General features: G+C 63.2%; 58 protein-coding genes, 2 tRNA genes and 1 pseudogene (2 of these 61 only partly in view). 32 read left to right on the plus strand and 29 right to left on the minus strand.

All coding sequences use genetic code 11. The features are described 5' to 3' along the window. Positions 1 to 832: the 5' portion of an AbrB family transcriptional regulator gene (locus tag F8R15_RS15420; RefSeq protein ID WP_152845171.1), read on the minus strand. It extends 254 nt beyond the left edge of the window; 832 of the gene's 1,086 nt are visible here — the first part of the coding sequence; it begins with the start codon at positions 830 to 832; the stop codon falls past the left edge of the window. A gap of 249 nt (positions 833 to 1,081) precedes the next feature. Between F8R15_RS15420 and F8R15_RS15425 the strand changes: the two genes are divergently transcribed. The 4 genes from F8R15_RS15425 (at position 1,082) to F8R15_RS15440 (ending at position 5,294) form a co-directional block, all read left to right on the plus strand. After that, positions 1,082 to 2,032: a TAXI family TRAP transporter solute-binding subunit gene (locus F8R15_RS15425; protein ID WP_152845172.1), complete on the plus strand. Its 951-nt coding sequence runs from the start codon at positions 1,082 to 1,084 to the stop codon at positions 2,030 to 2,032. A 91-nt stretch (positions 2,033 to 2,123) separates the two neighbouring features. Then, a complete protein-coding gene (locus tag F8R15_RS15430) occupies positions 2,124 to 4,205 on the plus strand; it encodes a TRAP transporter permease (protein ID WP_152845173.1) in 2,082 nt (693 codons plus the stop codon). Beyond that, complete coding sequence (locus tag F8R15_RS15435) at positions 4,202 to 4,582, plus strand: DUF1850 domain-containing protein (RefSeq protein WP_078602027.1); 381 nt, start codon at positions 4,202 to 4,204, stop codon at positions 4,580 to 4,582. The genes F8R15_RS15430 and F8R15_RS15435 overlap by 4 nt, the downstream gene beginning before the upstream one ends. A 130-nt stretch (positions 4,583 to 4,712) precedes the next feature. Continuing rightward, on the plus strand, positions 4,713 to 5,294 hold the full coding sequence (locus tag F8R15_RS15440) for a helix-turn-helix transcriptional regulator (RefSeq protein ID WP_152845174.1): 582 nt from the start codon (positions 4,713 to 4,715) through the stop codon (positions 5,292 to 5,294). On the opposite strand, the gene F8R15_RS15445 is transcribed toward F8R15_RS15440, so the two are convergent. The 3 genes from F8R15_RS15445 to F8R15_RS15455 form a co-directional block, all read right to left on the minus strand. Then, a complete protein-coding gene (locus F8R15_RS15445) occupies positions 5,278 to 6,492 on the minus strand; it encodes a surface lipoprotein assembly modifier (RefSeq protein ID WP_152845175.1) in 1,215 nt (404 codons plus the stop codon). The two genes, F8R15_RS15440 and F8R15_RS15445, sit on opposite strands and share 17 nt — an antisense overlap. Positions 6,493 to 6,559: 67 nt before the next feature. Continuing rightward, the gene (locus F8R15_RS15450) at positions 6,560 to 7,141 is read right to left on the minus strand and encodes a hypothetical protein (protein ID WP_152845176.1); all 582 of its coding nucleotides are present in this window, start codon (positions 7,139 to 7,141) and stop codon (positions 6,560 to 6,562) included. A gap of 298 nt (positions 7,142 to 7,439) precedes the next feature. Beyond that, a tRNA-Thr gene (locus F8R15_RS15455) sits at positions 7,440 to 7,514 on the minus strand. A 166-nt stretch (positions 7,515 to 7,680) separates the two neighbouring features. Here F8R15_RS15455 and F8R15_RS21960 point away from each other — a divergent pair. The 6 genes from F8R15_RS21960 to F8R15_RS15480 all read left to right on the plus strand — a co-directional run bounded on the left by F8R15_RS21960 (position 7,681) and on the right by F8R15_RS15480 (position 11,988). Beyond that, on the plus strand, positions 7,681 to 7,803 hold the full coding sequence (locus tag F8R15_RS21960) for a hypothetical protein (protein WP_256365689.1): 123 nt from the start codon (positions 7,681 to 7,683) through the stop codon (positions 7,801 to 7,803). A 1-nt stretch (position 7,804) separates the two neighbouring features. Further along, positions 7,805 to 9,073, plus strand: coding sequence for a UDP-N-acetylglucosamine 1-carboxyvinyltransferase (gene murA / locus F8R15_RS15460; RefSeq protein ID WP_078521738.1), 1,269 nt, complete (start codon positions 7,805 to 7,807; stop codon positions 9,071 to 9,073). Positions 9,074 to 9,124: 51 nt separating this feature from the next. Continuing rightward, positions 9,125 to 9,604: a DUF2948 family protein gene (locus F8R15_RS15465; RefSeq protein WP_078545376.1), complete on the plus strand. Its 480-nt coding sequence runs from the start codon at positions 9,125 to 9,127 to the stop codon at positions 9,602 to 9,604. 137 nt (positions 9,605 to 9,741) lie between these two features. Continuing rightward, positions 9,742 to 11,055 (plus strand): histidinol dehydrogenase, encoded by a 1,314-nt coding sequence (hisD, locus tag F8R15_RS15470; RefSeq protein WP_152845177.1) that lies wholly within the window; start codon positions 9,742 to 9,744, stop codon positions 11,053 to 11,055. Beyond that, the gene (locus F8R15_RS15475; RefSeq protein WP_152845178.1) at positions 11,055 to 11,531 is read left to right on the plus strand and encodes a UPF0262 family protein; all 477 of its coding nucleotides are present in this window, start codon (positions 11,055 to 11,057) and stop codon (positions 11,529 to 11,531) included. The genes hisD and F8R15_RS15475 overlap by 1 nt, the downstream gene beginning before the upstream one ends. Before the next feature lie 4 nt (positions 11,532 to 11,535). Next, the gene (locus F8R15_RS15480) at positions 11,536 to 11,988 is read left to right on the plus strand and encodes a low molecular weight phosphatase family protein (protein ID WP_078571357.1); all 453 of its coding nucleotides are present in this window, start codon (positions 11,536 to 11,538) and stop codon (positions 11,986 to 11,988) included. On the opposite strand, the gene F8R15_RS15485 is transcribed toward F8R15_RS15480, so the two are convergent. Next, entirely contained in the window at positions 11,989 to 12,363 is a 375-nt protein-coding gene (locus F8R15_RS15485) for a helix-turn-helix domain-containing protein (protein WP_152845179.1), read from the minus strand. It lies immediately after the preceding gene. A gap of 111 nt (positions 12,364 to 12,474) precedes the next feature. Between F8R15_RS15485 and F8R15_RS15490 the strand changes: the two genes are divergently transcribed. The 9 genes from F8R15_RS15490 (at position 12,475) to F8R15_RS15530 (ending at position 17,559) form a co-directional block, all read left to right on the plus strand. Beyond that, the gene (locus F8R15_RS15490; protein WP_152845180.1) at positions 12,475 to 13,305 is read left to right on the plus strand and encodes an SDR family oxidoreductase; all 831 of its coding nucleotides are present in this window, start codon (positions 12,475 to 12,477) and stop codon (positions 13,303 to 13,305) included. 82 nt (positions 13,306 to 13,387) lie between these two features. Further along, positions 13,388 to 13,795: a ketosteroid isomerase-related protein gene (locus F8R15_RS15495; RefSeq protein WP_078521731.1), complete on the plus strand. Its 408-nt coding sequence runs from the start codon at positions 13,388 to 13,390 to the stop codon at positions 13,793 to 13,795. Further along, entirely contained in the window at positions 13,795 to 14,376 is a 582-nt protein-coding gene (locus tag F8R15_RS15500) for a GNAT family N-acetyltransferase (protein ID WP_152845181.1), read from the plus strand. The genes F8R15_RS15495 and F8R15_RS15500 overlap by 1 nt, the downstream gene beginning before the upstream one ends. Positions 14,377 to 14,384: 8 nt before the next feature. Continuing rightward, positions 14,385 to 15,278, plus strand: a complete 894-nt coding sequence (locus F8R15_RS15505; RefSeq protein ID WP_368731075.1) for a carbon-nitrogen hydrolase family protein — start codon at positions 14,385 to 14,387, stop codon at positions 15,276 to 15,278. 82 nt (positions 15,279 to 15,360) lie between these two features. Beyond that, positions 15,361 to 15,579, plus strand: a complete 219-nt coding sequence (infA, locus tag F8R15_RS15510) for a translation initiation factor IF-1 (protein ID WP_010397442.1) — start codon at positions 15,361 to 15,363, stop codon at positions 15,577 to 15,579. After that, complete coding sequence (locus F8R15_RS15515) at positions 15,576 to 16,145, plus strand: nucleoside triphosphate pyrophosphatase (RefSeq protein ID WP_368731068.1); 570 nt, start codon at positions 15,576 to 15,578, stop codon at positions 16,143 to 16,145. Before infA ends, F8R15_RS15515 begins: the two co-directional genes overlap by 4 nt. Then, positions 16,145 to 17,197: a ribonuclease E/G gene (locus tag F8R15_RS15520; protein ID WP_152845182.1), complete on the plus strand. Its 1,053-nt coding sequence runs from the start codon at positions 16,145 to 16,147 to the stop codon at positions 17,195 to 17,197. Before F8R15_RS15515 ends, F8R15_RS15520 begins: the two co-directional genes overlap by 1 nt. Next, positions 17,194 to 17,385 (plus strand): DNA gyrase inhibitor YacG, encoded by a 192-nt coding sequence (locus F8R15_RS15525; protein ID WP_078545394.1) that lies wholly within the window; start codon positions 17,194 to 17,196, stop codon positions 17,383 to 17,385. The genes F8R15_RS15520 and F8R15_RS15525 overlap by 4 nt, the downstream gene beginning before the upstream one ends. 98 nt (positions 17,386 to 17,483) lie before the next feature. Beyond that, a tRNA-Phe gene (locus F8R15_RS15530) sits at positions 17,484 to 17,559 on the plus strand. 109 nt (positions 17,560 to 17,668) lie between these two features. On the opposite strand, the gene F8R15_RS15535 is transcribed toward F8R15_RS15530, so the two are convergent. Both F8R15_RS15535 and F8R15_RS15540 read right to left on the minus strand, forming a co-directional pair. Continuing rightward, on the minus strand, positions 17,669 to 18,373 hold the full coding sequence (locus F8R15_RS15535) for a hypothetical protein (protein WP_152845183.1): 705 nt from the start codon (positions 18,371 to 18,373) through the stop codon (positions 17,669 to 17,671). A 133-nt stretch (positions 18,374 to 18,506) separates the two neighbouring features. Continuing rightward, the gene (locus F8R15_RS15540; protein ID WP_078601955.1) at positions 18,507 to 20,873 is read right to left on the minus strand and encodes a Tex family protein; all 2,367 of its coding nucleotides are present in this window, start codon (positions 20,871 to 20,873) and stop codon (positions 18,507 to 18,509) included. A 115-nt stretch (positions 20,874 to 20,988) separates the two neighbouring features. Here F8R15_RS15540 and F8R15_RS15545 point away from each other — a divergent pair, with 115 nt between their 5' ends. From F8R15_RS15545 to F8R15_RS15555, 3 genes are read left to right on the plus strand one after another with little or no spacing between them, the layout of a single operon-like run. Further along, entirely contained in the window at positions 20,989 to 21,624 is a 636-nt protein-coding gene (locus tag F8R15_RS15545; protein ID WP_152845185.1) for an IS607 family transposase, read from the plus strand. Continuing rightward, on the plus strand, positions 21,614 to 22,885 hold the full coding sequence (locus tag F8R15_RS15550) for an RNA-guided endonuclease TnpB family protein (protein ID WP_216644132.1): 1,272 nt from the start codon (positions 21,614 to 21,616) through the stop codon (positions 22,883 to 22,885). The genes F8R15_RS15545 and F8R15_RS15550 overlap by 11 nt, the downstream gene beginning before the upstream one ends. Positions 22,886 to 22,919: 34 nt before the next feature. Then, the gene (locus F8R15_RS15555; RefSeq protein ID WP_368731076.1) at positions 22,920 to 24,098 is read left to right on the plus strand and encodes a M20 family metallo-hydrolase; all 1,179 of its coding nucleotides are present in this window, start codon (positions 22,920 to 22,922) and stop codon (positions 24,096 to 24,098) included. 385 nt (positions 24,099 to 24,483) lie between these two features. Here F8R15_RS15555 and F8R15_RS15560 read toward each other — a convergent pair whose 3' ends face one another. Beyond that, the gene (locus F8R15_RS15560) at positions 24,484 to 25,137 is read right to left on the minus strand and encodes a TetR/AcrR family transcriptional regulator (RefSeq protein ID WP_216644133.1); all 654 of its coding nucleotides are present in this window, start codon (positions 25,135 to 25,137) and stop codon (positions 24,484 to 24,486) included. A gap of 153 nt (positions 25,138 to 25,290) precedes the next feature. Between F8R15_RS15560 and F8R15_RS15565 the strand changes: the two genes are divergently transcribed. From F8R15_RS15565 to F8R15_RS15605, 9 genes and pseudogenes are all read left to right on the plus strand, one after another. After that, on the plus strand, positions 25,291 to 26,151 hold the full coding sequence (locus tag F8R15_RS15565; RefSeq protein ID WP_078572501.1) for a xanthine dehydrogenase family protein subunit M: 861 nt from the start codon (positions 25,291 to 25,293) through the stop codon (positions 26,149 to 26,151). Continuing rightward, positions 26,148 to 26,636, plus strand: coding sequence for a (2Fe-2S)-binding protein (locus tag F8R15_RS15570; protein WP_152845187.1), 489 nt, complete (start codon positions 26,148 to 26,150; stop codon positions 26,634 to 26,636). The genes F8R15_RS15565 and F8R15_RS15570 overlap by 4 nt, the downstream gene beginning before the upstream one ends. Further along, complete coding sequence (locus tag F8R15_RS15575) at positions 26,633 to 28,999, plus strand: xanthine dehydrogenase family protein molybdopterin-binding subunit (protein WP_152845188.1); 2,367 nt, start codon at positions 26,633 to 26,635, stop codon at positions 28,997 to 28,999. The genes F8R15_RS15570 and F8R15_RS15575 overlap by 4 nt, the downstream gene beginning before the upstream one ends. Next, positions 28,996 to 29,457 (plus strand): CoxG family protein, encoded by a 462-nt coding sequence (locus F8R15_RS15580; RefSeq protein WP_078572504.1) that lies wholly within the window; start codon positions 28,996 to 28,998, stop codon positions 29,455 to 29,457. The genes F8R15_RS15575 and F8R15_RS15580 overlap by 4 nt, the downstream gene beginning before the upstream one ends. Before the next feature lie 80 nt (positions 29,458 to 29,537). Next, entirely contained in the window at positions 29,538 to 30,611 is a 1,074-nt protein-coding gene (locus tag F8R15_RS15585) for a C4-dicarboxylate TRAP transporter substrate-binding protein (protein ID WP_078601945.1), read from the plus strand. Positions 30,612 to 30,651: 40 nt separating this feature from the next. After that, positions 30,652 to 31,197 (plus strand): TRAP transporter small permease subunit, encoded by a 546-nt coding sequence (locus F8R15_RS15590; protein ID WP_172976241.1) that lies wholly within the window; start codon positions 30,652 to 30,654, stop codon positions 31,195 to 31,197. A gap of 1 nt (position 31,198) precedes the next feature. Then, positions 31,199 to 32,521: a TRAP transporter large permease gene (locus tag F8R15_RS15595; protein WP_078572507.1), complete on the plus strand. Its 1,323-nt coding sequence runs from the start codon at positions 31,199 to 31,201 to the stop codon at positions 32,519 to 32,521. 316 nt (positions 32,522 to 32,837) lie between these two features. After that, positions 32,838 to 33,668, plus strand: a complete 831-nt coding sequence (locus F8R15_RS15600; RefSeq protein ID WP_253732679.1) for an XdhC family protein — start codon at positions 32,838 to 32,840, stop codon at positions 33,666 to 33,668. 197 nt (positions 33,669 to 33,865) lie between these two features. Beyond that, positions 33,866 to 34,999 (plus strand): annotated as a pseudogene (locus F8R15_RS15605) (DUF6538 domain-containing protein); the annotation flags it as partial. Positions 35,000 to 35,149: 150 nt separating this feature from the next. Here the strand turns inward: F8R15_RS15605 and F8R15_RS15610 are convergent. Next, positions 35,150 to 35,386: a helix-turn-helix domain-containing protein gene (locus F8R15_RS15610; RefSeq protein WP_075777684.1), complete on the minus strand. Its 237-nt coding sequence runs from the start codon at positions 35,384 to 35,386 to the stop codon at positions 35,150 to 35,152. A gap of 93 nt (positions 35,387 to 35,479) precedes the next feature. Between F8R15_RS15610 and F8R15_RS15615 the strand changes: the two genes are divergently transcribed. After that, positions 35,480 to 36,130, plus strand: a complete 651-nt coding sequence (locus F8R15_RS15615; RefSeq protein ID WP_152845191.1) for a hypothetical protein — start codon at positions 35,480 to 35,482, stop codon at positions 36,128 to 36,130. 187 nt (positions 36,131 to 36,317) lie between these two features. On the opposite strand, the gene F8R15_RS15620 is transcribed toward F8R15_RS15615, so the two are convergent. The 20 genes from F8R15_RS15620 to F8R15_RS21815 all read right to left on the minus strand — a co-directional run. Then, on the minus strand, positions 36,318 to 37,766 hold the full coding sequence (locus F8R15_RS15620) for a mannose-1-phosphate guanylyltransferase/mannose-6-phosphate isomerase (protein ID WP_152845192.1): 1,449 nt from the start codon (positions 37,764 to 37,766) through the stop codon (positions 36,318 to 36,320). A gap of 9 nt (positions 37,767 to 37,775) precedes the next feature. After that, entirely contained in the window at positions 37,776 to 38,747 is a 972-nt protein-coding gene (locus tag F8R15_RS15625) for a GDP-L-fucose synthase (protein WP_152845193.1), read from the minus strand. Positions 38,748 to 38,756: 9 nt separating this feature from the next. Next, entirely contained in the window at positions 38,757 to 39,878 is a 1,122-nt protein-coding gene (gene gmd / locus F8R15_RS15630; protein WP_152845194.1) for a GDP-mannose 4,6-dehydratase, read from the minus strand. A 35-nt stretch (positions 39,879 to 39,913) separates the two neighbouring features. Beyond that, the gene (locus tag F8R15_RS15635; RefSeq protein ID WP_152845195.1) at positions 39,914 to 40,858 is read right to left on the minus strand and encodes a glycosyltransferase family 2 protein; all 945 of its coding nucleotides are present in this window, start codon (positions 40,856 to 40,858) and stop codon (positions 39,914 to 39,916) included. Beyond that, positions 40,855 to 41,409, minus strand: coding sequence for an acetyltransferase (locus tag F8R15_RS15640; RefSeq protein ID WP_152845196.1), 555 nt, complete (start codon positions 41,407 to 41,409; stop codon positions 40,855 to 40,857). Before F8R15_RS15640 ends, F8R15_RS15635 begins: the two co-directional genes overlap by 4 nt. Position 41,410: 1 nt before the next feature. Then, entirely contained in the window at positions 41,411 to 42,574 is a 1,164-nt protein-coding gene (locus tag F8R15_RS15645; protein ID WP_152845197.1) for a glycosyltransferase, read from the minus strand. Further along, complete coding sequence (locus tag F8R15_RS15650; protein WP_152845198.1) at positions 42,571 to 43,290, minus strand: sulfotransferase domain-containing protein; 720 nt, start codon at positions 43,288 to 43,290, stop codon at positions 42,571 to 42,573. The genes F8R15_RS15645 and F8R15_RS15650 overlap by 4 nt, the downstream gene beginning before the upstream one ends. Next, positions 43,278 to 44,168, minus strand: coding sequence for a hypothetical protein (locus F8R15_RS15655; RefSeq protein ID WP_152845199.1), 891 nt, complete (start codon positions 44,166 to 44,168; stop codon positions 43,278 to 43,280). The genes F8R15_RS15650 and F8R15_RS15655 overlap by 13 nt, the downstream gene beginning before the upstream one ends. Before the next feature lie 16 nt (positions 44,169 to 44,184). Beyond that, positions 44,185 to 45,426, minus strand: coding sequence for a hypothetical protein (locus F8R15_RS15660; protein ID WP_152845200.1), 1,242 nt, complete (start codon positions 45,424 to 45,426; stop codon positions 44,185 to 44,187). Positions 45,427 to 45,430: 4 nt separating this feature from the next. Then, the gene (locus tag F8R15_RS15665; protein ID WP_152845201.1) at positions 45,431 to 46,114 is read right to left on the minus strand and encodes a hypothetical protein; all 684 of its coding nucleotides are present in this window, start codon (positions 46,112 to 46,114) and stop codon (positions 45,431 to 45,433) included. A gap of 80 nt (positions 46,115 to 46,194) precedes the next feature. After that, complete coding sequence (locus F8R15_RS15670; protein WP_172976242.1) at positions 46,195 to 47,469, minus strand: lipopolysaccharide biosynthesis protein; 1,275 nt, start codon at positions 47,467 to 47,469, stop codon at positions 46,195 to 46,197. Between the two features lie 218 nt (positions 47,470 to 47,687). Beyond that, positions 47,688 to 48,404, minus strand: a complete 717-nt coding sequence (locus tag F8R15_RS15675) for an acylneuraminate cytidylyltransferase family protein (RefSeq protein ID WP_152845203.1) — start codon at positions 48,402 to 48,404, stop codon at positions 47,688 to 47,690. Beyond that, positions 48,401 to 49,456, minus strand: a complete 1,056-nt coding sequence (locus F8R15_RS15680) for a nucleotidyltransferase family protein (protein ID WP_152845204.1) — start codon at positions 49,454 to 49,456, stop codon at positions 48,401 to 48,403. The genes F8R15_RS15675 and F8R15_RS15680 overlap by 4 nt, the downstream gene beginning before the upstream one ends. 7 nt (positions 49,457 to 49,463) lie before the next feature. Further along, on the minus strand, positions 49,464 to 50,087 hold the full coding sequence (locus F8R15_RS15685; protein WP_368731077.1) for an acetyltransferase: 624 nt from the start codon (positions 50,085 to 50,087) through the stop codon (positions 49,464 to 49,466). Between the two features lie 32 nt (positions 50,088 to 50,119). Continuing rightward, the gene (gene neuB / locus F8R15_RS15690) at positions 50,120 to 51,196 is read right to left on the minus strand and encodes an N-acetylneuraminate synthase (protein WP_152845206.1); all 1,077 of its coding nucleotides are present in this window, start codon (positions 51,194 to 51,196) and stop codon (positions 50,120 to 50,122) included. Beyond that, the gene (gene neuC / locus F8R15_RS15695) at positions 51,189 to 52,328 is read right to left on the minus strand and encodes a UDP-N-acetylglucosamine 2-epimerase (RefSeq protein ID WP_172976243.1); all 1,140 of its coding nucleotides are present in this window, start codon (positions 52,326 to 52,328) and stop codon (positions 51,189 to 51,191) included. Before neuC ends, neuB begins: the two co-directional genes overlap by 8 nt. Positions 52,329 to 52,330: 2 nt before the next feature. Further along, a complete protein-coding gene (locus F8R15_RS15700; RefSeq protein WP_216644134.1) occupies positions 52,331 to 53,512 on the minus strand; it encodes a LegC family aminotransferase in 1,182 nt (393 codons plus the stop codon). Positions 53,513 to 53,549: 37 nt separating this feature from the next. Next, entirely contained in the window at positions 53,550 to 54,560 is a 1,011-nt protein-coding gene (locus F8R15_RS15705) for an NAD-dependent 4,6-dehydratase LegB (RefSeq protein WP_152845209.1), read from the minus strand. A gap of 174 nt (positions 54,561 to 54,734) precedes the next feature. Then, the gene (locus F8R15_RS21810; RefSeq protein ID WP_253732647.1) at positions 54,735 to 54,944 is read right to left on the minus strand and encodes a hypothetical protein; all 210 of its coding nucleotides are present in this window, start codon (positions 54,942 to 54,944) and stop codon (positions 54,735 to 54,737) included. Beyond that, positions 54,938 to 55,074 carry the 3' portion of a winged helix-turn-helix transcriptional regulator gene (locus F8R15_RS21815; RefSeq protein WP_253732649.1) on the minus strand. 1 nt of this gene lie beyond the right edge of the window, so 137 of the gene's 138 nt are visible here — the last part of the coding sequence; the start codon is cut by the window's right edge — 2 of its three bases fall inside, at positions 55,073 to 55,074; it ends in the stop codon at positions 54,938 to 54,940. Before F8R15_RS21815 ends, F8R15_RS21810 begins: the two co-directional genes overlap by 7 nt.

Below are 55,074 nucleotides of genomic sequence, written 5' to 3' on the forward strand. Positions count from 1 at the left end.
GGATGCGTGGCAGCAGTCTTGCGGCATGGCGCAGCACGGCGCGGGTGAAGCGCATCCCGATCCCCCAGCCGACCACCGCATAGCTGATCGCGAGCACGGTCTGGGGCAGGGTGATCTCCAGAAGGCCGGTGGCGCTCGCGATCAAGCCGAAGGCCATTGGCAGCAGCAGCCCGCCGCCCGGAATGCGCAGCCGCACGCCCAGAAACGCCGCCCCGATCCCGAGCGCGAGCGTCTCGACTGCGGCGACGACGTCCATCGGGCCTTGCTCGGCGAGTGCCGCGCCGACATCCCTAGCCTGCGCCACGCCGAAGATCTGCACGACGGCAGTTGCGGCGATCGCACAGCAGGCGACGCGGGTATATTGCATGACGGCGACAAGACGCATGTCGGCCCCGTAATCGTCCGACATCAGCGTCATCGCGGTCGCGGCACCGGGGGAGGAGCCCCAGATCGCCGTCGTGCCGGGCAAGCCGCCTGCCCGCGCCATCACCCAGCCGAGCGCGCTTGCCCCCAGCACCGTCGAGAGCGTCCCGGCAAGGAAGATCGGCCAGTCGCGGGCGATCTCGGGCAGGATCGAGGCGGGAAGCTTTGAGGCGATCATCACCCCCACCACACCCTGTGCTGCGATGAAGCCCAGAGGCGGCAGCCGCACCGCCCCGCCGCTCGCGGCAAGCGCGATCGCGACCGCCATCGGCCCCAGCAGAAGCGCCGCCGAGAGATGCGCGAGGCTCAGCGCGAAGGCGAGAAGCGCAGAGCCCGCGAGCAGGACGACCCAGCGCAATGCAGGGGGCCAGCGGTCGGGGGCGTATCGGAAGGGAGGGAAAGAGCGCATGGGGGCTTTAAAGACGGAAATCAGGTGCTTCCGAGCAGATAGGGCTCGTTACGTCAAACGCATAGCGAAATCCGCAACTTCCGCTCAGTAAAGCAAATTTCGGGCAGGAGCGCCCGCCTTCACGTCAAGCGGAGAATTCTCCGCTTTCTGGTTTCATCGACGTGAATTGAATTGATCCCCGCGAAAAACGCGTCACGTTGGAGGCGGTCCCGCATCTCTTTGCGGGCAATGACATATGGGAGGATTACGATGTTCCAACACATCAAGCTCGGCGCGCTCGTCGCCGGGGCGATTGCATTGAGCGCACCCGTCGCCAAGGCCGAAACCTTCATTAACATCCTGACCGGGGGCACCTCGGGCGTGTATTATCCGCTCGGCGTTGCGCTGTCCGAAGTCTATGGCGAGAACATGAAGGACGTGCGCGTTCAGGTTCAGTCGACGAAGGCGTCGGTCGAGAACCTGAACCTGCTGCAGCAGGGCCGGGGGGAGCTGGCCTTCGCACTGGGCGACTCGGTGAAGGATGCGTGGGAAGGCAATGCGGATGCGGGCTTCAAGGCCAAGCTCGGCAAGCTGCGCGCGATCGCCGCGATCTACCCGAACTACATCCAGCTCGCCGCGCTCAAGGATGCAGGCGCGACCACGATCACCGATCTCAAGGGTAAGAGCCTGTCGGTCGGCGCGGCCAAGTCGGGGACCGAGCTGAACGCGCGCAAGATCTTCGACGCGGCGGGCATGAGCTATGACGATCTGGGCAAGGTCGAATATCTGCCCTTCTCGGAATCGGTCGAACTGATGAAGAACCGCCAGCTCGACGCGACCTTCCAGTCCTCGGGGCTGGGCAACGCCGCGCTCAAGGATCTCTCGACTACGCAGGATGTGACCTTCGTTCAGATCCCCGCCGACATCGCCGAAAAGCTTGGCGCGCCCTACAAGGCGGGCGTGATCCCGGCGGGCACCTATCCGGGTCAGGACGCGGATGTGCCGACGGTGGCGATCACCAACATCCTCGTCACGCGCGAAGGCGTCTCCGATGAGGAAGCCTACCAGATGACCAAGCAGCTCTTCGAGCATCTCGACACGCTCAAGGCCGCGCACTCGGCTGCGAACGGTATCTCGCTCGAGGCGGCGGTGCAGGGTCTGCCGATCCCGCTGCATCCGGGTGCGGAGAAGTACTACAAGGAACAGGGCGTGCTGAAATAAGCCGCTAAAGCTTAGGTCAGGGGCGGCGCGCATTTCGGGTCGCCCCTGATCAATCGGGCCAAAGCGCCCATTCCGGGGGGAGGAGACAGGCATGTACACCAAGGAAGAAGCTGCGGTCGACGCGGCAGTGCACGATCCGCTGGCGGGGAGCTTCCCGAAGTCGCGCGAAGGGCGCGCATTGTTCTGGCTCGCGGTCGCTTTCTCGGTCTGGCAGATCGCTTTCGCCGCCCATGTAATCAACCCCTCGAGCCAGATTGCGCGGGCGGTCCATGTGGGCTTCCTGCTCGCGCTCGGCTTTCCGCTGCTCTCTATCGCCAAGGGTTACGGCCCGCTCGGGCGCGCTCTCGCCTATCTGCTGGCCGCAGCCGGAGTCGCTGTCGCTGCCTATCAATGGATCGAATACACGCCGCTTCTGCTGCGCGCGGGCGATCCGAACACGCTCGATCTGGTGGTGGGCTGCGTGCTGCTGGTCACGGTCTTCGTGGCCGCCTGGATGCTGATGGGCCCGGCGCTGCCGATCATCGCGGGCACGTTCTTCCTTTATGCCATGTTCGGTGAGCATCTGCCCTCACCGCTGAACCACCGCGGCTACGCTTTCGAGCAGGTGATCGAACAGATGAGCTTCGGCACCGAGGGCATCTACGGCATCCCGACCTATGTGTCGGCTACCTATATCTTCCTTTTCATCCTCTTCGGCGCCTTCCTCGAGAAAGCCGGGATGATCAAACTGTTCACGGATGTCTCGCTCGGCATGGTGGGTCACAAGATGGGCGGGGCCGCGAAGGTCTCGGTTCTGTCTTCGGGTCTGATGGGCACGATCTCGGGCTCGGGTGTGGCCAATGTCGTGACCACCGGGCAATTCACGATCCCCCTGATGAAAAGCTTCGGCTATCGTTCCGCTTTCGCGGGGGGCGTCGAGGCGACGTCGTCGATGGGCGGGCAGATCATGCCGCCGGTCATGGGGGCGGTCGCCTTCATCATGGCAGAGACGCTGGGTGTCGATTACGTCGAGGTGGTCAAAGCCGCGCTGATCCCGGCGATCCTCTATTTCGCGGGCGCATTCTGGATGGTCCATCTGGAGGCGGGCAAGCGCGATTTGCGCGGCCTTGCCAAGTCCGAGCTGCCCTCCCCGCGTAAGGCGCTGAAAGAGGGCTGGTATCTGCTGCTTCCGCTCGCCGTGCTCGTCTACCTGCTGTTCACCGGCTACACGCCGCTTTTCGCTGGCACCGTGGGCCTGTCGCTGACGGGGCTTCTGATCCTTGGCGGCTCGGTCGCGCTGGGGCTACCCAGTCAGGTGCTGCGCGTGATCTTCTGGGTCGTGCTCGCGCTGGTCGCGGGCGCGTTTTTCGAGTTCGGCATCTGGGCCGTGCTGCTGGCCATCGCCGTGCTGATCGCGATCAACGTCTTCTCGAAGGGCGGGCGCGAGACCTTGGCGCTCTGTCGCGACAGCCTCGCCGATGGCGCACGCACCGCGCTTCCCGTGGGTATCGCCTGCGCGCTGGTCGGCGTGATCATCGGCGTGATGACCCTGACCGGGGCGGCCACCACCTTCGGCCAGTTCATCGTCGGTGTCGGCAAGTCGAGCCTGTTCCTGTCGCTGATCCTGACCATGATTACATGCATCGTGCTGGGCATGGGGATCCCGACGATCCCGAACTACATCATCACCTCCTCGATTGCGGGCCCGGCGCTTCTGGACCTCGGCGTGCCGCTGATCGTCAGCCACATGTTCGTCTTTTATTTCGGCATTCTCGCGGATCTGACGCCGCCCGTTGCGCTGGCCTGTTTCGCCGCCGCGCCCATCGCGAAGGAAAGCGGGCTTAAGATCAGTTTCGAGGCGATCAAGGTCGCCGCCGCGGGTTTCGTCGTGCCCTTCATGGCGGTCTACACGCCCGCGCTGATGCTGCAGGATGGCGGGCCGCTGGCGGCCGCGATCGGCTACTGGCCAGCCGTGGCCTATATCGTGATCAAGGCGCTGCTGGCGCTGTCGCTCTGGGGTGTCGCGGTGATCGGCTGGCTGGGCCGTCCGCTGGCGCTTTGGGAGCGGGCACTCGCCATGGTTGCGGGCTTCACCCTGATCGCGGCATTGCCGCTGACAGATGAAATCGGCTTCGCCCTTGTCGCGGCCTTCGCGGCGGCGCTCTGGCTAGGCCGCAAGCGAGCCACGGCATGAGCGCGTCCTGCCTGATGGTCGGCGCTACGATGATGGCGCTGGCGAGCAACGGCCAGTTCTCGCTGCAATGGATGCACTCGGTCGAGCACGAGGGCTGGCGCGAACATTGGCAGGTGACCGACCACGACACGCTGCGCCTCGTCGGCGCGGCGGTCAAAGGCTCCGGCGCAGGCATGGAGCCCGGGCCAGGCGGCCATTTCGAGGATGGCTGGTGGGTCTGGACGACCGACGGGCCGGACGTCCCCGCGCTGAACCTCGCGGCCTCTGGCGCCACGATCTCGGGCTGGACGCTCTGCTCGAAAGGCTGCGAAACCATCGGCGCCGACCGCGAAGCCCCGATCCACATCGCACCCTGCGACGGGGCGAAGGGCGATTAGATTTAGATTGAGTTTTTCTTCCCTCACAACAATATTTTTTTGTGAGTATTAGTGAATTCGATTGTGATCGGAGTCAGAAATCGGCTACGAATGAATCATATATAGATACTTGTATTCATTCAGAGATTTCATGACCTATCCGTTTCAAAACGGCGCAGGGGTTAGCCAGTGCGCTGCGCTGGAGGCCGCCTGCGATATTTTTTCATCCGGGGTAGTCGCCGGCCCCAATATCCCGATGCAGCGCTTCATAAAACGAGACCTCGGGATCACCGCGCGCGAGCCGCTCAGCCTGTCAATGGTGCCGGGCGGACGCCTTCTTAGGGCGCCGGTCCTGTCGGCGACCGCGCGTTGGGAGGCACAAGCCGCCGTGCTGCGGCCTCGACTCAAGCGTCTGCCGAGCCTGCGACAGATCAATCTGCTGCCGCTGGCTCCCGGACGCGCGCGCTGTATCTTGTTTTTGAACGCGCCAGAGGCCGTTTGGGAAGAAGATACGCCACACATCACATGCCGCGAACGCCAGATTCTCGCCCGCGCCGTGCGTGGCGAGCGCCGGGAACAAGTCGCCTTCGCATTGGGTCTTTCGGTCTCGACTGTGGATATGCATCTGCGAAACCTGCGCGAGAAGTTCGGCCTTCGCACGACCAATGCCGTCGTCGCACGGGTCGTGGAGCTGGGACTCTGCGAAGAAGACCCTCTCAGAACCGACTTATGAAATGCACGCCGCAATCGAGCGAGCGATAGCTGTAAAGCGAGACGTTCGACCGGTTGCGGCGCGCGGTGCAGCTCAGTTGCGGCGTCGTGCCCATCACCTTGAAGCGGTCCAGGCCGACCGAGGCGGTGAGGGAGATATCGCGATCCATGCGCGGCTTCCCGAACAAGGGAAAGTCGCCGTCGAAATCGCGCACGCCCACGGTTGCAGAGAGCTTCGCGCTGAGCGTTTTCGTGATACGACGGCTCGCTCCGACGGTCAGGGCCGCGCGCGTGTAGCTTTGATAGTCGCTGCGCACATCCGCGCGCTCGAGCCGCAACCCGAGGTCGATGCGCGACCTTCGCCAGATGGCCCGGTCGTAGCCCAGATTGAGCGCGTAGCGCGGCCCGTTAAGGTAGCGCTTTTCTTCGAAACGGCTTTGCGTGACGGAGCCGATGACCGTGAGATTCGCATCATGTGCGAGCCGCCAGTGGCGGTCGAGACTGAGGCTCGTATCGGTCGCATCAGATCGCGTCTGCCCCGGTGCCGCGGCATAGAAGCTGCGCCCGACCTCGATGGTCGCGCCCCAGGGCGCCCCTGCAATGAGACGGTCGTAACGCACCGAAAGGCTCGGCTTCACGAAGCGCAGTTCCTTCGGCGAATACCAGTTTCCCGATACCGCGCCGCGCAGGCGAAGCCGCCAATCGAGCGCGGGGTGGATGTAATAGTCGACACTCGCGCTGGCGCCGAGCCCCAGCCCCGAATTCTCCCGACCGCCATCCGTGATCTGGAAGCGCCCCGCCTTGGTCACGAACACCGTCTGCGAGGAGACGTGGCCGAGATTGCTCGTCGGCAGAAGCGAGACCTGCCCCGAGATCCGCCAGGGATGCGACTGGTCGAGCCGCCGCAAAGCCGCGTTGAAAGCCAGCTCGCGGTCCGGCGCGCGATCCGACACATAGCGCAACACCCGATCCGCGCGTTTCGGGGTGCCAATCTGGTCGAGGCTTTGCTCGAGCGCGATTTGCGCCGGCGAGTAGCTGGGCGCCTTCGCTGCGATCGTCCCGAGAATGGTGATCGCGGTGAGCGTGTCGCCCTTGGCGCTCAGGCGCGTGCCGATCTGCGTCCAATCCGCGAGGCTGCGTTCTTGGGGTGCGGCGGAGAGAGGGGGGGCGCACGCAAGAAAAGCCACCGTCGCAGTCAGCAGCTTTTTAGAAAAGTTCATGAAAAACTCATCGTTGGAAAATCGAAACGCTGGAGGCCATTGGGCCCCCAGCGCCTATGTCCGAAGTTTACTGCTGCTGCGCGTAGAATGTGCCGGTAAGTTGTTCGGAGCCATCGGGGCTGACGCCGGTGCCGGTTACATCGCCCAGCGCGACATATTTTCCGTTATCGTCATAGACAGAGCCGGCCAGCTGAAGATCGGCAGTTATGCTGCCTTCATCGTCGCTCACGGTCCCATTGGCATTCGCCACGATTGCGCTCTTGCTATCAATCGTCCCGTTAACGGAAAGCGAGCCTTTCAGGTCCATCATTTTTTCGCTCAAGTCCGGCGTGTAGGCAGCGAATTGGCTCACGGTGCCAGTGACTTTGCTATTGTCGAAGTCAACGTCCATCGCCAAGCGGCCCGCGACTGGGTTGTCAGATGCGCTGGCCGGGTCAAGTTTCAGCTGGCCCGTAAGGCTCGCGCTACCGGTTGGATCTTGAGCGACCAAGAGGTCGCCGTCGGTGACGCGGGTTGCAAGGCTGTCATAGGTGGCTTGGTTCTGCGACACCTCAGCTGCGCTGAAGGAGTTGCTGCCGTCCCCGCTGCCCATGCAGCCTGCAAGTGCAAAACACACGGCGGTCGCGGTAATCGAAAGTTTATAAGACATTAATTTTCCCTAATTCCCATGCGAGCCGAAGTTGGCGCGCAGTCGGTAAGTGGCGAAATTGGGGAATTTCCTACAACCTATGGTAAACCTTAGATTGACTGTGTTGCTGCCAAGGTTGCTTGGGAAAATAACGCTCGCGCTCTCGAGAGGTGTTTGTGAACGATCGAGGTTTTGTGGCTTTACGGTCACCCACCGCAAGAGACTTTTAAACAAAAGCCTCTGATCAACGAAATGAGGTCCAACGCATTCGTTAGCGACCCGTGGTCGACGCCAGACTATCGAGATTGAAAAGGGGAAGTGGTGCTGCTGGAGAGACTTGAACTCTCGACCTCTCCCTTACCAAGGGAGTGCTCTACCGCTGAGCTACAGCAGCGCCGGTTTCGGTCCGTCGCTTCGACCGTGGCGGGGATTTAGACGCAATCGCTCGAGGGTGCAAGGGCAAATCTTGCTCTCTCTCGACAGGATTTCACAGGCGGGTTAAACGAGGCGCCATGACAGGCGGAAAGAAAGATGGATCGGGCACGTCCCGCGATGCGGAATTGAGCCGCGAAGAGCGTCGGGCGCAGGCGCTGCGCGCGAATCTGCAGCGGCGCAAGGCGCAGGCGCGCGCCCGCAAATCCGAATCCAAGCCGCCGAATAACAACGAATCTGAAGGCAGTTGACATGGACAGCATCGTCGTACGCGGCAACGGGCCACTTTCCGGCCAAATCCCGATCGCGGGGGCGAAAAACGCCTGTCTCGCGCTGATGCCGGCCACGCTTCTGAGCGATGAGCCGCTGACCCTGACCAATGCGCCGCGCCTGTCGGACATCCGCACGATGACCGAATTGCTGGCGAGCCTCGGCGCGGAAGTGACCGCGCTGCAGGAAGGCAAGGTTCTGGCGACCTCGTGTCACGGCGAGATCAACCCGGTCGCTGATTATGAAATCGTGCGCAAGATGCGCGCCTCGAATCTGGTGCTGGGGCCGCTGCTGGCGCGCTTGGGCCATGCGGTCGTGTCGCTGCCCGGCGGCTGTGCGATCGGCGCACGCCCGATGGATATCCATGTCGACGCGCTTGCCGCGCTCGGCGCGGAGATCGAGCTGAAGGACGGCTATCTGCATGCCGAAGCGAAGGGTGGGCTGAAAGGCGCCACCCACGAGATGCGCTTCGCGTCCGTTGGCGCGACCGAGAATTTCCTGATGGCCGCTTCGCTCGCGAAGGGCACGTCGGTGCTGAAGAACGCAGCCCGCGAGCCGGAAATCGTCGATCTGGCGAAATGCCTGCGCGCGATGGGCGCGCAGATCGAGGGCGACGGCACCTCCGAGATCGTGATCGAGGGCAAGGACCGTCTGCACGGCGCGACTCACCCGGTCGTGGCGGATCGGATCGAGCTCGGCACCTATATGCTCGCACCCGCGATCTGCGGCGGCGAGGTGGAGTGCCTGGGCGGTCGAATCGATCTGCTGGAGAGCTTCTGCGAGAAGCTCGACGCGGCGGGCATCTCGGTCGAGCAAACCCATACCGGCCTCAAGGTTGCGCGCAAGAATGGCCGCATCCGCGCGGTCGACGTGACGACCGAGCCGTTCCCCGGCTTCCCGACCGACCTGCAGGCGCAGATGATGGCGCTTCTTTGCACCGCCGAGGGCACCAGCGTTCTGGAAGAGAAGATTTTCGAGAATCGCTTCATGCACGCGCCCGAGCTGGTGCGGATGGGGGCGAATATAGACGTCCATGGCGGTCATGCGACGGTCCACGGCGTCGAGAAGCTGAAAGGGGCGCCGGTGATGGCGACCGATCTGCGGGCCTCCGTGTCGCTGATCCTCGCCGGGCTGGCCGCTGAGGGTGAGACCGTCGTCAGCCGTGTCTATCACCTCGATCGCGGCTATGAACGCGTCGAGGAGAAACTGGCGGGCGTCGGTGCGCATATCGAGCGCGTGAAAGCGAGTTGATCGGCTGGCAATTCCCGCCGTCTTCCCCATATCGAATGCAGAGGTGACCCAATGACCCGTGATGCGAAATTCGAAGAGGGTGGCGAAGGCGCGATCGCGCTTCGCGCCGAGACCAAGGATGACCTCCCCGTGATCGCGGCGCTGGTGCAGGACGCCGTGCTGCCGATCACCGAGATCGCCTGGGAGGCGAAATCCCGGCGTCTGGCGCTCCTGATCAACCGCTTCCGCTGGGAAGACAAGGCGCAGGCCGAAGCCGAGAAGCGCCCCTATGAGCGGGTGCGGTCGCTGCTGGTGATCTCGGATGTCACTCATGTTTCGAGCATGGGGATCGATCGTTCGGATCGCGACGTGGTGCTCTCGATCCTCGATATCACCTTTGAAGAGACCGAAGACGGCGCGGGTCGCGTGACCCTGACGCTGGCGGGCGATGGCGCGCTGGCGGCGGATGTCGAATGTCTTGATGTCGACCTGCGCGACGTCGAGCGTCCCTATCGCGCGCCTTCCGGCAAGGTGCCGCATCATCCCGAGTAAGCCGCGTTTTGCCGCCGGGGATGCCTCCGGCGGGGATATTTACGCCAAGTCGAAGTGGAATTGCCCTTGCGGGCAGGGTCGTGCTTGCGGGGCAGGGCGGGAGTCTCTAATCCGAAGAGCGGAATAGGAGACTGTCGATGCCGCACTTTCTGGACACGCGCGAAGAGGGCTTTGAGGCCCGGTTTGTCGAACTTCTGGGGATGAAGCGCGAGGACAGCCCCGATGTGGACGCTGTCGTGGCCGATATCATCGCGGATATCCGCAAGCGGGGCGATGCAGCGCTGATCGAGCTGACCGCGAAATTCGACCGACTGGAGCTGACGCCCGAGACGCTGGCATTCTCCCCCGAGGAAATCGAGGCCGAAGTCGCGAAAGTGCCCGCCGAGGAGCGCGCGGCGCTGGAACTGGCGGCCGAGCGTATCCGTGCCTATCACGAGCGCCAGATGCCGCATGACGCGCGTTGGATCGACGCGAGCGGGGCGGAGCTTGGCTGGCGCTGGGGGCCGGTCTCAGCCGCGGGGCTTTACGTGCCCGGTGGGCTGGCGAGCTATCCCTCTTCGGTGCTGATGAACGCGATCCCGGCGAAGGTCGCGGGTGTGGAGCGGTTGGTCGTGGCGTGCCCGACTCCGGGCGGGGCGGTGAACCCGCTGGTGCTGCTGGCGGCGCAACTGGCGGGCGTAGATACGGTTTACCGGATGGGCGGCGCGCAGGCGATTGCCGCGCTGGCCTATGGGACCGAGACGATCACGGCGGTCGACAAGATCACCGGGCCGGGCAACGCCTTCGTGGCGGCGGCCAAACGGCGTGTCTTCGGGCGCGTGGGCATCGACATGATCGCGGGCCCGTCGGAAATCCTCGTGATCGCAGATGGCACGGGCGACCCGGATTGGATCGCGCTCGACTTGATGAGCCAGGCCGAGCATGACGAGAGCGCGCAGGCGATCCTGATCACCACCGACGAGGCTTTCGGCAAGGCGGTGGTAGCAGCAGTCGAGAAGCGCCTCGAGACGCTGGAGCGCCGTGCGATTGCAGGTGCGAGCTGGCGCGACTTCGGGGCGGTGATCGTCGCGCGCGATCTGATGGAGGCGGCCGAGCTGTCGAACAGGGTCGCCCCCGAGCATCTGGAGCTTTGCGTAGCCGATCCCGACTGGTTGGCGGAGGCGATCACCCATGCGGGCGCGATCTTCCTTGGCGCCTACACGCCCGAAGCGATCGGCGACTATATTGGCGGGCCGAACCACGTTCTGCCTACGGCGCGCTCGGCACGGTTCTCCTCGGGCCTCTCGGTGATGGATTTCATCAAGCGCACGACCATGGCGAAGATGACGCCCGGCGCGCTGAAGGCGATCGGCCCTTCGGCCGAGATTCTGGCGAAATCGGAAAGCCTCGAGGCGCATGGGCTGTCGGTGCGTGCGCGGCTCGATGCGCTCAATGACGAAGGGGAGGGGTGATGGCCCGGATTTCGCATATCCAGCTGGACACGGGCGGGCTGCCCGCGCCCTCGCCTGAAATCGAGCAGGAACGCAAGGTCGCGATCTATGATCTGCTCGAGGATAACAGCTTCAACATTCCGGGCCGCGACGGGCAACCTGCACCGGACGGGCCGTTCGCGCTGACGCTTGGCGTGCGCGATCGGCGGCTGGTTTTCGACACCGAAACCGAGAGCGGCGCGAAAGTGGCGGAGTTTCATCTGTCCTTCGGCCCGTTCCGGCAGGCGGTGAAGGATTATTTCCAGATCTGCGAGAGCTATTTCGAGGCGGTCAAGAAACTGCCGCCCAGCCAGATCGAGGCGATCGACATGGCCCGGCGCGGTATCCATAACGAAGGCGCGCGCATTCTGCAGGAACGCCTTGAAGGCAAGGCCGAGATCGACATCGATACGGCGCGGCGCCTCTTCACCCTCGTTGCCGTTCTCGCCCCGAGGTAAACGGATGGGCGAGATCCCCAACTCCGTTCTTTTTGCGTGCGATCATAATTCCACGCGCTCCCCGATGGCCGAGGGGATGATGAAGAAATTCTACGGCACCGAATGTTACGTGCAGTCGGTGGGCGTGAAGGCCGATCTGGAGATCGACGGCTTCACCATCGCGGTGATGGCCGAGATCGGCGTCAATCTGGAGCGTCACCGCGCGCGCTCTTTCACCGAGTTGCAGGAATGGGGCGACGATCTGTCGGCCTTCGATCTGGTGATCGCGCTGTCGCCTGCCTCGCAGCGTCAGGCGCTGGAGCTGACGCGGTTCTTCCATCTCGACGTGGAATATTGGCCGATCCTCGATCCGACCGGGATCGGCGAGACGCGCGAGGCCAAGCTCGCCGCCTATCGCGACACTCGCGACCAGATCCGCCGCCATCTCATCGAACGTTTCGGAGAGCCGACCGCCTGATCAGTCGCCCGACAGTGCAGGCTGCGTGCCAAGTCGGCTCAGGTTTGCCTCGATCCAATGCGCAAGCTCGAAATAGCGGATCGCGATCGCCTCTCCTGCCTCGGTCAGGCAATAGTCCACGCGCGGCGGCACCTCGCCATGGTCGCGCCGCGAGATCAGCCCATCCGCTTCGAGCACCTGCAAGGTCTGAGCCAGCATCCGCTCAGAAATGCCGCCGATCCTGCGACGCAACTCGGAAAAGCGCAGCCGCCCGTCGCGAAGCGCGACCAGAACCAGCCCGCCCCAGCGCGAACTGACATGCGACAGGATCATGCGCGAGGGACAATCGGCATTGAACACATCGGCGACGGGCAGCGCGGGGTCGGTCTGTTGCATAATGCGGAGGCTCCTGTGCGGGGCTGCTGAACACTTACCAAAATGTAGGTACTTCCTTTTGCGCAGTGAAGAGCGCAGCTTCCCGTCAGCGAAAGACATAAGGAGGTCGCCATGACCATCGCCGTTACCGGAGCCACCGGCCATCTTGGCCAACTCACCCTTGCCGCACTGGCCGCGCGCGGCGCGACCGACGTGATCGGGCTGGCGCGCAGCCCCGAGAAGCTCACGGGCGCCGCGCGGCGTTTCGACTATTCCGACCCGAGCAGTTTCGACGCGCTGGCAGGTGTCGACACGCTGATCCTGATCTCGTCGAGCGAGGTCGGCCAGCGCGCGCCGCAACATCGAAACGTGATCGAGGCCGCCAAGGCGCATGGCGTCGACCATATTCTTTACACGTCTCTGCTGCATGCCGACCGTTCGAAGATGCAACTGGCCGAGGAGCACGTGGCGACCGAGGCGGCGCTGGCCGCATCGGGGCTGAGCCATACGCTGCTGCGCAATGGCTGGTATGGCGAGAATTACGACAGCGCGATCAGCTATGCTGCGCAATCGGGCACGATCGCCGGGGCGTCGGGATCAGGCCGGATCGCGGCAGCGTCGCGCGCGGATTACGCCGAGGCGCTGGCCGCAGTGGCGCTCGATCCCGGCTTGCAGGGCAAGACCTATGAGCTGGCGGGCGATGCGGGCTTCACCCTCGACGAGCTGGCCGCCGAGATCGCCGCACAGGCCGGGCGCACGGTCGAGGTCTCGCACCTCTCCGAGGCCGAGTATCGCGCGTTGCTCGAGACGATGGGGCTGCCCGGCCCCTTCGCCGCGATCATCGCGGATTCGGATGCGCAGGCGGCCAATGGCGCGCTGTTCGACGACAGCCACGATCTGTCGCGGCTGATCGGCCGCCCGACCACGCCGCTGGCCGTGATCGTGCGCGCCGCGTTGGGGTGACCTGCGACAGCGCCTATGACCGCGTTTGACGCGGCGTGTGGCGCGTGGCACTCAAGGCCAGACAGCATTACGGAGAATGGCCATGCCGCGCGCCCGCACTCTCGATACGATCAGCCGCTATTACGACGCCTTCAACGCAGGCGATACGGCAGGGATGGAGGCCCAGCTGGGCGAGCCCTTCGCGCATCACGTGAACGAAGGGAAGATCCGCCACGGGATCGAGGCGTTCCGCGAATTCAACAAGCATATGAGCCGGTGCTATCGCGAGCAGCTGACCGACATGGTCATCATGGCCAATGACTCAGGCACGCGGGCGGCGGCAGAGTTCATCGTCAATGGCGTCTATCTGGAGACCGATGACGGGCTGCCCGAGGCGCATGGGCAAAGCTATGTTCTGCCGGCGGGGGCGTTCTTCACGCTCGACGAGGGCAAGATCACGCGCGTCGTCACCTATTACAACCTCGCCGACTGGATCGCGCAGGTTTCCTGATGGAGGTGCGGCGGCTGACCGGAGAGGCGCTGGACGCAGCGCTCGACGACGTGGCGCGGCTGCGGATCGCGGTGTTTCGGGGCTGGCCCTACATCTATGACGGCTCGCTCGACTATGAGCGGCAATATTTGCAGAGCTACCGGGAGAGCGATGCGGCGGTGGTCGTGGGCGCATTCGACGGGACGAAGTTGGTTGGCGCGGCCACAGGCACGCCGCTGGAAGATCACGCGGGTGATTTCGCGGCACCTTTCGCAGGCACCGGGTTGAAGCTTCAGGACGTGTTCTACTGTGCCGAGTCGGTCCTTCTGCCCGACTATCGCGGGCAGGGCCTCGGGTACGCCTTCTTCGATCATCGTGAGGCCCATGCGCGCGAGCTGGGGCGCAGCCATTCGGTCTTCTGCTCGGTGATCCGGCCCGACGATCATCCCTTGAGGCCCGTCGAGTATCGCCCGCTCGACGGGTTCTGGCGCAAACGGGGCTATGCCCCGATGGAGGGCGTAATCGCGCGGTTCAAATGGACCGATCTGGGTGAGGGTGAGCAGACCGAGAAGGCGCTGCAATTCTGGGGGCGCACGCTGTGAGCCGCGAGGTGATGATCGCGGCAGCGGCCTATCCGCTCGACTGGTTCGAGGACTGGGCGGGCTACGCGGCGAAGGTCACGTCTTGGGTGGCCGAGGCCGCAGGGCAGGGCGGGCAGCTTCTGGTCTTTCCTGAATACGGGGCGATGGAACTCGCGAGCCTGGGCGGGGCAGAGGTCGCGGGCGATCTCGAAGCCGCGCTGGTCCATGTAGCCGGGCTGCGAGCGGACATGGAAGCGTTGTTCGCAGGTCTCGCGGCGGAGCATGGCGTGCATATTCTCGCCCCCTCCGGACCCGTCATCGACGGCACCAAGCGCGTCAACCGGGCGAGCCTGTTCGGCCCCGGCGGGCTGATCGGGCATCAGGACAAGGCGATCATGACGCGGTTCGAGCGTGAGATCTGGCATGTCGATGCAGGCGAGGGGCTAGTGCTTTTCGACACGGCGCTCGGCAAGATCGGCGTCACGATTTGCTACGACAGCGAATTCCCCCTGCTGGCGCGCGCGCTGGCCGAGGCGGGGGCGGAGATCATCCTCGTGCCCTCCTGCACTGACACGCTCGCGGGCTATAACCGGGTGCGGATCTGCGCGATGGCGCGCGCGCTCGAAAACCAATGCGTGACCGTGCAGGCGCCGACCGTTGGCGATGCGCTCTGGTGCCCGGCTGTGGACGAGAACCGCGGCACGACTGCTATCTTCGCGCCACCCGACGGGCTCTGGCCGGAAAGCGGGATCGTGGCTGAAGGGGCGCCCGACTCACCCGGCTGGACCTTCGCGACGGTGGACTTGGATCGCGTCGCGCAAAGCCGGACTGCAGGAACCGTTTTGCCCTACAAACATTGGTCCGAGCAGTCCGAAGCGGCCCAAATAATCCGGATCGCTTCGGAAAACCCCGCCCAGCCTTGACATTCCACTTGAATTTCGCGGCTTACGAGCGCATTTAAACGCTCGCCCGCAGATGACGCGGGTAACCAATTATGGAGTGACCATGGCCAAGGAAGAAATGCTCGAATTTCCCGGTGTCGTGAAGGAACTCCTGCCTAACGCGACGTTTCGGGTCGAGCTGGAAAACGGCCATGAGATCATCGCGCATATGGCAGGCAAGATGCGTAAGAACCGCATCCGTGTTCTGGCAGGCGACAAAGTTCAGGTGGAAATGAACACCTACGACCTCACGAAGGGTCGTATCAACTACCGCTTCAAGTGAAGCTGATCCTCGGCTCGGCGAGCCCGCGGCGGCGAGAGCTTCTGGCCCAACTCGGGCTGGAGCCTTTTGACGTGCGCCCCGCCGATATTGACGAGACGCCGCTGAAAGGCGAGGCCGCGCGCGACTATGTCGCCCGCATGGCCCGCGAGAAAGCGATGGCGCTCGATGTGGCCGAAGACGAGGTGCTGCTGAGCGCCGATACCACGGTGACCTGCGGGCGCCGAATCTTGGGTAAACCCGAAGACGAGAAAGAAGCGGCGGAGTTTCTCTGGCTGCTTTCCGGGCGTCGGCACCATGTGTTCACCGCTGTGGCGGTGCGCACGGCGCAGGGTCTGCGCGAACGGCTTGTCGATACGGTGGTGAAGTTTAAGCCGCTCAGCGACGAGGACGTGAACGGCTATCTCGCCTCGGGCGAATGGCACGGCAAGGCGGGCGGCTACGCGATCCAGGGACGCGGCGGTGCTTTCGTCCCGTGGATTCAAGGGTCCTTCACCGCAGTCGTGGGATTGCCGCTCGCAGAAACCGCAAACCTGCTCGCAAGCGCGGGCATTCGAGGGGACGTATAATGCAGGGGCGTGTGGTTCTGCTGGACGAGATCGCCGGTCGCGAAGCGGCGGCGCTGATGGTCGACGGGCAAATTGAAGGCCTGATTATCGACACCTCGGAGGAGATCAGCTTCGCCCCCGGCGCGATCCTGCGCGGCACCATCGGTCGCCAGATGAAAGGGCAGGGCGGCGTCTTCGTTGATCTGCCCGAAGGCACGCGTGGCTTTCTGAAAGAGGTGAAGGGGCTCTCCCCCGGCCAGACCGTGATTTGCATGGTCTCGGGCGGCACCGAGCCCGGCAAGGCGCTGCCAGTGACGCTGCGCGTGCTGTTCAAATCGCGCTACGCCATCGTCACCCCCGGCGCGCCCGGCATCAACGTCTCGCGCCGGATCCATGAAGACGATCTGCGCGCTGATCTGCAGGCAGCAGCCGAAGCGGTGATGGAAGGCTCGGATATGGGCGTGATTCTGCGTTCCGCCGCGGCCCATGTGCCGCTCGAAGAAGTGGCTGAGGATGTCGCCGCAATGCGCGAGCTGGCCGAGGCCGTGACTAGCGACGTTGAGGGCGGGCCGGAACTGCTCGTCGACGCGCCCGATCCGCATGAAGAAGCCTGGCGCGACTGGGCAGAACCCCTGCCCGACGAGGTGATCGAAGGCGGGTTCGACGACCACGGCGTCACCGACGCGATCGAAGCGCTTCTGCATCCACGTGTCGACCTGCCGGGCGGGGCGCATCTGATGATCGAGCCGACCCGCGCCCTGATCGCGGTCGATGTCAATACCGGTAACGACACGACGCCTGCTGCGGCGCTGAAGGCGAATATCGCCGCGGCCCGCGAATTGCCCCGTCAACTGCGCCTGCGCGGCCTCGGAGGTCAGGTCGTGATCGACTTCGCCCCGATGCCCAAGCGCGACCGTCAGGCGCTGGAGCAGCAGCTGCGCCGCGCCGTCAAAGGCGAGCCCGAGACCTCGCTTGCAGGCTGGACACCGCTGGGCAATTTCGAGATGCAACGCAAGCGCGACCGCGTCCCGCTCGTGCGCCTGCTTCGGGGCCAAAACAGGGAGGCGAAATGAGCTGTCCGATCTGCGGTAAGGATGCCGACCCGAAATATCGCCCCTTCTGCTCCAAGCGTTGCGCCGACGTCGATCTGGCGCGCTGGTTGAACGGATCCTACGTCATTCCCGGCGATATCGCCGAGGAAGAAGAGCGCGCGCCGACCGGTCCCGCAGGCGATGATACGCCCCCCGGCAAGCCGCACTGAGACGTTTCGCAAGTTCGCGTAAATTTCTGCGAAATCCCTCTGGACACCCCCCGCGCCCTCGTCTAGTAACCGCTCCACCAAGACCGAAAGGTCGCAGTGCCCGGATAGCTCAGTTGGTAGAGCAGCGGATTGAAAATTCGCGTGTCGGTGGTTCGAGTCCGCCTCCGGGCACCACTTAGAATCTCAAAATAGAATTACGTGTTGGTCTGACTTCGCTCTATTCATAGCGTGGCTTCACACGGTTCTGCGCCGGTGAACTTTCCCCGCCGCAGACGGGAATAACTTAACGCGGAAACTGCGGCTTGGGCGTGCGCGCGACCTCGTCAGCAGTCGCGGTGTGATTCAGCACGTAATGCGTCGCGACGACGTCGCCGATCAGCCCGGCAGCGGCTTCGGAAGCCGGATCGAAACCGCGCTCCACTGCCTGACCCAGCAGCGCCGCGTCATAGCCGGTGGCGATGAGTAGCCACGGCAGTGGTGTGTCGGCACCGCGCAGTGCTTGCTCGCGCGTCATCGGCGGCGGTGCTGTCGGACGGAGCAGCTGGACGCTGGCGACACCCGGGCGATAGGCGATCTCCTGCAGCACCTCCTGCGCGATCCAGGACGCCGCAGCGTCTTCGTGTCCGGGGCCGGGTTGAAAGCGGAAGGCTGTGGCGAAACCGCCCAAGCCATAGCCCTCGCTCGCCGGAATCGTGCAGAAACCGCGCATCATGCCGCGAAACCGCGGCATGACCGCACCGGTCCAGGATGTGGGGTCGTTCAGGCGGTCGAGGTAGCCCTGCGACGTCGCCACGTCGGTCACGCTGACTTCATAGGTGACCATGTAGCGTGGCCCGCTCTCGGTCGCGATCCAGCGCGTCGCCCGTAGAAAGCCGGGAACCGAGAGGCGCTCATGCAGGTGCTCATGGCTGTGCCAGTGGTCGTGGTCGGCGGTGTCACCGTCGATGTCATAGAACAGCACCATCGCCGCATCGCTGCAAAGCGCCATGGTCCGCCTCCCCCGCCTATGTGGTTTCGCGTGACGCTATCGGCGGGGGCCGGGGAAGGCAAGTTGTGGCGCTGTTTCTGTGTCGCAGCTCACCTCTGGTAGATCCCCGATCGTTCAACCCGCTTGGCTGGCTTCAGCGCCGGTTCATCGCATCGCGAAGCGCTGCGCCGAACGCGCCATTGCTGCTGTCCTTCGCCGGCGCCTTGCCTTGGCCCTTGCCGGTCCCTTTTCCACGGGGGCCTTGCGGGCCGGGTTTGCCGCGATCCTGACCCTTGTCCTGCCGCGCCGGGCCTTTTCCCCGCGCAGGCGCGCCGCCCTCGGATTGCTTGCGCATCGACAGGCCGATCCGTTTGCGCGGAATATCGACCTCGGTCACGCGCACGCGCACCACGTCGCCCGCTTTTACCACCTCATGCGGATCCTTCACGAAGCGATCTGCAAGCTGGCTGACATGCACCAGACCGTCCTGATGCACGCCGATATCCACGAAAGCACCGAAGGCGGCCACGTTGGTCACGGTGCCCTCCAGGCTCATCCCCGGCTTGAGGTCTTTGATGTCCTCCACGCCATCGGTGAACTGCGCGGTCTTGAAGGTGGGGCGCGGGTCGCGGCCGGGTTTTTCCAGTTCCGCGAAGATGTCGCGAATGGTGGGCAGACCGAAATCGCCGGTGACGAATTGCTCCGCGCGCAGGTCTTTCAGCGCGGTCGGCTGGCCCATGATCTCGCGGATGTCGCGGCCGCAGCTTTCCACGATCTTGCGTGCGACCGCGTAGGCTTCGGGGTGAACCGAGGAAGCATCGAGCGGTTCTTCGCCATCGCGGATACGCAGGAAGCCCGCGCATTGCTCGAAGGCCTTGGGGCCGAGCCCGGCCACCTCCATCAGCGCGCGGCGCGAGGGGAAGGCGCCATGCGCGTCGCGATGCGCGACGATGGCCTGCGCCAGTGCGGGCCCAAGCCCCGCGACCTGCGCCAGAAGCGGCGCGGAGGCCATGTTCAGATCGACGCCCACCGCGTTCACGGCATCTTCGACGACCGCCTCCAGCGCCTGCGACAGGCGACGCTGATCCACGTCGTGCTGATATTGTCCGACGCCGATGCTCTGCGGCTCGATCTTCACCAGTTCCGCCAGTGGGTCCTGCAGGCGCCGCGCGATCGAGACCGCCCCGCGCAAGCTCACGTCCAGATCGGGGAATTCGCGCGCGGCCAGTTCCGAGGCCGAATAGACCGAGGCACCCGCTTCCGAGACGACCACTTTCGTCGGCGCCCGCACCCCCGGCGGCAGCAGCTTCAGCGTGTCGGCGACCATCCGTTCGGTCTCGCGGCTGGCGGTGCCGTTGCCGATGGCGATCAGCTCGACGCCGTGGCGCTTGACCATGTCGATGATCTTCGTCTCGGCTCCGCGCAGGTCCATCTTCGGCTGGAAGGGGTAAAGGGTCGCGGTCTCCAAGAGCTTGCCAGTCGCGTCCACCACGGCGGCCTTCACCCCGGTGCGGATGCCGGGATCGAGGCCCAGCGTGGCGCGCGGACCGGCGGGGGCTGCCAGCAGCAGGTCATGCAGGTTGCGCGCGAAGACCTTGATCGCCTCGTCATGGGCGCGCTGGCGCAGCTCGCCCAGCAGGTCGACATAGAGCGAGACCGAGAATTTCACGCGCCACGCCCAACGCGCCACGTCGCGCAGCCAGAGATCACCGGGACGCCCGGCCTGAGTGTCGAGGGTCGCTGCGATCTGGCCGATCGCGCGGTCTTCACCGGTCTCGGGATCGGGCGCGATTTCCATCGTCACGATCTCTTCCTTCGCGGCGCGCAGAATGGCGAGCGCCCGGTGGCCGGGAATGTCGGCCCATTTCTCGCGGTGGTCGAAATAATCCGAGAACTTCGCGCCTGCCTCTTCCTTACCGGGCACGACCCGAGCGGCGATGAAGGCCTCGGCGCGCATGAAGTCGCGCAGGGTGCCGAGCAGTTCGGCGTTTTCCGACAGTTCCTCGGTCAGAATGTCGCGCGCGCCGTTCAGAGCATCCTTGGTCGTCGGCACGGCCTCGGTGACGTAGCCCTCCGCCAGTGCCTCGGGCGTGGCGCTCCGGTCTTCCTGAATGGCGCGCAACAGCGGCTCGAGTCCGTTCTCGCGCGCGATCATCGCCTTGGTGCGGCGCTTGGGTTTGAACGGCAGATAGATGTCTTCGAGCGTGGCCTTGCTTTCGGCCCGCGCGATGGACCGTGCCAGATCGTCGGTCAGCTTGCCCTGCTCGCGGATCGAATTGAGGATCGTCTCGCGCCGCGCCTCCATCTCGCGCAGATAGCCCAGTCGATCCGAAAGCTGCCGCAGCTGCGTATCGTCGAGCCCGCCGGTGACCTCTTTGCGGTAGCGCGCCACGAAGGGCACGGTCGCCCCGCCATCTAGAAGTCCGATCGCTGCGGTCACCTGTGCGGGCTTCGCCGCGATATCCGTGGCGATGGTCTGCGCGATGCGGGCTTGGACGGGGGCGGAATCGGTTTGGGCCAAGGCTGTCTCCTGATGCGGTCGGGTTGCCAGCAATAGCCGCCTGCTCGGGCGGGGAAAAGGGGCTTTAGCAGTTTCCATTTGACTTATGCTTTTCGCATCATATATCATCTTTATGATGAAGAAGCTTGTAAGTATTGGCGAGGCCGCAAAGGCCCTAGGCGTGACTCCGCTCACCTTGCGCAGATGGGATGAGAGCGGCAAGCTCAAACCCGACCTCGTAACCGAGGGTGGGCGGCGCCGCTATAACCTCGCCAAACTTCAGCCGGAGCTCCATCGGCAGCAGGATAACGCTGCCCGGCGCACGGTTGCCTACGCACGCGTTTCCTCCCATGACCAGAAAACTGACCTGGAGCGCCAGGCGCAGCTTCTCGAGGCCTATTGCGCCGGGCAGGGCTGGACCTACGAGGTGGTCACCGATCTCGGCTCTGGCATGAACTATCGCAAGAAGGGCCTCAAGCGCCTACTCGAAGACATTGTCGAGGATCGCGTCGGCCGACTGGTCATCACCCACAAGGATCGTTTGTTGCGCTTCGGCGCCGAGCTCGTCTTCGCGATCTGTGAGGCGAAGAACGTCGAGGTCGTAATCCTGAACCAGGGCGAAGACACCAGCTTCGAAGAGGATCTTGCCCGGGACGTGCTTGAGATCGTCACGGTGTTCAGCGCACGGCTCTACGGTGCGCGCTCCCGCAAGAGTGCGAAATTGATCGCCGACATCAAGGCCGCGGCCGAAGGGGGCGATGATGGCGCTTGATGGAGCAGCGATCTCTACCCGGATCATGACAGTTCACCGCATCGCCCTCGATGTAGACAAGGCGCAGGACGCACTGTTTGCGCAATGCGCCGGCATCGCCCGATTCAGCTGGAACTGGGCTCTCGACCGATGGAAATCCCAATATACCGCGCATTGCGAAAACAATTCCCTGCCCAAGCCTTCCGAGGCTGCGCTGCGACGCGAACTCAATGCCATCAAGCGGGCTGAATACCCCTGGATGCTGCATGCGCCCAAAGCGGTTCCACAGCAGGCGATCAAGAATCTTGGTGCCGCGTTCAAGGGTTTCTTCGAGGGGCGCTCCCGCTATCCCAACTTCAAAGCAAAAGACCTCTGTCGTGAGAGCTTTCGGCCGGACAATGGCCCCGGGACATTCCGTGTCGAAGGGCGACGCCTGAAACTGCCGCGCATTGGCTGGGTGTCTATGCGGGAGGCCCTGCGCTTTGGTTTCGAAATGAATCCAACCTTGAAATCCGTCACCATCTCGCGGGAGGCGGGCCGGTGGTTCGCGGCGATTGCGGTTGAGATCGATCACAGCTTTACACCACGCCCCGAAGGAGCGGTCATCGGCGTCGATCTCGGCGTTACGGATCTGGCCACCTTGAGCGACGGCCGCAAGTTCTCCGGTTCAAAATCCCTGGGTCGCAACCTGAAGCGGCTCGCACGACTGCAGAGATCTCATGCGCGAAAACAAAAGGGCGGGAAAAATCGGGCACGGTCTCGTGCCCGGATTGCAAAGCTCCATGCACGCATCCGCAACATCCGCCAGGATGGGTTGCACAAGCTCACGACCAAGCTGTCGCGTGAAGCCGGCACAGTGGTCATCGAGGACCTCAATGTCCGCGGCATGATGGCGAACCGGCATCTTTCCCGCGCCATTTCCGATATGGGGTTTTTCGAGTTCCGTCGGCAGCTGAGCTACAAGCTCGCACGTCTGGGCGGCACTCTTGTTGCCGCCGACAGGTTCTTTGCATCCAGCAAAACCTGTTCGGCATGTCATACCAAAGCGGAGGTTCTTCCGCTCTCGGTCCGCTCATGGACCTGCGCCAATTGCGGCGCGCAGCACGATCGCGACATCAATGCGGCGATCAACCTCAAGAATCTGGCCGGTAGCGAGGACCTCAAGGTCCGTCCGGTGTCAGCTTGTGGAGTGGAAGGCTCTGGCGGCGGGACTGATCCTGTCGTGAAACCGGCCACGATGAAGCAGGAAAATGGACCTGATCAGAAAAGATTAGGTCCATGAAAGCGGTGCAGTTGCGCAAGAGCGGCTGGAGACGATCGCGAAAGCCTCCGAGCCCGGTCCCGGCGTGTCCCGGCTGCCGTTCGGTCCCGAGCACGAGGCTGCGCTGGAGATCATCGCGGGTTGGATGAATCAGGCGGACTGCACGGTTACGCGCGATGCGGCGGGCACGCTGATCGGGCGGCGCGCAGGGCCTGCGGGCGCGCCCACGCTGCTGATCGGCTCGCATCAGGACAGCGTGCGTCATGGCGGTGCGTTCGACGGGATCATGGGGGTGGCGCTGGGATGCCTTGCGCTCGAAGCGCTTGGCGATCGCGCGCTGCCGTTTGCCGTGGAGGTGCTGGCCTTCGCCGATGAGGAGGGCGTGCGTTTCCCGACCGCGCTGATCGGGCCGCGCGCGTTGGCGGGCACGCTCGACCAAGGCGTTTTCGCGATGGTGGACAAGGCGGGCGTAAGCCTCGGTGCGGCGCTCAAGGCCTTTGGTGGCGATCCAGAAGACACGGCAGCGTTGGCGTGCGACCCGGCCACGATCGCAGGCTATCTGGAGCTGCATATCGAGCAAGGCCCGGTGCTCGAAGCCGCGGACAAGCCGCTCGGCGTCGTCACCGCGATTTCCGGGATCGAGCGGCATCGCGTCACGATCACCGGCGAGGCGGGTCATGCGGGCACCGTGTTGATGGAGATGCGCCACGACGCGCTGCTAGCAGCCTCGGATCTGGTGCGCGGCGTGCATGACATGGCGCGCGATCAAGGTATCCGGGCGACGGTCGGGCAGCTCGATGTCTCGCCCAACGTGGTCAACGCGATCCCCGCGCGGATCGATCTGACCATCGAGATCCGCGCCGCCGAAGACCCGGCCCGCACCGCGATGGGCGCGGCGCTCAGCCCGCTTTGTGCGCAGATCGCCGAGGCCACGGCGACGCAGATCGAGATTGAGAAGACCTATGCCCAACCCGCCCAAGCCTGCGATGCAGGGCTGCGAGAGGGGCTCGCCGCAGCCGTTCGCACCGCGACCGGAGCGCCCGCGCCCGAGCTGCCGTCGGGGGCGACGCATGACGCCTCCGCGATGGCCGATCTCTGCCCGATCGCAATGCTGTTTGTGCGCTGCAAAGGCGGGATCAGCCACAACCCGGCCGAATATGCGAGTGCCGGGGATATGGGGGCGGCGGTCGACGCACTGGCTGCTTTCCTATCTGGTTTTTGTTCCAACGCCTGAGGCTCGTATGGCCTTCGACTTGTCACCCCACTCAGGCCTGAGCCTCGATGCGTTCGAGCCAAGCCGCGATGTCTGTCACGCTGAACGGCGCGCAATTGTTGCCCAGTAGAAGTCTTCGCGGAAAGTCGGCTCGATCTCGGTGTCTGCGATCGATTGTGGCGTGGATAACGCGGCTGATTTCGGTGACTTGATTGATAGTGTAGTAGCGGGCGGATTGTTGGTGCATTGGCGTGTTTACTCCGCGCTCGCAATTCGCAGGGGCGATACGACAAGGAATGCCGCCGGCATTACGGGGTCTGATACGATGTAGTGATAGCCATGCATGAACTACGAAATTCGTAGGAGTGTTAGGCCTCAAATTAGTGAGGCGCAGCGCCGGGGCGTTTCAGTGCGATGAGTCGTCGTTAAGAGCGCCCTCGAAGAAGTTTTTTACAGCAGCGCGCACAGTTGCCTCGACATCGATTTCCACGGGCATGTTGTAGACGTATTTCCGAATAGCGATATAGAACACCGCCCCGTGTAACCCCCAGAGGAGCTCGACCTCATCAGTGTCTGGCGCGTCGCGGTCTTGCGGGTTGTGCTGGGAAGCACGCAATTCTATCGCAGCCGGCTCGATGATCTTCGTTCGAATGATATCGAGGTAGCGTTCGGTCAGGCCGTAGGACTTCAGCCCGGATGACACGAAGATTCGAACCCAGTCATAGTCAAACACCCGTTCAGAGTATTCGATGTAGAACTGCGTAAGGCGATCCTGAAGAGAACGGTCGCCTTCGAGCACGAGCGTGTCCCAGTCCGGGTTCCAGCGCTCTAGAAAAACATGCTCGTAGACGCGTTCGATCAGTGCGTCTTTGCTTTCGAAGTGCCGGTAGATGACCGCGTGGGACACGCCCATACGCTTGGCCAATTCGCGTGTCTGGCCCTCAAACCCCGATTCGGCGAAGAACCGGACCGCCTCGCTGACGATCAGTTTTTCGCGTTCTTCCCCGCGCATGTTCTTGCGGCGCGGCCGTTGATTTTCGGTCTTTTTCTCCGAGGTCATGCCTGTCTCTCTTCTCTTATCCCGAGCCTAATGCAAACCATTGTTGTAACCAACTGGTCATTTTTTCTTGACCGGTCCCAATTGTCCTGCATTATAGAAGTTACCAAATGGTCACTTTGTAGCTGGGGAGAGCTGCGGGCCGGAGGAGGATAAGTGAAATTACCATCGTTCGAATACCTGCGTGCGCGCAGTCTTGCTGAGGCATGGGCGCTCCATTCCGACGCGGGAGGCGACGCCGTCTACCTGTCGGGCGGGCACAGTGTCGTGCCCTCGATGGCGCTGCGTCTGCAGGCGCCGTCGCGGCTGATCGACATCTCGCAAATTGCCGAACTGCATGGTGTCGAGCTGCAGGACCAAACGCTGCGCATCGGTGCGATGACCCGTCATGCGGAGGTGCTGGCCAATCCGTTGATCGCGCGCCATGCGCCGCTGCTTTCCCGCGCTGCCCCCCATGTCGCGCACCCTGCAATTCGCAATCGTGGCACAATAGGCGGCAATCTGGCGCTTGCCGATCCGGCATCTGAATTCCCGGCTGCTGTGCTGGCCATGCGGGCGGAGCTTGAGGTCATGGGGCCCGAAGGCCAGCGCATGATCGCCGCCGACGATTTCTTTCTCGACCTTTACGAAACAGCCCTCATCCCCGGCGAAGTGCTGACCGCCATTCACGTGCCGCTCCCTCCCGAAGGACGGCTGTTCGGCTTCGACGAGATCGCGCGTCGCCGGGGCGATTACGCCATGGTGGGCGTTGCCGCACAGGCCGATATGTCCGATGGCGTGGTTTCCGATGCGTCGGTGACGCTGTTTTCAGTGGGTGTCGCCCCGACGCGCGCCACCGCGGCGCAAGACGCGCTGGAAGGCGCCCCGCTTTCTTCGGACTCCATTGCCCGCGCTCAGGCCGCCTTGGCCACCGATCTCGACCCACCCGACGATCCCGGTTTTCCGGCAGAGCGTCGCCTGCAACTCGCGCGCGTCCTTCTCGGGCGGGTGTTGACCCGGATGGAGGCTGTTCAATGAAGGTTTTGTTGAGCACGACCGTGAATGGCGAACAGGTTCAGGAAGCCGTTCTCCCCCGCACCAGTCTCGCTGATTTCTTGCGCGAGGATCTGGGCCTGACGGGCACGCATCTGGGCTGCGAAATGGGCGCCTGCGGGGCCTGTCTCGTGCTTATGGACGGCGTTCCGGTGCATGCCTGCCTCGTGCTGGCGGTGCAGGCGGAAGGTAGCACGATCGAGACGATCGAGGGGCTGAATGAGACCGGTGCTGCGGCCGATCTTCAGGCGCATTTCCACGACCGCAACGCGCTGCAATGCGGTTTTTGCACGAATGGAATGCTGATGAGCGCGCAGGCGTTGCTGGAGGCGAACCCGGTGCCGACGCGAGACGAAATCCGCGACGCGCTGTCGGGTAATTACTGCCGCTGCACAGGCTACGAGGCCATCGTGGACGCTATCGACACCACAGCCCGCGACCGCGCAGCCCGGACGGAGGCGGCGAAATGACCCTGCATATCGGCCAGTCGCAGCGCCGCGAGAATGCGCGTCGCCACCTCGCAGGTCGGGGTCGCTTTGTCAGCGATCTCGCTCTGCCGCGCATGCTGCACGCAGTCTTCGTCCGTAGCCCGATGGCAAAGGGTCGGCTGGTCGAAATCGACACGAGCGAAGCCGAACAATCCCCCGGCGTTGTGCGGATCCTGACAGCCGCCGAGCTGAACGCGCGTTGCAAGCCGTGGGTCGGCACGCTCGATCATTTCGCAGGCATGCAGAGCCCGCCAATGAGCATCCTCGCCGAGGAGGAAGTGCTGTGGACCGGCCAGCCGGTGGCGATGATCATCGCCAAGAGCCGGGCCGAGGCCGAGGATGCCGCCGACTTGGTGATGGTGGATATCGAGGATTCCGAGCCGGTGACCGATGGCGCTGCGGCTCTGCAGGACGGCGCGCCCTTGGCGAACAGTGGCGCGCGGGACAATCTTTGTTACGAGGCGCTGTTGGAGACGCCAGCGGTGAACGAGGCCTTTGCCGATGCCGCGCACGTGGTCGAGGCCAGTTTCACCTTCGGCCGCCACACCGCCGTCACGCTCGAGCCGCGCGCGGTGATCGCCGATTTCGACCCGTCGAGTGGCGCGCTCACCGTGCATCACGGGACGCAGACACCCTATCAGTTCCAGGACGTCTATGCGCGCCACTTCGGTCTGCCCGAGGGCAAGGTCCGCGTCATCGCGCCTGATGTGGGCGGCTCGTTCGGCATGAAGCTGCATGTCTATAACGAAGAGATGGGCGCCGTCGCGGCGAGCATGATCCTCGAGCGCCCGGTGCGCTACGTGGCCGACCGGCTGGAGAGCTTTCTTTCCGACATCCACGCTCGCGATCATATCGTGAAGGGCCGCATGGCGCTGGACGCGGAGGGCAAGATCCTCGCGATGGACGTCGATGATCTGGCGCCGGTCGGCGCGGTCTCGGCCTATCCGCGCACCAGCGCTGCCGAGGGCAATCAGGTGATCCGCCTCATGGGCGCTCCCTACAACATGCCTGATTATCGCGGCCGGCTGCAGGTCGCCTTTCAGAACAAGGTGCAGACAAGCCAGTATCGCGCGGTGGGGCATCCCATCGCCTGTGCGGTGACCGAGGCGCTGGTTGAACGGGCGGCGGAGGTCACGGGCCTCGATCCGTTCGAGATCCGTGCCCGCAACCTGATTGCCGACGATGCCTATCCGCATGTCTCGGCCACCGGCTATCAGTTCGAGAAGCTCTCGCATCAGGCCAGTCTGGCCAAGCTGCGCGAGATGATGGACCCCGACGCGCTACGTGCCGATCAGGCTCGGCTGCGCGAACAGGGCATCTATCGCGGGTTCGGCATCGCCTCCTTTGTCGAGATCACCAATCCCGGCGCGGCCTTCTACGGCGTCGGCGGGGCGCGGATCTCCGCGCAGGACGGTGCAGTGGTGCGGATGACGCCCTCTGGCGACATCCATTGTGCCATCTCGGTCACCGAGCAAGGGCAGGGCACCGAGACGATCATCGCGCAGGTGGTCGCCGATCAGCTGGGTGTTTCGCCCGAACGGGTGAGCGTCACCACGGGCGACACCGCGACCACGCCAAGCGGCGGCGCCACCTGGGCTTGCCGGGGCGCCGGCATCGGCGGCGAGACGGCGCTGCGCGCCGGACGCAAGTTGCGCGAGCGGATTTTGACTTTGGCGGGCGCGCTACTGCAGGCCGATCCGGCGACACTGCGGCTCGAAGATGGCGCGGTTGTCGATGTCGCCACGGGCGAGGCGCGCATCACGCTCGAAGAGATTGGCCGCGTCGCCACCTACCGGCCCGACACGCTGCCCGACGGGGTCGATCATTCGCTGACCGTCGCGCATCATTTCGCGCCCTCCGGCTACCCGTTCGATTTCACCAACGGCATTCAGGGCAGTCTGGTCGAGGTCGATGTGGAGACCGGCATCGTGCGGATCCTGAAACATTGGGTCGTCGAGGATTGCGGTCGCATCATCAACCCGCTTCTGGTCGACGAACAGATCCGCGGCGGCGTCGTGCAGGGGCTTGGCCCCGCCTTCTTCGAGGAATGCCAGTACGACGCCGACGGCCAGCTCACCAACGGGTCGCTCGCCGATTATCTCGTGCCCATGGCCTGCGAGATGCCCGATATCGAAATCGCCCATATCGAGACGCCCACCGAGGACACGATCCTTGGCGCCAAGGGCGTGGGCGAAGCGGGAACCGCCGCTGCCGGCGCCGCCGCGATGAACGCGGTGAATGACGCGCTGCGCCCCTTTGGCGCACGGCTCACCCAGACACCCATGACGCCGCTGCGCATCCTTGATGCGCTCGACGCGGCCCGAAAGCAAAGGACCGATCCATGAAGCTTGAAGGAGAGCAGCTCCTGAGCGCCGACCCCCAGACCGTCTGGGCGGCACTCTTCGACCGTGACGTGCTGGCCGAAGCCATTCCCGGCTGCGAAAGCCTCGAACAGCTAAGCGAAACCGAATTCACTGCTGTGGTGAAGCTCAAGATCGGCCCGGTTTCGGCCCGCTTCAAGGGCGCGGTCACGCTGAGCGATATCGTGCCCGGCCAATCCTGCACGTTGTCCGGCAAAGGCTCGGGTGGGGTCGCGGGGTTCGCCAAGGGGGCGGCGCAGGTGACGCTGGCGCCCGAGGCGGACGGCACGCGGCTTTGCTATGACGCCGATATCGCGGTGGGCGGGAAGCTCGCCTCTCTCGGCAACCGGCTGATCGGCGCCACGGCGCAGAAGCTGACCGACGCCTTTTTCACCAATTTTTCCGATGCGTTGGCCCAACCGGAGGAGGCTGGGCCGACCTGATCCGCTGGCGCGCAGCGAGGTCAGGCCAGACACGAAAAAAAGCGCGTATAACAAGAACCATCCTTGGGAGGAGGATACTAATGACAACGACACGCAGGGCCTTTGTGGCCATGTCCTCGGCAGCCTTGGCGCTGCCCTTTCTGAACACCCGCAGCATCGCGGCTCAGAACATCTCGATTCAGATCGGGTCGAGCCACCCGACCAACAATATCTGGGTCTACGCCATGCAGAACGCACTGCAACCGGCGCTCGAAAAGCTGCTGGCGGATGCGGGCGGCGAGTATTCCGTGAGCTGGAACGAGAACTACGGCGGCACGCTCTACAAGTTCAAGGACACCCGCACGGCGGTGCGCGACGGCATCGTCGATGTCGGCATGGTGGGGACGGTCTGGGAAGGCTCGGCGATGCCGCTGCAGAACGTGACCTATTTCACCCCCTTCGCGAATGTCGATCATAACGTCACCATCGACATCTTCGACAAGCTGACCGACGAGCTGCCGGAGCTGCGCGCAGGGTGGACCGACCAGAACATGGTGCATCTGTCCTCGCTGGTGACCGACAGCTACGACGTCTACGCCAAATTCCCCATCACCTCGGTCGATGACATCCGGAACCGCCGCCTCAACGCGCCGGGCACCTCGGCCAACTGGCTGGCGGAGACCGGCTGCACGCCGGTGGATGGCGCGCTGACCACCTATTACACCGACATCCAGACCGGCGTTTCCGAGGGCACGCTCTCCTTCGCCAGCGGGATCCAGCCCACTCGAGTCTACGAGGTTGCGCCGCATCTGACGCGGGTCGGCTTCGGCTCGATGTATTTCGGCGGGATCGCGGTGAACAAGGGCTTCTACGACCGGCTGCCCGAGCCCGTGCAGGCCGCGCTGAAAGAAGCGGGACGTATCACCTCGCGCGCGCATGGCGACTACATCACGAAACGCACGACCGAGGCGATCACCGAGATGAAGGGCGCCGGGCTGCAGATCACCGAAATGGCCCCTGCAGAGCGCGAACGCTGGGCCGAGACGCTCCCCGACGTCGCGAAGCCTTGGCTTGAGGCCAATGGCGCGGCGGCGGCAACGGTGGCCAAAGCGTATTTTGGCGAACTGGAAGCTCGTGGCATCAAACCTGCCCGTGACTGGACCGCCGGGATCTGAAGCCATGGCTTCGATCCCGCGCGCAACTGAGGGAGCCTCTATGCAACGCGCCAGTCTCCTGGCTACAAGCCTGCCCGCGCTTCGGCGCGGGCTACAGCTTGCCCTGAACGCGATGGCGGCGGTGGGCGTGCTGTGGATTTTTGCCATCATGTTGCTGATCGTCGCCGACGTGGTCGGTCGCAATTTTCTGGCCGCACCGATCATCGGCGTCGCCGAGATCGCGGCCCGCTCGGTCGTGGCCATCGTCTTCCTGCTGCTGCCGGCTGCCGCGCTGAACGGCACCCTGATCCGGTCGGATTTCCTGATGCGTGGGCTCCAGCGTTTTTCGCCCCGGTCGGTGCGGCTACTGGACAGCCTGTTTGCGCTTGCCGGGGCGGTCATCTTCGGACTGGTGGCGCTGGCCGCCTGGCCCGATACGCATGACGCCTGGGTCAGCTCCGAGTTTTTCGGAGTGCGCGGCGTCTGGACGCTGCCGACCTTCCCCTTCCACCTGTTGGTGGTGCTGGGGGCTTCTGTCACCAGTCTCGCCTGCATCTTTTCGGCCGTCGAGACCCTGCTGAACCGCCCGACTGAGGAGCACTTCTGACATGAGCAGCATCACCATAGGACTGATCCTCATTGGCGTGCTCTTCGCGCTCGTGCTCTTGGGGATGCGCATCGCCGTGGCGCTTCTGGTCGTGGCCTTTGCCGGGGTCTGGATCATTCGCGGCAATTTCGACCTTTCCATGCGGCTCATGTCCATCGCCGCCTACAATGGGGTTGCCAACTATCTCTTCGCGACGATCCCGCTCTTTGTTCTGATGGGGCACCTCGTCAGCATCTCGAATGTGGGCAAGGATACGTTCGACGTCGCCGAGGCGCTGCTGCGCCGCCTGCTTGGCGGCCTCGGCATTGCCACCGTGGCCGCCAACACTGTCTTTGCCGCCGTGACCGGCGTTTCCATCGCCTCGGCAGCGGTTTTCACCAAGGTCGCCGTGCCTGAGATGACGCGCCACGGCTATTCGCCCTCGTTTTCCGCGGGCACCGTCGCGGGCAGTTCGGTTCTCGGCATGCTCATCCCACCGAGCCTGCTTCTGATCATCTACGGTGTGTTGGCCGAGCAATCCATCGGCCGGATGTTCATCGCGGGGCTGGTGCCTGGCGCGCTGCTGGCGACGGGCTTCGTGTTGTGGATCCTGTTGGCCGCGAAATTCGCGCCCGGCATCGTCTTTGCCTCTCCCAAGGCCCAAGAGACCGACCCCGAGGCGCAGGCCTATGATGACCTGTCGACGGGCGAGCTCCTGCGCAAGATCGTCCCGATCATCGTGCTGGTGACCTTCGTTCTCGGCGGGCTCTATTCCGGGTTCTTCACCCCGACGGAAGCCGGGGGCGTCGGAGCCTTCGCGGCGCTGATCATTGCGATCTTCCGGCGTAGCCTGAACCTGCGCGGTTGCTGGGCGGTGCTGAGCCAAACCGGCACCATCTCGGTCGGCATCCTCGCGCTGCTGGTGGCCGCTGGCTTCTACAGCCAGATGCTTGCCGTCGCAGGTATCCCGGCCGCTATCGGCGCCTTTGTGAGCGGCAGCGGCTTTGGCCCGGTCGGGTTCCTGATCGTCTATGTGCTGCTGGTGCTGCTTCTCGGTATGATCCTGGATAGCAGTTCGATCCTGCTGATCGTGGTTCCTATCGCAGCTCCGATCGCGCAGCACCTTGGTTACGACTTGATCCAGTTCGGCATCATCACGGTGATTGCGGTCGAGGTCGGGTTGCTCACACCGCCCTTCGGGATTTCGATCTTCACGGTGCATTCGACGCTTGGAGACCGGAGCGTCTCCCTGGAATCCATCTTTGCCGGTGCGCTGCCCTATGTCGGCGTGATGCTGGGTGTGCTGATCCTCGTGGCCTCCTTTCCAGTGCTGATTATCGGTTAAGAGATCCCAGGCGCTGTGATCGATCTACTCCTCTCTCTCGGGTCAAAGCGCGGCGCGTAGGTCCGGGAGAGAGCGCGAGATTTGAACCTGCGAAGCGAAACCGTCCGAAGACGTCGCGGCGTGTCGCGTTGGCCGCACGCAACGGGATTGGATGAGCTTCGTCGCAAGGAGGCGGGGCGACTTTGGGACGCCGATCCGAGTTCGAGATATGCAGAGAAACGGACACCTTTCTAAGAGGGTAAATGGCATGGATCAGTCAACGACAGTTCTATGCGAGACCGAATGGCCCTTGGCTCGGTTCTTGGGGCCGGGGCCAATGTGTCTGTGTTTCATCAGCCATGTCGAGGGACCGTCATATCGACCGCTCGGCTCTGGCATGGCAGTCGATGGTGCCGGGCGGCGGTTCGGCAATTTGTCGTCGGGATGTATCGACGAGGATGTCGCGCTTCACGCGGTGGAGGCGTTGAAAACCGGCGCTCCGACGGTGCTGCGTTACGGGCGCGGGTCGCCTTTCATGGATATTCAACTGCCTTGTGGGGGAGGGCTGGAAGTAACCTTGCTGCCAGCCCCGGATCGTGAGGTTCTGGACGTGGTGCATCGCCGTCTGGTCGCGCGTGAAAATGCGACGCTGACGGTGCTGCCGGATGGCCAGATCGAAAACGGCGCGACGCGCGGCGGTCTGACGATGACCTTGCGCCCCAAAGTGCGGGTTCTGGTCTTTGGCGACGGTCCCGAGCCTCGGGGATTTTCCGCGCTTGCGCAGGCTGCGGGTTTGCCGGTCACGCTATATGCCGGAGCCGAGGAGACGCGCGATGGCATTGCAGGCGCATGCGCGTTTTCCGGCAAGACCTGGCCCGATACGGCCCATGTCGATTATCGCACGGCCGTCACGCTTTTCTTCCACGACCATGAGCGCGAAACCGCACTTTTGACGCATGCCTTGGAGACTCGCGCTTTCTATATCGGGGCGCAGGGAAGCCTTCGGGCGCGTCAATTGCGCGAAGCGGCCTTGAGTGCCGCCGGGGTGGAGGACGCGGGAATTGCGCGGCTTGTCGAACCCTTCGGATATGTCGCACATGCCCGGTCCGCGCAGGAAATGGCCGCTGGTGTGCTTGCTCAGGTGATCGATCACGCCCGGCGCGTCTGACGTAGGCGCGGCGTGATCTCATGTTCGCTTCTCGGGGCTTTTTGGCGGAATTCCTCTCCGAGATATACATCTCGATTTTCAAGTAGAGATCACAACTAAACATAAATAAATCAGTTATTTAAGACGAATTCGATTCCCTAGGGAAGGCTTTCGTGCTACACATGATGATACACAAAGCTCTTTTCCGGAGATGTGCGATGAATATCACTAAACGTGGCGAAGTCTGGCATCTGCGTCGGCGGGTTCCCAAGGGGTATGCCTCTGTCGATCCGCGCCGTGAGGTGGTTATCAGTCTTCGGACTGGGTCTGAGACGGTGGCGCGAGAGAAGGCCCCGGTGCTCTGGGCCGAGCAGATCGAGGTCTGGGAGGCGATGCTCGATGGCGACACGGAAGACGCGGAGGCGCGGTTCGCTGCAGCCAAGCGGTTTGCGAAGGCGCGAGGCTACCGGTTTCTCGACGCGCGCAAGGTGGCACGTCTGCCTGTGCAAGAGCTACTCGCGCGTATCGACCTGGTCGCCAGTGATGAGATGCGCAATCCGCTCGGAGCGGACTCCCTTCTTGGCGGGGCGGAGCTGCCTTTGATCACCGTGTCGCGGGCGCTCGAGCTGTTCTGGGGGCTCGCATGCGACAAGACCTTGGGCAAGAGTGCAGACCAAGTTCGACGCTGGCGCTACCCGCATATCAAGGCGGTGCAGAATTTCATCGCGGTTGTCGGTGACAAGCCGCTTGATGATCTGACGCGCGATGATTTCCTCGATTTTCGCGATTGGTGGGCAGAGCGGATGGCGTCCGAAAGGCTCACGGCGAATTCTGCGAACAAGGATCTGACGCATCTCAGTGCGGTCTTGAGGCGCGTGAGCCGTGACAAGCGGCTCGGGCTCGAACTGCCGCTCGAAGATCTTGGCTTCCGGCAGGGGAAAGCGGCGCGGCGGCCCTCTTTCTCCGACGCGTGGGTCCGGGCCCGCTTGCTGGCCCCTGGGGCGCTCGATGGGTTGGAGCCGCAAGCGCGGGCGATCTTGCTGGTAATGGTGAATACCGGGCTCCGCCCGAGCGAGATCGCAGCGCTGAGGCGTGAGGAGATCCGGCTCGATGATCCGATCCCGCATTTGATCCTGCAGCCGATCGGGCGAGTTCTGAAGACACAGAATGCGGAACGGGTGATGCCGCTGCACGGGGTGTCGCTCGAGGCGATGCGCGCGTTCCCGAATGGGTTTTCGCGCTATCGCGAGGGCGCGGCCACGCTTAGTGCCACGGTGAACACCTATCTGCGTGACGCCGGTCTGCTAGAGAGCGAGCGGCATTCTCTCTACAGCCTTCGGCATGCGTTTGAGGATCGGATGCTTGCTGCTGGGATCGACGAGCGGATTCGGCGCGACATCATGGGGCATGCTCTGGGGCGTGAGCGCTACGGGGAAGGTGGGGGCGGTTGGCGACGATTGCGGAGCTACTCGAGCCCATCGCATTCTGAGGCGTGTGAGCAATCAGCTCCGCAGTTTCACCTTGAGCAGATTAGCGGGGTCGATATCGAGGGCCTGCGCGAGGCGCCAGACATTGTCGATGGAGATATTCTGCTCGCTGCGCTCAACGGCGCTCAAATAGGTTCTGTTGAGACCAGATTCGAGCGCTAGACGTTCCTGCGACCATCCACGCTCTGCGCGCAGTGATCTGAGGTTGCTCGCGAGCGTGTCGCGCAGAGGGCTTTTCGGCGTTCGTTTCACCCCCTTGCAATCGCGCAATGTTGGTTTTAGCTCTACCGGTTATAAGAGACATTCGTGTGCTCGCTGATACATCTTTGCAAAGGAACCAGATCGATGACCGCAACTGAAATCGACCCCAGTTTTCTGCTAATTTCCGATCGAGAGATGTATATTCATCGTGATCTCAGTCTTGCCGAAGCGCTCGGCGATGGGTTTGTCTATCGCCGTATCAAGAACATGCTGGCGGACCCCTTGCTGCGTCCGCTCCTTGAGCTGTTGGAGAATGGTGCGACGAGCTACGAAGGCGCGCTCAAACTTAAAGGGCGCGGATTTCTCGAGACGCGGTCGATGATCGCGCGGCGAGGCCCGTTCAAGGAAGACGAGTTTCAGTATGTCCTGTTGACGGGTGAGGCTTGCAGCTATGCCCATCGCTGGCTCTTCGGGAGAGCGGAGGGGCCTGAGCCGGATCTCGATCCGACGGAGTCCCTGCTGAAGGCTATTCGGCGCTATCTCGTTGTCGACGCCGGTTCTGGTATCGTGGTGGGGCGAGATGTGCTGGAGGTCGCGATCGATCTCGATGATATGAAAATCTTGGGGCGCCTCGTGCATCTGGACTACGGGCTTCGTCAACTTTCGGATCCTGGTTTCAGTGACCCGGTTTCCGAGGCGGATTGGATGGAAGCTCGCGCGTATTGGTCCGGGGCGGATAGTGCCGACCGAGTTGGGGCTGCGATCGTATCCTTCGACTCGTCCGAATTCCCGTAAGTGTTCTCGCGAGGGGGCAGCAGGGCTGCATCCACGAACAGAGTGTCAGTTTTTCTTTCCTTCTGTCGCGTCGCGATAGAAAGATATTCCAACAAAAAGCCGCGACTATGATGGTCGCGGCTCTTGCTTTTTTGCTCAAGAATTTCGAGGCGTTGGTGTTACCTTGTCCTTGGAAGCGGCGCCACCGTTACCCCTTCGCGCCCTGCCCACGCGCATAGACATCTTCGTAGCGGATGATGTCATCCTCACCAAGATAGCTGCCTGTCTGCACTTCGATCAGCGTCAGCGGCACCTTTCCCGGGTTCTCCATGCGATGGACAGCGCCGAGAGGGATATAGACGGACTGGTTCTCGGTCACGAGTTTCACCTCGTCATCAATCGTCACCTTCGCCGTGCCTTCCACAACGATCCAGTGTTCGGCGCGGTGATGATGGCTTTGCAGGCTCAGTGCCGCACCCGGGTGGACGTGGATCCGCTTCACTTGGAAGCGCTGGCCGACGACGAGGCTCTCATACCAGCCCCAGGGGCGGAAGTCGCGGGGCAGGGTCTCGGCCTGAGCCGCACCCTTGGCCTTCAATTCGGCCACAGCCTTCTTCACGTCCTGCGCGCGGTCCTGGTGGGCGACGAGCACGGCGTCGGGCATGGCGACGGCGATGATGCCTTCCAGACCGATCCCGACGAGTTCCTGAGCGCTATCCGTCGAATGCAGAAGTGTATCGCGGCAGTCGATGGCGGTGGCGGGGCCAGTCGCGACAATGCCGTTCGCGTCGGGATCCTGCTCGCGCCAGACGGCCTGCCAGTCGCCGAGATCCGACCAGGCGCCGCCATAGGGCACGACGGTCAGGTTGTTCGCGCGCTCCATTACCGCGTAGTCGATCGAGATATCATCGAGCGCCGCCCAGGGCTCGGGCGCGAGTCGGGTGAAGGCGAGATCGCGTTCGGCGGTTTCGACGGCAGCCTTGGCCTGCGCCAATGTCTCGGGCGCATGCTTCGCGAAAGCGTCGAGGATCGCCGAGGTCGAGAAGAGAAAGATGCCCGCATTCCAGAGGTGCATCCCACCTTCGAGCAGCGCCTCGGCCTTGGCCAGATCGGGCTTTTCGACGAAGGATTTCAGCGGCTGCGGGGTGGCTGAGAATTCCGCGTCCGGAGCTTCGCTCAGTTCCAACCAGCCATAACCGGTCTCGGCGCGCTCAGGACGGATGCCGAAGGTGACCAGCTGACCGGCCTCGGCCGCCGGGGCGGCCGCCTCGACCGCCGCGCGGAAACGTGCGGGATCGGGGATGACGTGATCGGAGGGCGCCACGAGCATCAGCGCGCCCGGCTCGCGCGCTTCCAGCACGAGAGCGCCAGCACAGATCGCTGCGGCAGTGTTGCGCGCGGAGGGCTCGATGAGGATATCGGCGGGGGCGATCTCAAGTGCAGCCAGTTGTTCGATCACCACGAAGCGGAAATCTGCGCCGGTGATTACCGACGGGGCTGCGAAGCCGTCACCCGCGAGCCGCTTGGCCGAGGCCTGGAACAGGCTCTCCTCGCCCATCAGGTTGACGAATTGTTTGGGGTAGCTCTTGCGCGAGAGCGGCCAGAGGCGCGTGCCCGAGCCGCCGCAGAGGAGGACGGGGTGGATCGTCTTGCTCATAAATCTCTCTCAGGTTCTGGCTGTGTCGTAGTTTGCGAGGAACCAGCGATAGGTCTCGGCGATCCCGTCTTCGAGGTCGATACGCGCTTGCCAACCCATCGATTTGAGCCGGCTGACATCCATCAGCTTGCGCATCGTTCCATCCGGCTTCGACGGGTCGGTCGTGATCCGCCCTTCGAAACCGGTCACCTTCGCGACCATCTGCGCCAGCTCCAGTATCGAGATGTCGCTCCCCGAGCCCACGTTGATATGGCTCAGCATCGGATCGGTGTTCACATCATAGTCCGCCTTGGGGAGGTCGAGCACGAAGAGCGAGGCCTCGGCCATGTCATCCACATGCAGGAACTCACGCCGCGGCGTGCCGGTGCCCCAGATCGTGACCTCTTCTAGCCCGTCGCGCGCGGCCTCGTGAAAGCGCCGGATCAAGGCGGGGAGCACGTGGCTGTTCTGCGGGTGGAAATTGTCGCCCGGCCCGTAGAGGTTCGTCGGCATGACCGAGCGGTAGTCCACGCCATGCTGCCGATTGTAGCTCTCGCAAAGCTTGATCCCGGCGATCTTCGCGATGGCATAGGGCTCGTTGGTGGGCTCGAGCGGGCCGGTCAGCAGCGCGTCCTCCGCCATCGGTTGCGGGGCTGCCTTCGGGTAGATGCAGGAAGAGCCGAGCTGGAGAAGCTTCGTGACCCCGGCCGCAAAGGCTTGGTGGATCACATTGGTCTCGATCATCAGGTTCTCGTAGATGAACTCGGCTGGGTAGGTGTTGTTGGCGTGGATGCCGCCGACCTTGGCCGCGGCGAGGATCACCACGTCGGGGCGCTCCGTCTGCATGAAGTCGCGCACCGCTCCCTGATCGGTCAGATCGAGTTCGGAATGCGTGCGGGTGATCAGTTCCAGTGGCTCGCCCTTAGCCTTGCGCACCTCCAGTTGGCGCAGGATCGCGCCGCCCACCATCCCGCGATGGCCTGCGATATAAATCTTGGTCATTGGACTGCCTCAGCCTTCGAGCGAGACCGGCAGGTCCAGCCCGTGTTCTTTCAGAAGCGCATAGCGCCGCGCAGCCTTGTGGTCCTCTGCGACCATCTCGGCACACATCTCCTGCGCGGTGATCTCGGGCACCCAACCGAGCTTTTCTTTGGCTTTGGACGGGTCACCTAGGAGCGTGTCTACCTCGGCCGGACGGAAGTAACGCGGGTCGATCCGCATGACGACGTCGCCAGGCTTCAACGCGGGTGCCTTGTCGCCCTCGATAGCTGCAACCGTGGCGATCTCCTCAGTGCCGGAGCCCGAGAATTCCAGCTCGACCCCCAATTCCCGCGCGCTCCAGGTGATGAATTCGCGCACGGAATATTGCTTGCCGGTAGCGATGACGAAATCCTCTGGCGCGTCCTGCTGCAGCATCATCCACTGCATGCGGACGTAATCCTTCGCATGGCCCCAATCGCGCAAGGAGTCGATGTTGCCCATGTAGAGGCAGGGCTCGAGACCCATAGCGATGTTGGAAAGACCACGGGTGATTTTGCGCGTCACAAAGGTTTCGCCACGGCGGGGAGACTCGTGATTAAACAGGATCCCGTTGCAGGCATACATTCCATAGGCCTCGCGATAATTGACCGCGATCCAGTAGGCGTAGAGCTTGGCGACGGCATAGGGCGAGCGCGGGTGGAAGGGCGTGGTCTCACGCTGAGGCGTTTCCTGGACCAAGCCGTAAAGCTCCGAGGTCGAGGCCTGGTAGAAGCGGGTCTTCTTCTCGAGCCCCAGAAATCGGATCGCCTCCAGCAGTCGCAGCGTGCCGATCGCGTCTACGTCTGCGGTGTATTCCGGGGCCTCAAACGAGACCGCGACGTGGCTCTGCGCGCCGAGATTGTAAACCTCGTGCGGCTCGATGTCGCGGATCAGGCGGGTGAGGTTAGAGGTGTCAGAAAGGTCGCCATAATGAAGCTTCATTTGAGCGTGGTTGCTGTGGGGATCTTCGTAGATATGGTCGATCCGCTGCGTATTGAACAACGAGGCCCGGCGCTTGATGCCGTGAACTTCGTAGCCTTTCTCTAGCAGAAATTCTGCGAGGTAGGAGCCGTCTTGGCCGGTGATGCCTGTAATAAGTGCGCGCTTTGACATTTCTCGCTCCAACTTCTTGCTCGGTGATTTTAAATTTATAGAACGGTGTCTCTTTTTACCCGACGGCTCGAAACGCCTTCAGGCGTGAGGTCGATTTCGAGAACCTTCCCGATTGCGGCCACCACATCGAGTTTGTCTCGCTGCATTGCCGTTCTGACTTCATAAAGTTTCATATCTACGAGGTAGCGATACCAGAAACCTTGCAGAACGTGAAAAGCTGTGCCTTGCACACCGTCAAGAAATCCAAGCCGAACAATGTAGCGGTAGAAGAAATAGATGAAAGCGCGGATACCGCCAGGAAGCCGAGCGTATACCTGCTCTTTAAGCCAGCGCTTGACGCCTGCCTCAGTGGCGCCGCTCAAGGTGCCGATGGTTTCATGCGGCATAAACCTGTGCTCTTGATTTAAGATGTCAATAACTTCGCGGCTGGCGTAGGAGTTATGCTTTTGTGTCCACCAAGTTAGTGAGTTGAGATTGTCGTCGATCAACTCGCCACGAAAATCCGCTGTCGCGCCCTCGACAATTATATGTTCGTCCATCCAGCGCATCTCGCAGCGACCGCGTCCTTTACGGAATATGCGTAGCACACGTATCGGAAATAGTCCTCCCCAACGGATCGGACGCTGCATGAAGGACATGCGACGAGAGATAAAGATCCCGTCAGTATCAGGGGAAACTTTGGGAAGGCTTCCAGCAATCTCATTCGCCAAATCTGGTTGCACAACCTCATCGGCGTCCAGCCTCATAATCCATTCGGTCCCTTCAGGCACATGTTCAATTGCCCAGTTCAACTGGGTGGCATAATTGACCCAATGATGTGCAAGAACTGTGGCCCCCAACCCGCGCGCAATGGCGACAGTTTCGTCAGTAGAGCCACTATCTACCACCAGAATTTGGTCGGCGATTGTCTTAATCGAGCCGATAGCGCGAGCGATATGCAGCGCCTCGTTCTTTGTAAGGATAATAACCGTGAGCGTCATAGTTCTTTTATCGCGCGCGCTGGATTCCCTGCAACGATCGTCTGCGCCTTTACGTCTTTCATTACCACTGCGCGGGCTCCCACGATCGCGCCGGCACCCACAGTCACACCAGGTCCGATAAAGGCATCGGCGGCGACCCATGCGTCTTCGCTGATCGTGACCGGCGGTTTCAGAAGAGGACGATCGGCACGCGATATGTCATGGCTACCTGCGCAAAGATGCGCGCCCTGTGAAACGGTAGCGCGCGCGCCAACAGTGATTGGCCCGAGCGCATAGAGTATCGCGCGATCGCCTACAGCGCAGCCGTGCTCGAGTGCGAGATTCCACGGTATGGAGATGCGCACGCTGGGATAGATATGCACGTCGCGACCAACCCGCGCCCCGAAGAGACGCAGAAGGGCGCGCCGCCAACTCCACAGGGGGCGCGGGCTGAGAGCGAACAAGGGTAGGGCGAGCGCCCAGAGGACGCGGCGTGCTTTTTCGAGGCGTGACCACTTGCGAGCTTTGCGGTTGGCTGCAATGTCGAGGTTGACAGGTCTGGTTTCGTTCATGTCAGTTCTGACTCTCTTTCGACAAAGAAATATCCGTGCCAGGCTTGCCGTGGCCAAGCACCCAGCGATAGACGGCTTCCTGACGCGCCGCGATAGAGGGCCAGGAAAACCGCTCTTCCACTAGCGCGCGCCCTTTCAGACCCATCTCAGCGAGGTCCGGGCGAGATAGGCCGGCTGCGAGGCGGACCGGGTCCGGCCCAGTGTCAATCTCATGGGCTGCGCCCGCGGCGAAACCCTCGGGAAGGTTGCAGGCCCGGGTCATCAGGACCGGGAGACCCGATGCCCAAGCCTCGAGCACGGCCATCGGCAAGCCTTCCGAATGCGATGGCAGCACGAAAGCCCGAGCGCGGGCGAAGGCCTCGGCCTTTGCCGTGCCACTGAGCGGGCCGACGAAGCGGATGTCTCCAGCGACGCCGAGCCGCTGGGCCGCGGTTTCGAGGTCGCCGCGATGCCCGTTTTCGTCCGGTCCTGCCGCGACAATCTCCCATTGATCGCGCAGGGCCGGCTGGAGCCTAGCCCACTGAAACAGAAGTTCTGGTAGCCCTTTCTTAGGATGGAGACGGCCGAGGAACAGTAGCTCGGCGCGCTTTTTACTCGACTTGCGAATCGGTAGCGGTTTTCCGATCTCGACCGCGTTTGGCACGGTGGCGATAGCAGACATGGGCAGCACCTGCCTGATTGCCGCCGCCTCCGCCTCGGCCAAGGCATGCAGGCAAGCGGCGCGCGTCAGGTTGCGACGTTCCCAGCCCGACCAAGCGAGCCGTTTCTTCCAAGCCGAATTTCGCAGTGCCCAAGGGTCGAGCATGCCCCTCGGCGAAATTACCGTCGGCCCACCGCGGGCAGCGAAGCGGGTGGTCGCTACGGAAGTCATCTGCCAGATTCCATGCTGGTGGACTACATCCGGTCGCGTTGCTTCGATCGCCTGAGTTAGCCCCGCCGCCCAGCCCAATGACGTTGGGGCAGTTGCGCCAAGCACCACGGGCTGCAATGGCGCCCAAGCCTCCAGGTCGGCTTCGGTGTCGGAGTCAAACAGGCCAATCACATTCACCCGAACGCCACGCTCGGCGAGATGCAGGGAGAGCTTACGTACTGAGTGGAACAGGCCTCCAGCGCGCCGCGACAGCGAGCCGGTGACCATGGTGACGGCGAGGGGACGACGGGTCATCCGATCGGGTCCAGGTCGTAGCCGAAAGGCGCGGCGGCTTCGCCTAAGTGCCGGGCGACATCGGCCTGGAGGGCCGGGGACAGCAAATCGCGCCAGGAGTCGAGGGCGGAGCGCGCGAGAAACTGGTCGCGCACGCCAACCTTTTTGAGCCGGGCGAAATCGAATGCGTCGACCGCGGCTTTAATGTCGTCTAGGGATGCGGGGTGGGCGGCTTGTGTGAGCCGCTTTTGTAGGGTTCCCACCGGGTCGCGCTTTAGGTCTTCGAAGCGCACAAACGGCCAGTCTCTGACGCGTGCGGTGGACAAATGGTTCGCGTATCCGGTGGTTGATCCGGGAAAGGCTTCAATCACATGCTTGGCGAATTCGGGCCGAACACGACCGTCCGCCTCGAACGCCTCAGCCTTGCGCGCTGGTGGCAGGGTCCGAGCGGCCGAACAGATCACCTCACGCGGATCACGCACCACATAAAGCAGGTTCTCGCGACCTTCAAACTGGATCGAATGGGTGTGCAGAAGGACGTTGTCAGCGCTTAGACGCACGTCGTTGCGCTCGAAGTCGTAGCCGCACGCCGCGGCGACAAGCTGGCTCACCCAGGTGGTGCCGCTCTTAGGGAAACCAACTACGACGAAGCTGTTGGATCGCCGCCGCTCGGCCCGCAGTTGACGGCGCAACGCCACAGAGGCAATCGCATTTCGGCGTTTTTTCAGGTTGAGCATAGATCTTTTCCGGTTGGGTCATTGGTCAACGGGACACCAGTCGGCCGCGCCGTCGGTAGTGGACCGGTAGACAGGGCCGCGTAGAGCGCAGAGGACTGGGTGAGCAGCGCGGCATCGGTCCAGAGGCGCGGGTCGAAGCTTTCGGCCGTGGCCGGTGCCCTTCGCGACAGCAGCCTACTGATGCGTGATCTCAGCTCGGGCGGGAGCCCGCGGACTGCATCGAAGTGACGCAACCGACCGGCAAGTGCCTCCAATGGACCGGGGTAACGGCGAGCCTGACCCGCGGTATTGCGTTGAATTGCGTCTTTCGGGACGATGGGCGCCAGCCCGAGCCAGTCGCTTAACGCGGACATGGTTTCACGTTGGGTCTCGACCCCAATCAGGTCTTGGAATTTAACCACGTAGATCTGCTCTGCTGCCACCCGGGCGGTCAGGGCGTCGAGGGCCGCGACGAAGTCTGTCGCCCCAGTGATCCGTGCCCGGATCTCCTCGGCATTGGCGGTGGTGGTCAGGCCGGAGCGGGTTGTCAGATGTTCGAAATAGCTGCGCGCGAGCGCTTCCGGGGGCCGCAGCGAGAGGATGAAACGGGTGCGCTCCAGCAGCCCAAGAGCGGCCAGTTTGTCGAGCACCTCGCCGCGATGGCGCGGCATGCCGTATTGAGTCGAGAAATCCACGAGCCAGCGCGTCGCGTCAGTGATGTGGTAACCCGAAAGCCGGGGCAGGCCCCCCACCGCTTCATTTATGAAGTCGTTCGGCTCTTTAGCATTATGCACTGCGAGGGCGGGGCCGAGCGAGAGCAAGGCGCCAAGCGTAGTGGTGCCACATTTTGGCATGCCGAAGGAGATCAGCCAGTTTTGGGAGAGACCGCGCTCGGGCATAGGGGAAGACATATTTTTAGACATTTTCCGGCAACTGAATTGTTTGGTCTGTGCGCACACGCGGGGGAACGTGTCGCACGTGGTAGAGGCGAAGCTTGAGGACCCTCTGCATGATGAGGAAGGAAACGGTGAAAATGATGAACTGCATGCCGAGACGGCCGAGATCGCTGCCCATTACACTTGGCGCGATAAGGGCTAGGGGCACCACTAGCGCGGGCCGCCGCCGCGCCAGAATACCAATTAGGGCGACTAGCAGCCCGACGAAGACCAGTCCGAGTGCGTAGCCGCCGAAGCCGAAGATAGCTTCGAACTCGGCTGGGACGGAGATTGGGATGCCGGCGCCTTTGTCATAGGAGCCTCCGCCCGTCCCGAAAACGTCTCCCCCAATGATACGGCCAACCCCCACATCGGGCTTACCTGCCCAAATAAATCGTGGAATGAAGCCGTATAGTGGCGCAAGTATGAGGACCGGGGACAGGATCGGCCCTATGATCGCGGTGTAGTTCAGTACCGCGCTGTCCTTTAGCGGAGAATATCCGTTGCCAAGTTCGCCGCCGAGCTGGTCGGCGAACATCCCGATGCCAACACTGGCACTGCTCCCTGCGCGTTGTGCCGTTACGTCGGCGATGAAGGCCAGCCCCGCAATTGTGAGCACCCCAAGAATCGAGGCGAATTTCGGCACTTCGCGCCACCGTTTGATCTGAACGAAACGCGCGTAGAGCACGAGTAGCAAGGGGAGCAAGACGGCGCCACGGTTCGAGCCGAGAAACCCTTTGAAAGCGAACACAGCAAAGACCAGGATGCTGAGCCTTAAAATCCATTTTGGGTTGCCGCGGCGGTGGAACAACAGCACCGCATATGCCGGGCTCAGGAACAAGTTGAGGAGCCCGTTCGCCACGTTGGCGAGATCGCTTGAAGTAGAGGTGCGTTTCATGCTGGCCAGCGATGTGACATTGGCCTGCTGGAGCCAGAACAGCATGATTAATAGAAAGCCAGCGAGGAGCACGCCTTTGCGAAGGGCTGAGATGTTACCGACTGCCAGACGGAAGCTATCCATGTCGACTTGGTTTCGTTTCATCGCCCAAGCGACGAGTAGCAACATAGTGAACCAGCTGAAATTGATGAGATAGGTGTCGGAATTGGAACGGAACACCGACCCGAGCATGTATTGAGCCCCAAAAAGGATCATCGGCGATTTCCACGCCAATAGTCTTGTGATTAAGATCATCGAAAGTGTCAGGCCGAAAATCTGGTCCATGCTACTAGTCCAAGATCGCACGCAGCCGGGTGTTGCCATGAAAGTGATGGAAGCTAATCCCGGCAAGATAGCCGTGACGATGCAGCATTTCGAGCGTGTCCAGTAGGGGCGGGGCCGCGGCGGCACTGGCATTCGTTGGGTGGTCGATGAAACGGCCGTCGGCTTGGGCGGAGCCAAGGTCGGTTCCGATCAAACCGATGGTGCCGACCCGCGAGAGCCAGCACAGATCAAGCCACATTGTGAGGCTGCCTTTCCATTGGATCGGCAGGCGCTTGCTGCCCCTAGTGAGCAGTTCCGGACGGTTCGCCAAAACCGCTCCCGGCAGGTTGTTGTGCGGAACGAAGCGCGCGCAATGATCTGAAACGCCAATTCGGAAATGGGTTGCCACGGCCGCGAGTTCGCCGCGTGGCAGCATCATCAGTGCGTGCGGCTTGAACACGAGACGATCGGTGGCCATTCGGGCGCACTCTTGCTTCTGGCGTTCGAAAATCTCGGTGTCGCGGAATGCGAATTCATAGGAAATCACGTCGGCCTCTGGGGCCACTTTCCAGGCTGCGTTCAGCGTGATAGTTACGTCAAAATCGCTACAAATGGCGCTCACCGTCGGTGCAGTGGCTGACGGGCCAGCCCCAACGATCAGCACTCTGCTGCCGGGGGCAAGGCGGGGCGTGAATCGCTCGAAGCCCATTCGCTCGAGCCGCCTCATCCGTAGTGCTTGCGCTGCGCGCATCGCATACCATCTCAACGCTGTATTCTTGACTGACAAGATCATTGGGGAGAGACGGAAAAACGGGGTTTCGTCCAGCTTAACGGCCAGGCCTTCCGGCACAACCCGCCCACCGTCAGCACCCGCATCAGCGACGCTATGGCAAAGGCCCATGCCGCCCCCTGCGCACCCCAGCGCGGCACCAGCAAGAAGAGCAGGCCCAAGTTTATCAGGCCGAGCACGATTGTGGTCGAGGCGAGTGCGCTGGTGCGCCGAGTGTATAGCAGCACGTTGATGAGGTAGAGGTACAAGCCGTGGAAAGCTGTGCCAAGTGCGAGAATCGGGATCAGCCCAGCGGCGTCGGCGTAGCCGGCGCCCAGAAGTATGGGGATGAAGAACGGCCCAGACAGCGCTAGGAAGCCCGCCATTACCACCGACACGGCCCCGATCCGATAGAATGCGCCTACCACCACCCGCCCCGTATCGAGGCGCGTATCGGCCGTATCGTTCCCCCGCGATAGCCGGTCAAAGACCCAAGGCTGGAACGACTTGTTCATGGCATCGTTTACGACGCGTAGCAGGAAGGAGATTTGCACCGCGGCGGCATAGACACCCACCTCAGCCAGACCGACGTAGGTCTTGATAAAAAACCGGTCGGCAGAGGCTAGCAAGAACATGCCCAACGCGTGTGGCACGAGCGGCAGGCCGAAGGCCAGCGCCTCCTTCACAGCGGCCCGTACCGGCCAACGGATCAGGCCAGCGCGCGCGAGTGAGACCAGCGCGATCGCTGCCACTGCCACCCCAGATAACGTGACGCCGAGGATGCGCCCCTCGGCGGAGCGCAGGAACCACAGAACGATGATGAGTGAAAGTAATAGGTTGGCCAGAGCCATGCCGACCTGCATAATTCCGAAAGCCGCCGCTCGCCCGCGCACTTGATAATCCGCCAGCCGGAGATTCACTACGAAGCTGGCAGCGGCGAACACCAGGCCGAACGTTAGCGCGCGTGTGTCAAGCCCGGTTAGCGGAACCAGCCAACGCCCGAACGCCAGCACCACGACGAAAGACAGCGCGAAGCTTGCGGCGAGGATGGCGAGCGTGGTGCCGATTAAGTGGGCGTAGCTCGCTTCACCCGACGCGCCGTCATTGCGAGCAACAAAGTAGTGCCGCTTCACCGCGCCCACCGTATTCACGCCGACGATCGCTAGCGTCATGTTCACGAAGGCTTGGAAGATCGCTACTTGGCCGTATTCGGCCTTGTCGATAAGCCGCACCAACACCGGCAGCATTGTGAAAGGAACGGCCGCGGCAGCGAGGTTGGCCGCTAGATAAACCAAAGAGGCGCGCCTAGCTTTCATCGCTCAATTAGCCCGACAGTTTGGGCCAAGCCGGGAGTGTGCTGGCATGTGCTGTTCGCCTCGCTGGCCGCTTCAGTGTGGATGCCACTAGACATGGATAAATCATGCCTCTTCAGGCAGCGAATGAACTCAGGCATCAGCTGTAACACCCACTCGAAAAAGTATCCTGGTTCCATCTCGTAGAGAAATTAAAGGGTTTATGCATATGTCTTAGGGATACGCCCTCTCCAAGCCATCAGTTGGCGTTCGGCGGCAGCGAAATCGTCTCGCGTGTCGATGTCGAGCGAACGGTCCACCGGCATCACGTATCCTAGGCTGTCTTCGAACAGGAAACGCTGTTCGGCAAGAAACCGCGCCACGTCGATGAAATAGAACGCGCCGTTCAGCAATAACGCCTTAGGCAGGTCCTGCCGGCGATGTCCGTCGGGTGGTTCCGGCAGGAGCCGTTCCAGCCGCCCGCGCCTGTCGGTGCCATACATCAGCCAAGGCGATTCAACCGCCGCGCAAACCGAGACGCAGCCCCCCGCGCCGGGCGAGCCCTGCCACAGCGCGAAGCCCGCGTCCAGGTCCGCCGCCGTGCGGAACGGCGAAGTCGGTTGCAACAGCACAGCGCGGTCGTATCCCGACACCGCATTCAGGGCATGCGCCATGACTTCGACCGAGGTCGCCGTGTCCGAGGCAAGTTCTGTCGGGCGGCGAAACGGCACCTCAGCTCCGGCCTTACTCGCGGCCTCTGCGATCTCGTCATTGTCGGTCGAGACTACCACGCGGACAACGCAGGACGCCTCTAGCGCGGCGCGCACCGTCCAGGCTATCAGCGGAAGCCCGCCCAGTGGGCGCACGTTCTTACGCGGCAGCCCCTTTGATCCTCCGCGCGCTGTAATAACCGCCAGAACACCATCAGAAGAACTCATTTTCCGAACACTGTCTCATATTCGGCACGGGCGCGATCAAGATCTTCGACCCGGCCGATGTCCATCCAGTATTCCCGAACCGGGAAGACTGAGACCTTGTGACCCGCATCCTTCACCCGGTTGATCAAGTCGGGCATATCGAGACGCTCGTCGTCCTTGATATGCTCGAAGACCAAAGGCGAGAGCGCGTAGATGCCCGCGTTCACCAGATGCTTGTGGACTGGCTTCTCCTCCATGGACATCAGGGTGGTGCCTTCGGTGTTCAGTACCCCGTAGGGCACCTGCATGTTGAACTCGCGCGCGCAGATGGTCACGGCTGAGCCCGTCTCGGAATGAAAGTCCATCATCGCTCCGAAGGATGTCGTCGTCAGGATGTCGCCGTTCATCACTACGAAGGACTCGTCGGGGCTATGCGGCATCAGCGAAAGCGCGCCGCCGGTGCCCATGCGCTTGGTTTCCTCGATATATTCGATCTGCACCCCGAGCCATTTGCCGTCGCCGAAATGTTCGCGGATCACGTGGCCGAGGTAGTTCACCGATAAGGTGAAGCGGCTGAAACCCTGGTCCTGGAAACGCGTCACTATGCGTTCCAGCAGCGGCTTGTCGCCCACTGGGATCATCGGTTTAGGCAAGGTCTCCGTAAGCGGGCGCAACCGCATCCCTAAACCGCCCGCCATCAGCACCACGCGGGTGGAACGCGGCTCGACGCCGGTTAAGCCCTCGCGCAGCGCCAGCGCAACCAACCGCCCCTCCGGATCGACCACCGGGATGTGGCTTAACCCGCGCTCGCGCATCAGCCGCTGCGCCGAGGCGGCGGAGGCACCCTTCAACAGCGTTGTCGGATTCAGGTGCATGACCTCGGAAACTGGCGCGTCAAGCCCCACCCCCTTGAGCAGGCCCCGCCTGACGTCGCCGTCGGTTACGGTGGCGATCAGCACGCCAACCTCATTGGTCACCAGCGCGATCTGGCGAGCACCGCTGTCGATGATTTCCATGACCCGGCGCAGCGAGGCATCGGCATCCACGGTCATCTTCTTTAGGTCGGTCATCATCTCGAAATCACCTTCTTTGCAATGGCCGCGCGGGGCTGCCCACGACCGTCACCCCCGGTGCCACGTCCTTCGTGACAACGGCGCCGGCCCCGACGATGGCATTGTGGCCGATGCGAATGCCCTGAATGACCACGGCGCCAGTGCCGACATGCACACCACTGTCGATTCGCACATCACCGGACAGGGTCACCCCAGGGGCGATATGCGCATGGGCACCGATGGCGCAGTCGTGATCGACAATGCAGCCGGTGTTTAGCAGCGCATTTTCACCAACGGTGACCCCTACTTGAAGGATCGCCCCTGCTAGCACCTGCGCGCCTTCGGCCAGCGTCGCATCCCCTGTCAGGATCGCCGAGGGATGCACCAGAGGAGGCAGGCGGAACCCATGCGCCCGAGCTGCATCGAAGACCCTGCGCCGGAGGGCCGTTGATCCGACCGAACCAACCCCGTTGACCAGCGCCACGCGCGTGATGTCAAGCCCGTCGAGCGCCAAGTCATCGCCCAGCCAAGGGCAGTCCTCCGGCCAGCTCGCAGGGGTGGGCGCCCCGGGGGCGATGCACCCCACCGCCCGTTGGCCCCGCGCCGCCAGTAGCTCGAGTAGCGAGCGGGCATGGCCGCCGGCGCCGAGCACTACGAGCGAGGCGCCCTCTGCGACGGCTCCGGTCAAAGCGTCTCGCCTTCGGCCAGTGCGCGGGTTGTCTGTTGGCCCACCGTGTCCCAAAGCGCCATCGGTGAAATCCCGCTACCAGGGCGCTTCACCGCAATGTCGTTCAGTGTCAGCACATGCCCCTCTGGCAGGTCGCGCGCCGCCAGCAGGCTCTTGCGGGCCACGGCGCGGTTAGCCACCTCGGCGGCACCCGGCTGCTTGATCCCGGTTCCCAGCGCCTTTTCCACCGCCCGCACGCCGCGAATGAGCGAGGTCAGTTCTCCCGGTTCCAGCGAGGCGGCATGATCCGGCCCGGGCAGGGTGCGGTCCAGGGTGAAATGCTTCTCCAGCACGCTGGCCCCCAGCGCCGCGGCGGCCAGGCTGACCGCCTCGCCCACGGTGTGATCGGAATAGCCGACCTGCACGCCGAAGGCGCGGCGCAGGGTCTCCATCGCGCGCAGGTTGGTGTCCTCGACCGCCGCCGGGTATTCCGTGGTGCAATGCAGCAGCGTCACGCGCTCGGCCAGCACCGGCCAGACGGCGGGGTCCAGCAGGACCCGGGCGAAATCGGCGCGGCCCTTGGGCGCGCCCTCGCGGCACATGGCAAAGGCCAGCACGCCAAGCGCCTCCTCGACCTCGGCCAGGCTGCCCATGCCGGTCGAGAGGATGATTTTCACCCCGGACCGCCCGGCGGCCAGCAGGAGCGGCGCATTGGTCAGCTCGCCCGAGCCGAGCTTGATCTCCGGCAGGGCAAAGGTCTCCGTCAGCAGCGCCAGGCTGTCGAGGTCGAAGGGCGTCGACAGGAAGCGCACGCCCTTTTCGGCGCAGCGAGCCATGATCGTGTGATGACCCTCCAGCGACAGTTCCAGCCGCTGCAGCATGGCCAGCTGGCTTTCGGCGCCGTCGGTGGTGCGGGTCTGGTAGCTGGCCTTCTTCGCGCTGGCTGAGGCCAGTTTCGTGGCCTTGAAGGTCTGGAACTTGACGTAATCGGCCCCGGCCTCGGCCGCCTTGTCCACCAGCGCCAGCGCCATGTCCATGTCGCCGTTATGGTTCACACCCGCCTCGGCGATGATAAGCGTTCTGGGATCAGCCATGGGCCACGTCCTCGAAGGATTTGCGGATGAGCGCCGCCGGATCGGTCACGGCGGCAAGGTGTGCCACGATGCGCGGCGCGGCCTGGCCGTCGCCGTAGGGGTTCACCGTCCCGGACCAGTCACCGGCCAGCGCGGTGTCGATGGCGGCGTGGATGGCCTCGGCCTCGGGCGCGCAGTCGATCACCGATACCGCGCGCACCCGCCGCGCCTGCCGGTCACCGATATTGACGGTGGGGATGGCGAAACTGGGCGCCTCGTAAAGCCCGCTCGACGAGTTGCCCAGCACCAGGTCGCAATGCGCCAGCGCCGAGAAATAGCGCGCCGAGCCCAGCGAGGCATGGAAGACGGCATTGTCACGCCCTGCCACCCAGGCACGGATGATCTCGTCCAGTTCCGCCGCACCCGGATCGGCGTTCGAGCCGGTAAAGATCAGCCCGGCCTGCGGATAGGCCTCGAGCGTGTCGAGCATGGCCCGCGCCATGGCGGCATTGTCGGCGGACAGGGTCGCCGGGTGCAGCGTGATGACGAAATTGCGCGCCTGCGGCTCCAGTCCCACGCTGTCGAAGAAGGCCGCGCGATCCATACGCGGCACCGCCAGAACCAAATCGATCCCCGGGCTGCCGGTGACAAAGACTCGCGCCGGGGTCTCGCCCATCTGGCGGACGCGGGTCGCGGCCTCTTCGGTGGTGGTGAAATGCAGCGCCGACATCTTGGTCATGGCGTGGCGGATGGAATCGTCGAAGGCGCCCTCGGTCACGTCGCCGCCCGCGATATGCGCCACGGGGACCTTGGACAGCAGTGCCGCCGTCACCGCGCTGAGAATCTCGTAGCGGTCGCCCAGCACCAGCATCATGTCGGGTCGGCTGTCGGCCAATACGGCGCCGACGCCGGCCACCGCTCGCCCTGCGGCGGCACAGAGCGCGGCGTCACCATCCCCCTCGGCCAGCCCCATGTCGACACAGTGGCGGACGGTGAACCCGGCCGCCTCGATCGCCGCGACCGAGGTGCTGCCCGCCATCAGGTGCTGCCCGGTGACGAGGATCTCCAGAGTAAACCGCGCATCGTCGCGCAGGAGCGCCAGCACGGGCTGGAGCAGCCCCCAGTCGGCGCGGGTGCCGGAAACGGCGAGCACCTTCATGCCGCCGCGCCCTCCCGCGCACCCAGATAGGCGGACGACGGGATGTTGAGAACGCGCGCCTCCAGGTCCTCAGCCTGCGTGAGGTCGGCGCGCGGTGCGCTTTGATACATTGGCAGGCGGTGCATCAGGGTCCAGATTGGGCGGGACATGATCCCTGCATCGTTGAGCTCCTGCAACAGGTGGTCTCGGTCTTTCGCGTGCGCCGGGTCCAGCACCAGCGTAACCAGCCAGTTGTTCGAAACCGACCCTTCGGGCGCGTGGAACAATTGCACCTCGTTCAACCCACGGAGGGCGTCGGCATAGGCGTCGAAGAGGCGCTGTTTTTGCGCGAGCCGCGTGTCTAGTTGTTCCAGCTGCGCCACACCCAGCGCCGCGTTCAGGTTCGGCATCCGGTAGTTGTAGCCAACCTCGTCATGCAAGAACGCCCATTTGTGCGGCAGCTTCGCCGTCGTTGTAAGGTGCTTGGCCCGCTTAGCCAGCGCCTCGTTATTCGTAACAATGGCCCCGCCGCCGCCGGTGGTGACGATCTTGTTGCCGTTGAAGCTAACCGCCGCCGCGGTGCCGAGACTGCCGCACAGCTGCCCCTTGTAAGTGCTGCCGAGGCTTTCTGCGGCGTCCTCAACCACCTCCATGGGCCAGTCGATTAACACCGCGTTCAACCTGTCCATGTCGACGGGACAGCCAAAGACGTGCATCGGCAACACGGCGGCGATGCGGCGGCCGGTCTGGCGATTAACGGTCTGGCCGTCGCGCACCTCGGCCACCCCCTCCAGATGCGCGCGCAGGCGTTCCGGGCAGATGCCCAGCGTATCATAGGCACTGTCGACGAAATGCGGCACCGCGCCCAGGTGGGTGGTGGCGTTTGCCGTGGCGACGAAGGTGAGCGCAGGCATCAGGACCTCGTCCCCCGCATTCACCCCCGCCACGATCAGCGCGACCTGCAGTGCGGCGGTGCCGTTCGCCACCACGACGCCGTAAGCGCAGCCCGATAGCCGTGCCACCTCGGCCTCGAATTCATCCACGTAGGAGCCCACCGAAGACACCCAGCCGGTGTCGATGCAGTCGATCAGCAACTCCCGCTCTCGACCGTGGAACTCTGGCACGTGCAACGGCACGAAGTCCTTCTCCGTGCCGATCACGCCTCGGATCCGCTGCTTGAGATCTTCTGCGAAATCCATGTAACGCTCCATTGTGGGGCACCCGCCTAGGCGGTCTTCAAACGTTATATTGACCGGTTTTGTAGGCGGCCAAGTTGACCGGCTTCTGGAACCACTCGGCAGTCTTGGCGATGCCTTTGGCGAACCCGTCGCGCCCGCCGTGCTCCGGCGCCCAGTCGAATAGGCGGCGCGCCTTGTCGACCCCGGCGTATAGACGTTCCACCTCGCTGTCTGCGGGGCGCATCCGTTCCTGATCGGACACGATCTCGATCTCAACGCCCATGACCTCGGCGATCAGCGCCACGGTGTCCTTGATGGAAATTTCGAAGTCCGACCCGATGTTTGTGGCCTCGCCGACGCATGCGTCACATTCCATCGCCTTGATGAAGCCCTGCGCGGTGTCATGAACGAAAGTGAAGTCGCGCGTCGGGCTCAGCGCGCCAAGCTTGATGCGGCGCTCGCCCGCGGCAATCTGGCTGATGATCGTCGGGATCACTGCGCGAGCGGACTGGCGCGGGCCGTAGGTGTTGAACGGGCGCAGCACCGCCACCGGCGTGCCAAAGCTTTTTTGGAAAGATAGCGCCAACTGGTCGGCAGCTACCTTGGTGGCGGCATAGGGCGACTGCGCGTTGACCGGGTGCTCCTCGGTGATCGGCACGAATTGCGCCGTGCCGTAGGTCTCCGAGGTCGAGGTCGAGATCACTCGCTGCGTCTCCAGTCGTCGCGCCGCTTGCAGCACGTTCAGCGTGCCGGTGACGTTAGTCGCGACGTAGCTGTCCGGCGAATGGTAGCTGAAGGGGATCGCGATCAGCGCCGCGAGGTGCAGCACCGCGTCGCAGCCTTCCATGGCGTTGGCCACGCCATGCGGGTCGCGGATGTCGCCCGCGACGACCTCGAAGTTGCCCTTCACGTCCTCGGCGGGGCGGTCTAGCCAGCCCCACGAATTCAACGAGTTGTACATCACGAAGGCGCGGGTGTCGTAGCCCGCGCGCACCAGCGCCTCGGTTAAATGGGAGCCTATGAAACCGTCAGCGCCGGTCACAAGCACTTTTCCAAATGACTTGGACATCAAAATTTCACTCTCTAGCTAGGTAGATTCGGTGCGTGTTTTCAGTTGTGCCTTAAGCAAGCGATACTGTTTGCTGCTGGAAGTTGTCCGTAGGCGAACTCGCCTTTTACGGAAAGCGCAATAAATGACCGCGCAAATTCGAGATTCTATGGACATGCGCTCTGTTGAAGCTTTTCACTTTTTTTTGCCCTCGGACCTGAGCGCCTCAATCTCCGCCTTCAGTGCCTCAAACTCCGCCATCTTCCTTGCCAGAAACCGCTGCGTAATCGCCGCCTTCTCCGCGACACCTTTCGGCGTCAGCAGGTAGGCGTAACACCGCTTATCTTCAGCGGCCTTGACGTTTCCCAGCTTCACGAAGCCTTTTCCCACCAGTGCTTTCAGCAACTATTCGCGCTGCCGGTGCTGATCCCCACCTCGCGAGCGAGGTCGCGCTGCGATATCTCGGGGTTTTCCTCGAGCAGGCGCAAGATGCGAAAGCGGATATCTTCCTGGATTTTGCTGCGCTGGCCTGCCA

It is taken from the genome of Thioclava sp. JE_KL1, assembly GCF_009296265.1.
GTDB lineage: Bacteria > Pseudomonadota > Alphaproteobacteria > Rhodobacterales > Rhodobacteraceae > Thioclava.

Coding starts and splice junctions, on each gene's coding strand:
- F8R15_RS15705 (WP_152845209.1), bottom strand. CDS start 54,560: ATGTCCAAGTCATTTGGAAAAGTGCTTGTGACCGGCGCTGACGGTTTC.
- F8R15_RS15600 (WP_253732679.1), top strand. CDS start 32,838: ATGTGTCTGTGTTTCATCAGCCATGTCGAGGGACCGTCATATCGACCG.
- F8R15_RS15480 (WP_078571357.1), top strand. CDS start 11,536: ATGGGCGAGATCCCCAACTCCGTTCTTTTTGCGTGCGATCATAATTCC.
- F8R15_RS15440 (WP_152845174.1), top strand. CDS start 4,713: ATGACCTATCCGTTTCAAAACGGCGCAGGGGTTAGCCAGTGCGCTGCG.
- F8R15_RS15535 (WP_152845183.1), bottom strand. CDS start 18,373: ATGGCGCTTTGCAGCGATGCGGCGATGGTGCTGTTCTATGACATCGAC.
- F8R15_RS15520 (WP_152845182.1), top strand. CDS start 16,145: ATGCAGGGGCGTGTGGTTCTGCTGGACGAGATCGCCGGTCGCGAAGCG.
- F8R15_RS15580 (WP_078572504.1), top strand. CDS start 28,996: ATGAAGCTTGAAGGAGAGCAGCTCCTGAGCGCCGACCCCCAGACCGTC.
- F8R15_RS15595 (WP_078572507.1), top strand. CDS start 31,199: ATGAGCAGCATCACCATAGGACTGATCCTCATTGGCGTGCTCTTCGCG.
- F8R15_RS15485 (WP_152845179.1), bottom strand. CDS start 12,363: ATGCAACAGACCGACCCCGCGCTGCCCGTCGCCGATGTGTTCAATGCC.
- F8R15_RS15675 (WP_152845203.1), bottom strand. CDS start 48,404: ATGAGTTCTTCTGATGGTGTTCTGGCGGTTATTACAGCGCGCGGAGGA.
- F8R15_RS15475 (WP_152845178.1), top strand. CDS start 11,055: ATGGCCCGGATTTCGCATATCCAGCTGGACACGGGCGGGCTGCCCGCG.
- F8R15_RS15700 (WP_216644134.1), bottom strand. CDS start 53,512: ATGGATTTCGCAGAAGATCTCAAGCAGCGGATCCGAGGCGTGATCGGC.
- F8R15_RS15585 (WP_078601945.1), top strand. CDS start 29,538: ATGACAACGACACGCAGGGCCTTTGTGGCCATGTCCTCGGCAGCCTTG.
- infA (WP_010397442.1), top strand. CDS start 15,361: ATGGCCAAGGAAGAAATGCTCGAATTTCCCGGTGTCGTGAAGGAACTC.
- F8R15_RS15445 (WP_152845175.1), bottom strand. CDS start 6,492: ATGAACTTTTCTAAAAAGCTGCTGACTGCGACGGTGGCTTTTCTTGCG.
- F8R15_RS15425 (WP_152845172.1), top strand. CDS start 1,082: ATGTTCCAACACATCAAGCTCGGCGCGCTCGTCGCCGGGGCGATTGCA.
- F8R15_RS15655 (WP_152845199.1), bottom strand. CDS start 44,168: ATGCCCGAGCGCGGTCTCTCCCAAAACTGGCTGATCTCCTTCGGCATG.
- F8R15_RS15570 (WP_152845187.1), top strand. CDS start 26,148: ATGAAGGTTTTGTTGAGCACGACCGTGAATGGCGAACAGGTTCAGGAA.
- F8R15_RS15615 (WP_152845191.1), top strand. CDS start 35,480: ATGACCGCAACTGAAATCGACCCCAGTTTTCTGCTAATTTCCGATCGA.
- F8R15_RS15495 (WP_078521731.1), top strand. CDS start 13,388: ATGCCGCGCGCCCGCACTCTCGATACGATCAGCCGCTATTACGACGCC.
- F8R15_RS15435 (WP_078602027.1), top strand. CDS start 4,202: ATGAGCGCGTCCTGCCTGATGGTCGGCGCTACGATGATGGCGCTGGCG.
- F8R15_RS15525 (WP_078545394.1), top strand. CDS start 17,194: ATGAGCTGTCCGATCTGCGGTAAGGATGCCGACCCGAAATATCGCCCC.
- F8R15_RS15550 (WP_216644132.1), top strand. CDS start 21,614: ATGGCGCTTGATGGAGCAGCGATCTCTACCCGGATCATGACAGTTCAC.
- F8R15_RS15620 (WP_152845192.1), bottom strand. CDS start 37,766: ATGAGCAAGACGATCCACCCCGTCCTCCTCTGCGGCGGCTCGGGCACG.
- F8R15_RS15575 (WP_152845188.1), top strand. CDS start 26,633: ATGACCCTGCATATCGGCCAGTCGCAGCGCCGCGAGAATGCGCGTCGC.
- hisD (WP_152845177.1), top strand. CDS start 9,742: ATGCCGCACTTTCTGGACACGCGCGAAGAGGGCTTTGAGGCCCGGTTT.
- F8R15_RS15680 (WP_152845204.1), bottom strand. CDS start 49,456: ATGATGACCGACCTAAAGAAGATGACCGTGGATGCCGATGCCTCGCTG.
- F8R15_RS15590 (WP_172976241.1), top strand. CDS start 30,652: ATGCAACGCGCCAGTCTCCTGGCTACAAGCCTGCCCGCGCTTCGGCGC.
- F8R15_RS15640 (WP_152845196.1), bottom strand. CDS start 41,409: ATGAACGAAACCAGACCTGTCAACCTCGACATTGCAGCCAACCGCAAA.
- F8R15_RS15625 (WP_152845193.1), bottom strand. CDS start 38,747: ATGACCAAGATTTATATCGCAGGCCATCGCGGGATGGTGGGCGGCGCG.
- F8R15_RS15645 (WP_152845197.1), bottom strand. CDS start 42,574: ATGACCCGTCGTCCCCTCGCCGTCACCATGGTCACCGGCTCGCTGTCG.
- murA (WP_078521738.1), top strand. CDS start 7,805: ATGGACAGCATCGTCGTACGCGGCAACGGGCCACTTTCCGGCCAAATC.
- neuB (WP_152845206.1), bottom strand. CDS start 51,196: ATGGCTGATCCCAGAACGCTTATCATCGCCGAGGCGGGTGTGAACCAT.
- F8R15_RS15650 (WP_152845198.1), bottom strand. CDS start 43,290: ATGCTCAACCTGAAAAAACGCCGAAATGCGATTGCCTCTGTGGCGTTG.
- F8R15_RS15450 (WP_152845176.1), bottom strand. CDS start 7,141: ATGTCTTATAAACTTTCGATTACCGCGACCGCCGTGTGTTTTGCACTT.
- F8R15_RS15430 (WP_152845173.1), top strand. CDS start 2,124: ATGTACACCAAGGAAGAAGCTGCGGTCGACGCGGCAGTGCACGATCCG.
- F8R15_RS15665 (WP_152845201.1), bottom strand. CDS start 46,114: ATGGGCTTCGAGCGATTCACGCCCCGCCTTGCCCCCGGCAGCAGAGTG.
- F8R15_RS15560 (WP_216644133.1), bottom strand. CDS start 25,137: ATGACCTCGGAGAAAAAGACCGAAAATCAACGGCCGCGCCGCAAGAAC.
- gmd (WP_152845194.1), bottom strand. CDS start 39,878: ATGTCAAAGCGCGCACTTATTACAGGCATCACCGGCCAAGACGGCTCC.
- F8R15_RS15545 (WP_152845185.1), top strand. CDS start 20,989: ATGAAGAAGCTTGTAAGTATTGGCGAGGCCGCAAAGGCCCTAGGCGTG.
- F8R15_RS15490 (WP_152845180.1), top strand. CDS start 12,475: ATGACCATCGCCGTTACCGGAGCCACCGGCCATCTTGGCCAACTCACC.
- F8R15_RS15660 (WP_152845200.1), bottom strand. CDS start 45,426: ATGGACCAGATTTTCGGCCTGACACTTTCGATGATCTTAATCACAAGA.
- F8R15_RS15465 (WP_078545376.1), top strand. CDS start 9,125: ATGACCCGTGATGCGAAATTCGAAGAGGGTGGCGAAGGCGCGATCGCG.
- F8R15_RS15635 (WP_152845195.1), bottom strand. CDS start 40,858: ATGACGCTCACGGTTATTATCCTTACAAAGAACGAGGCGCTGCATATC.
- F8R15_RS15500 (WP_152845181.1), top strand. CDS start 13,795: ATGGAGGTGCGGCGGCTGACCGGAGAGGCGCTGGACGCAGCGCTCGAC.